The sequence below is a fragment of the Phycisphaerales bacterium genome (assembly GCA_029268515.1).
Lineage (GTDB): Bacteria > Planctomycetota > Phycisphaerae > Phycisphaerales > SM1A02 > JAQWNP01.
The window spans coordinates 287,608-329,648 of record JAQWNP010000016.1 but is presented as its reverse complement, the minus strand read 5'-3'; the positions used below and the strand labels follow the sequence as shown (position 1 = coordinate 329,648).

Annotated in this window: 40 protein-coding genes (1 of these 40 running past the window's edge); 27 read left to right on the top strand and 13 right to left on the bottom strand. The window is 49.7% G+C overall.

Annotated features, from left to right (window positions below; genetic code table 11):
* Nucleotides 1-201: 201 nt before the first annotated feature.
* The 18 genes from P8J86_11690 (at nt 202) to P8J86_11605 (ending at nt 17,915) form a co-directional block, all read left to right on the top strand.
* A complete protein-coding gene (locus P8J86_11690) occupies nt 202-606 on the top strand; it encodes a type II secretion system protein (protein MDG2055356.1) in 405 nt (134 codons plus the stop codon).
* Between the two features lie 48 nt (nt 607-654).
* On the top strand, nt 655-1,311 hold the full coding sequence (locus P8J86_11685) for a hypothetical protein (GenBank protein ID MDG2055355.1): 657 nt from the start codon (nt 655-657) through the stop codon (nt 1,309-1,311).
* Complete coding sequence (locus tag P8J86_11680; GenBank protein ID MDG2055354.1) at nt 1,311-1,679, top strand: hypothetical protein; 369 nt, start codon at nt 1,311-1,313, stop codon at nt 1,677-1,679. The genes P8J86_11685 and P8J86_11680 overlap by 1 nt, the downstream gene beginning before the upstream one ends.
* Nucleotides 1,680-1,798: 119 nt before the next feature.
* On the top strand, nt 1,799-2,275 hold the full coding sequence (locus tag P8J86_11675) for a hypothetical protein (GenBank protein MDG2055353.1): 477 nt from the start codon (nt 1,799-1,801) through the stop codon (nt 2,273-2,275).
* A 34-nt stretch (nt 2,276-2,309) separates the two neighbouring features.
* Entirely contained in the window at nt 2,310-3,485 is a 1,176-nt protein-coding gene (gene pilM, locus P8J86_11670) for a pilus assembly protein PilM (protein ID MDG2055352.1), read from the top strand.
* Complete coding sequence (locus P8J86_11665; GenBank protein MDG2055351.1) at nt 3,482-4,153, top strand: hypothetical protein; 672 nt, start codon at nt 3,482-3,484, stop codon at nt 4,151-4,153. The genes pilM and P8J86_11665 overlap by 4 nt, the downstream gene beginning before the upstream one ends.
* Nucleotides 4,140-4,718, top strand: coding sequence for a type 4a pilus biogenesis protein PilO (gene pilO, locus P8J86_11660; protein ID MDG2055350.1), 579 nt, complete (start codon nt 4,140-4,142; stop codon nt 4,716-4,718). Before P8J86_11665 ends, pilO begins: the two co-directional genes overlap by 14 nt.
* Nucleotides 4,718-5,308, top strand: coding sequence for a hypothetical protein (locus tag P8J86_11655; GenBank protein MDG2055349.1), 591 nt, complete (start codon nt 4,718-4,720; stop codon nt 5,306-5,308). Before pilO ends, P8J86_11655 begins: the two co-directional genes overlap by 1 nt.
* Before the next feature lie 16 nt (nt 5,309-5,324).
* Nucleotides 5,325-7,637 (top strand): hypothetical protein, encoded by a 2,313-nt coding sequence (locus P8J86_11650; GenBank protein MDG2055348.1) that lies wholly within the window; start codon nt 5,325-5,327, stop codon nt 7,635-7,637.
* Nucleotides 7,638-7,710: 73 nt separating this feature from the next.
* Nucleotides 7,711-8,928 carry a hypothetical protein gene (locus tag P8J86_11645; GenBank protein ID MDG2055347.1) on the top strand — a complete coding sequence of 406 codons (1,218 nt, stop codon included), beginning with the start codon at nt 7,711-7,713 and terminating at the stop codon, nt 8,926-8,928.
* A gap of 33 nt (nt 8,929-8,961) precedes the next feature.
* Nucleotides 8,962-10,428 (top strand): ATP-binding protein, encoded by a 1,467-nt coding sequence (locus P8J86_11640; GenBank protein ID MDG2055346.1) that lies wholly within the window; start codon nt 8,962-8,964, stop codon nt 10,426-10,428.
* Between the two features lie 8 nt (nt 10,429-10,436).
* Nucleotides 10,437-10,847, top strand: coding sequence for a response regulator (locus tag P8J86_11635; GenBank protein MDG2055345.1), 411 nt, complete (start codon nt 10,437-10,439; stop codon nt 10,845-10,847).
* Nucleotides 10,844-12,499, top strand: a complete 1,656-nt coding sequence (locus P8J86_11630) for an HD-GYP domain-containing protein (GenBank protein ID MDG2055344.1) — start codon at nt 10,844-10,846, stop codon at nt 12,497-12,499. Before P8J86_11635 ends, P8J86_11630 begins: the two co-directional genes overlap by 4 nt.
* Nucleotides 12,496-12,831, top strand: coding sequence for an STAS domain-containing protein (locus tag P8J86_11625; GenBank protein ID MDG2055343.1), 336 nt, complete (start codon nt 12,496-12,498; stop codon nt 12,829-12,831). The genes P8J86_11630 and P8J86_11625 overlap by 4 nt, the downstream gene beginning before the upstream one ends.
* A gap of 9 nt (nt 12,832-12,840) precedes the next feature.
* Nucleotides 12,841-14,574, top strand: coding sequence for an ATPase, T2SS/T4P/T4SS family (locus P8J86_11620; GenBank protein MDG2055342.1), 1,734 nt, complete (start codon nt 12,841-12,843; stop codon nt 14,572-14,574).
* A gap of 16 nt (nt 14,575-14,590) precedes the next feature.
* The gene (locus P8J86_11615) at nt 14,591-15,835 is read left to right on the top strand and encodes a type II secretion system F family protein (protein ID MDG2055341.1); all 1,245 of its coding nucleotides are present in this window, start codon (nt 14,591-14,593) and stop codon (nt 15,833-15,835) included.
* Nucleotides 15,836-16,019: 184 nt separating this feature from the next.
* On the top strand, nt 16,020-16,595 hold the full coding sequence (locus P8J86_11610; GenBank protein ID MDG2055340.1) for a hypothetical protein: 576 nt from the start codon (nt 16,020-16,022) through the stop codon (nt 16,593-16,595).
* A gap of 54 nt (nt 16,596-16,649) precedes the next feature.
* Entirely contained in the window at nt 16,650-17,915 is a 1,266-nt protein-coding gene (locus tag P8J86_11605; protein MDG2055339.1) for a CIA30 family protein, read from the top strand.
* Here P8J86_11605 and P8J86_11600 read toward each other — a convergent pair.
* Entirely contained in the window at nt 17,912-18,934 is a 1,023-nt protein-coding gene (locus P8J86_11600) for a tRNA-dihydrouridine synthase (GenBank protein ID MDG2055338.1), read from the bottom strand. The genes P8J86_11605 and P8J86_11600 overlap by 4 nt on opposite strands.
* Nucleotides 18,935-19,153: 219 nt before the next feature.
* On the opposite strand from P8J86_11600, the gene dnaK reads away from it, so the two are divergent.
* Together dnaK and P8J86_11590 are read left to right on the top strand one after the other, a co-directional pair.
* Nucleotides 19,154-21,061, top strand: a complete 1,908-nt coding sequence (gene dnaK, locus P8J86_11595; GenBank protein ID MDG2055337.1) for a molecular chaperone DnaK — start codon at nt 19,154-19,156, stop codon at nt 21,059-21,061.
* A gap of 180 nt (nt 21,062-21,241) precedes the next feature.
* Nucleotides 21,242-22,618 carry a C1 family peptidase gene (locus P8J86_11590; protein MDG2055336.1) on the top strand — a complete coding sequence of 459 codons (1,377 nt, stop codon included), beginning with the start codon at nt 21,242-21,244 and terminating at the stop codon, nt 22,616-22,618.
* A gap of 172 nt (nt 22,619-22,790) precedes the next feature.
* On the opposite strand, the gene P8J86_11585 is transcribed toward P8J86_11590, so the two are convergent.
* Nucleotides 22,791-23,723, bottom strand: a complete 933-nt coding sequence (locus tag P8J86_11585; protein MDG2055335.1) for a 4-hydroxybenzoate octaprenyltransferase — start codon at nt 23,721-23,723, stop codon at nt 22,791-22,793.
* A gap of 68 nt (nt 23,724-23,791) precedes the next feature.
* On the opposite strand from P8J86_11585, the gene proS reads away from it, so the two are divergent.
* Nucleotides 23,792-25,303 carry a proline--tRNA ligase gene (proS, locus tag P8J86_11580; protein MDG2055334.1) on the top strand — a complete coding sequence of 504 codons (1,512 nt, stop codon included), beginning with the start codon at nt 23,792-23,794 and terminating at the stop codon, nt 25,301-25,303.
* Between the two features lie 15 nt (nt 25,304-25,318).
* Here proS and P8J86_11575 read toward each other — a convergent pair whose 3' ends face one another.
* The 5 genes from P8J86_11575 to purB form a co-directional block, all read right to left on the bottom strand.
* The gene (locus tag P8J86_11575; GenBank protein MDG2055333.1) at nt 25,319-25,621 is read right to left on the bottom strand and encodes a hypothetical protein; all 303 of its coding nucleotides are present in this window, start codon (nt 25,619-25,621) and stop codon (nt 25,319-25,321) included.
* 187 nt (nt 25,622-25,808) lie between these two features.
* Complete coding sequence (locus P8J86_11570; GenBank protein ID MDG2055332.1) at nt 25,809-26,801, bottom strand: class I mannose-6-phosphate isomerase; 993 nt, start codon at nt 26,799-26,801, stop codon at nt 25,809-25,811.
* 22 nt (nt 26,802-26,823) lie between these two features.
* Nucleotides 26,824-27,297, bottom strand: a complete 474-nt coding sequence (locus P8J86_11565; protein ID MDG2055331.1) for a hypothetical protein — start codon at nt 27,295-27,297, stop codon at nt 26,824-26,826.
* 252 nt (nt 27,298-27,549) lie between these two features.
* Nucleotides 27,550-27,723, bottom strand: a complete 174-nt coding sequence (locus P8J86_11560) for a hypothetical protein (GenBank protein ID MDG2055330.1) — start codon at nt 27,721-27,723, stop codon at nt 27,550-27,552.
* A 491-nt stretch (nt 27,724-28,214) separates the two neighbouring features.
* Nucleotides 28,215-29,651, bottom strand: coding sequence for an adenylosuccinate lyase (gene purB / locus P8J86_11555; GenBank protein ID MDG2055329.1), 1,437 nt, complete (start codon nt 29,649-29,651; stop codon nt 28,215-28,217).
* Between the two features lie 249 nt (nt 29,652-29,900).
* Between purB and P8J86_11550 the strand changes: the two genes are divergently transcribed.
* Together P8J86_11550 and P8J86_11545 are read left to right on the top strand one after the other, a co-directional pair.
* Nucleotides 29,901-30,518 carry an RNA polymerase sigma factor gene (locus P8J86_11550; protein MDG2055328.1) on the top strand — a complete coding sequence of 206 codons (618 nt, stop codon included), beginning with the start codon at nt 29,901-29,903 and terminating at the stop codon, nt 30,516-30,518.
* A gap of 101 nt (nt 30,519-30,619) precedes the next feature.
* Nucleotides 30,620-31,834 (top strand): hypothetical protein, encoded by a 1,215-nt coding sequence (locus P8J86_11545; protein ID MDG2055327.1) that lies wholly within the window; start codon nt 30,620-30,622, stop codon nt 31,832-31,834.
* A gap of 5 nt (nt 31,835-31,839) precedes the next feature.
* On the opposite strand, the gene plsY is transcribed toward P8J86_11545, so the two are convergent.
* Together plsY and P8J86_11535 are read right to left on the bottom strand one after the other, a co-directional pair.
* Nucleotides 31,840-32,532, bottom strand: a complete 693-nt coding sequence (gene plsY, locus P8J86_11540) for a glycerol-3-phosphate 1-O-acyltransferase PlsY (protein MDG2055326.1) — start codon at nt 32,530-32,532, stop codon at nt 31,840-31,842.
* Nucleotides 32,533-32,541: 9 nt separating this feature from the next.
* On the bottom strand, nt 32,542-33,909 hold the full coding sequence (locus P8J86_11535; GenBank protein ID MDG2055325.1) for an O-antigen ligase family protein: 1,368 nt from the start codon (nt 33,907-33,909) through the stop codon (nt 32,542-32,544).
* A 153-nt stretch (nt 33,910-34,062) separates the two neighbouring features.
* On the opposite strand from P8J86_11535, the gene P8J86_11530 reads away from it, so the two are divergent.
* A complete protein-coding gene (locus P8J86_11530) occupies nt 34,063-34,731 on the top strand; it encodes a hypothetical protein (GenBank protein MDG2055324.1) in 669 nt (222 codons plus the stop codon).
* On the opposite strand, the gene waaF is transcribed toward P8J86_11530, so the two are convergent.
* From waaF to P8J86_11510, 4 genes are all read right to left on the bottom strand, one after another.
* Entirely contained in the window at nt 34,664-35,716 is a 1,053-nt protein-coding gene (gene waaF / locus P8J86_11525) for a lipopolysaccharide heptosyltransferase II (GenBank protein MDG2055323.1), read from the bottom strand. The two genes, P8J86_11530 and waaF, sit on opposite strands and share 68 nt — an antisense overlap.
* Before the next feature lie 2 nt (nt 35,717-35,718).
* Nucleotides 35,719-36,657 carry an HAD family hydrolase gene (locus tag P8J86_11520; protein MDG2055322.1) on the bottom strand — a complete coding sequence of 313 codons (939 nt, stop codon included), beginning with the start codon at nt 36,655-36,657 and terminating at the stop codon, nt 35,719-35,721.
* Nucleotides 36,658-36,732: 75 nt separating this feature from the next.
* Nucleotides 36,733-37,833 carry an ATP-dependent 6-phosphofructokinase gene (locus tag P8J86_11515; GenBank protein ID MDG2055321.1) on the bottom strand — a complete coding sequence of 367 codons (1,101 nt, stop codon included), beginning with the start codon at nt 37,831-37,833 and terminating at the stop codon, nt 36,733-36,735.
* A 99-nt stretch (nt 37,834-37,932) separates the two neighbouring features.
* Nucleotides 37,933-38,703, bottom strand: coding sequence for an SDR family oxidoreductase (locus P8J86_11510; GenBank protein MDG2055320.1), 771 nt, complete (start codon nt 38,701-38,703; stop codon nt 37,933-37,935).
* A 54-nt stretch (nt 38,704-38,757) separates the two neighbouring features.
* On the opposite strand from P8J86_11510, the gene lysS reads away from it, so the two are divergent.
* The 3 genes in view from lysS to P8J86_11495 are tightly spaced (each overlapping or abutting the next) and all read left to right on the top strand, a layout consistent with a single transcriptional unit that may run on beyond the window.
* Entirely contained in the window at nt 38,758-40,332 is a 1,575-nt protein-coding gene (gene lysS, locus P8J86_11505; protein ID MDG2055319.1) for a lysine--tRNA ligase, read from the top strand.
* On the top strand, nt 40,329-41,885 hold the full coding sequence (locus P8J86_11500; protein MDG2055318.1) for a transglutaminase-like domain-containing protein: 1,557 nt from the start codon (nt 40,329-40,331) through the stop codon (nt 41,883-41,885). The genes lysS and P8J86_11500 overlap by 4 nt, the downstream gene beginning before the upstream one ends.
* Nucleotides 41,882-42,041, top strand: the 5' end (the start) of a protein-coding gene (locus tag P8J86_11495) for an NAD(P)H-hydrate dehydratase (GenBank protein ID MDG2055317.1). 803 nt of this gene lie beyond the right edge of the window; the window shows 160 of its 963 coding nt (coding positions 1-160); the start codon lies at nt 41,882-41,884; its stop codon lies beyond the right edge, outside the window. The genes P8J86_11500 and P8J86_11495 overlap by 4 nt, the downstream gene beginning before the upstream one ends.

Here is a 42,041-nt window from a genome sequence, read left to right as displayed (position 1 = left end):
GACTAAGGTTATTTGCGGGCCTGTAGACCTTGCAGCACCGAAGCGTGCTGGCTGGTCTGCGGGAAGCCGCAGTAGGGGATGTGTCGGGATTTTGAGCTCGGCACTCTCGTGCTTGAAGGCTAACGCCTTGGGGCACGATTTTGATTTTCTTGGAGGCCTTTGAATAAATGTCGCCTTTGAGCGGCAAAGAGGGGAAAAGCAATGGCCCAATCTGTTCATCAAATTCAAAGGCGCGCATTCACGTTGATTGAGATTCTCATCGTGGTTGTCATTTTAGGCATCCTTGCCATGTTAGTCGTGCCTCAGTTCAAAAGTATTACTGAGGATTCCAAAGACACGGCGCTTCGTAGGCAGCTACAGATTGCGCGTGGTCAGATTCAGCTCTATCGCTCTGAGTTCGGTGTTCCTGAAATGACAGATTGGTCGGAACTGATTAACAATGATTTTCTTGTGACAGCACCCACCAACCCTTGGATCGAAGAGGACGCAAATACAACTATCTCGGCCGTTCCTCTGCGTGGTGCAGCCTGGCTTTGGACCGACAGTGGTGGCTCGAAACAGCTCTTTGCATTGATGCCTGATGGTTCTATCTACCAAGACAATTAATGCTCTTGATCCTGGCCCAATAGGCTCGCTCCATCGATGGAGACTGCGATGAGGCGACACGTGTATCAGAACTTTTGCATAGCTTGTATCTCACGACGAGGCAGTGCCGCTGTAGGTTTATTGTTTGTCGTTGCTGGTATAGGAACGCTGACGGGAGCTGCATTCATTTTTGCGACTCCAAGCAGTGCAGTAGCTGACACGCGAGGTCAAGTTGCCGCAGCGATGCCAGAAAAAATCCACATCACGCTACATAGGCTTCATCAGATAACAGGTGCGAGTTGTGCAGTCTTGCATTTGTACGAGCCGGATGACCGTGATCCATTCACAGAAATGATGCTCTGGATTGCTGATACCGATGGTTCGGGATCTCCTGAGCCATCAGAAATAGGCGTTTTGAGTCATAACAGCGTTCTCGATTCCATCGTCTGGTATCCACCTCGAGGCGGGCACCATGCCACAGACATACTGGATCAGGTGGCAGCGAGAGAATTATGTCGTTCTCGGCGCAAGGCTTCACCGGCTCAATACCAAGTGTTTGCCCAAGCGATATCGGACCTTGGTCTCAATTGGTGCAATCCACTGGAATCAGGGGATGAACTTCTTGAGATCACGCTCACTTGGCCCTCGAAAGGGGCCGATGGTTTCAGGAGAGCATTCAAACATGTTCATGTGAGGCGTATTCAATCGGTCGACTGGAGTGACTAATGACACAGTCAGGTAAGAACAATCAGGTAACGAATGTAATCCTATGCCTCAATACGCTTGCGTTAGCTGGTGTGATTTGGCTGGTCGCTTCCGATCGACCCGCTACGTGGAACGCCGCGATGGCTGGGCCACGATCAAGTAAGAATGTAGACAAAGTAAAAGATCCAACCAATAAGAGATGGTCGTCAGACGGTGGCGTGTCAAATATTGGCACCATTGACTTTCGACAACGTCAAGACATTATCGATTGGCTTCAAGGAATCGATGGATCAATTAAGAGCTTAAAAGGATACGTGGAAAGTGGGAACATGAAAGTTGAGGTTACGAACCTCGCTGATCTCGCAGATTCCAACACGAAGTCCAAATGATGACAGCCGCAAAAACGTCATGGAAGGTAAGAGGGAACGTGATCCCCCACGGACGGGGGTACACGCTCCTTGAAGTACTTCTTACTGTAGCCTTGCTAGGGATAGCAGGGGGTGTCCTTGTGCCACGTCTGGTCAATCTTGAACAGATGGAGACGCAGGCAGCTGTTCGGCAGCTGATTGGCGACATCACCTATGCTCAAGCTGATGCCGTAGCGCAGCAAGAATATCGTCGTATTTATTTCTATGACAATGGAAGTGGTTACTGCGTTGTTCGTGTGACTCCAAGTGAGTTTGACGAAGAATTTGATACGGAATCAGCAGATTACCTGGATGACATTTCTTCGTCACCGGGAAGCTGGGGTCGGTACATCCGAGATTTTACGGTTGATAGTAGATTTTCTGGCGTTGAGATTGATACCGCATCATTTGACAGTGGCAAACGTTTTATCACGTTTGACTCGTTGGGTGGAACTGTCATGAGCGGTCAACAGCCAGGCACAGGTGGGCAAGTAAAGGTGGTTTCTGACGGCGCCGAGTTTGAAGTTGAAGTGGCGCCTTTTACGGGGAAGTTAACGGTTCGTGAGGTGACGCCCTAACAGGGGCAGCCGGGGGGAGTCCAGGGAGGCAGGCGTGTTCTGGAATCGAAAAAAATCATCGACTGGCGCTATTGGTATCGACTTTCGAGACGATGAGATTCGTCTTGCGCAAGTGCGAATGCAAAGTCAGGAGCTGCGCATTGTTGGCGCAGCACTGGAGCTGTTTCAGCCAACGCGCCATGTTTCCGCAGATCAGCCTGGTGCAGATGATGTGCAGACATCTCATATGTCTACACAGGCATTGACGCCAAGGCTCCAGACAGCTATCACGCATGGCGGATTTATGGGCCGTGAGTGTGTCTTAAGCGTGCCGCCAAGTAGGCTTTTTGTGCAGTCGGTACGTTTGCCGCGTATGAGCGCCAGCGAACTTCAGCAAGCTGTTCAATGGGAGGCAGCACAGCGTCTAAGCTGTTCTCACCAGGATTTGCTTGTTGATTACATTGCTACTGGAGCTTCAGTCACTGGGCCAAACAATCGTGAAGAGATTATTCTCGTGGCAGTACGCCATGAAGAGGTGATGCCATGGGTACAGGCCACCATAGATGCTGGCCTTAAGCCTATTGCTGTTGATACCAACTTCGGTGGACTGTCGCGTGTATTGAGTCAAAAAGCTCGGCGTAATGCAGACTTGGATCAAGTGCGAATGGTGGTCGAGGTTGGAGCAGATCAGACGACGGTGTTGATCTTGCGAGGTGACCGAATTGCTTTCTGTAAGCAGTTGGACATCGGTGGTGGGCAGTTCGATCAGGCTGTTGCAGATCATCTTCAACTTGATGGAGCTGCGGCAAGCGAAATTCGTCGGGGATGTGGAAAATCAATGGCTGAAGGTGTTGTCGAGCCGGCTACCCGGAGAGCGATTTTTGAAGCAGTTCGTCCGCATTTTAGTGAGCTTGTTAAGGAGATCGTTCTCTGTCTTCGTTATTACGGCGTTACCTTCCGGGGTATGCCGCCACAGCGATTGATTATGACGGGCCTTGATGGTCTCGATGCCAAGCTTATGGAAATGATGTCATCTGCATGTAAAACCCCAGTTGAACTTGATGACGAACAGGGCACCCTTTCAGCACTTTTAGAGCCAATTCGGGTGCACCTCAACCGTGAGCCAGGTCCGGCATCTCGCTGGGCAGTTCCATGTGGCTTGAGCCTTCGAAAGCTCTGGTCCAGACATCGAGCCTCTGATGAATCCCGTGGTGGGAGGCGAGCAGCATGAATCAGCATCCCATAGATTTATTGCCACCACAGGTTCGTCAGCGAGCGCAAGCAGGGCAGCGAACTGGTCGTTCTATTGCTCTATTTGGCGGTGCACTTCTATTACTGGTGGTTGTTATTACGCACTCCAAGATGGTGCTTGATTCGGCAGAGGCACGCCTTGCATCGATTCAACGAGAAGCACAGGATGCCATTGGTATAGAGAAAACACTGGCGAGTCTTCAGTCCGAGATTGCTCAATCGCAAGCGTACATTGGTCTCTATGAGGAGGTCTCTTCTCCGCTGCCAATGTCCAGTATTCTGGCCACAGTTATCAACGCATTGCCGGAAACGGCTGCGTTAGATGAGATACATGCTCAGCTTGATTCTGGTCAAGCAGTGCGTTCAGCGCGGAGTCGCTATTCCTCACAAAAAGATCAAGAGGTTCCTCGTCAGCTTCGTATCGAGTTATCTGGATTTGCAGCCTCAGATGCTGAAATAGCAGAAATGGTCGGGCGGCTGAGAGTCATTAGTCCTTTTGAGAACGTAAGCCTGGACTTCAGTCGTACACGGCCGATCGGCGGTAAACACGCTCGTGAGTTTAGGCTCAGTCTCCAGATAAATCTTGCCGCAGTTTATGAGCAGATCTCACTTCCAATTGAAGAAGGAGTGGCACATGTTGACCAATAAAAAGCCAATCTATGTTGCCTTGGGTGTTATGGTTCTTTTTGGCCTCGGTATTGGCACACTTGCATGGCCCAACTACTCAAAGCTACGAGAAGTCAATGCAGATATTGATAAGCTCTCGCTTCAGATCGAGACGAGTGCACAGCATGCTCAGGAGATCGAGGAAATGCGGGTACAGCTCGCTGATTCGCTTGGCATCATTGAGACCGACTTCAAGCGAATTCCTGATGCAGCGGATATCGAAGAATTGATACGACGATTATCACTGCCTGTTGATCAGCAGACTGTTCTTGATCAGACTTTTACGGCACGTGAGGCGTTCCCTGCCTTGGACAGTGAGGAGCCCACCAAGCTGCTCGCCAAGCCTCTCGACATTGAGATTCGTGCTGTCTTTGATTCTGTTTTTGCAGTGGTTCAGGCAGTGGAGTCTCTCGATCAGTTGACCAGGATTACCGCTATACATATGGCCGCTGAAGAGCGAGCTAGTGGAGCAGAATCGCCAGTGCTGACAGCATCTATAAATGTTGAAGCGATATTTTCGTCGCAACTGGAAGAGGAGGGCAAATAATGTCAACTCGACTTCGCCGACTCTGGGTTCAAATTACAACGGATCGCCGCCGATTTGCATTGCTATGCAGTTTGACGCTTGTTGGCCTGCTGCTCTGGTCTCGGATTATCGTCATCTCACAGATGCCTCGCTCCGTGATCGCGGATGATCCAAGTATTGCTTCAGCGATGGATTCAGATAGTCCAGATTTGAGGAAGTCCGATAACCCCACAAAAGTTGCTGTTCTGGTCCATTTGGCAGATATACCGGATCGTGATCCATTCACCATTAACGGGCACTTCTTGGAGTTATCGGGACAAAATGCAAACTCATTACAAGAACCACGCAAGTCGGGGGCCTTAGGGGCCGAAGATCCTGAACGGACCGTCGCTTCATTTCAACTTGAAGCAGTCATGCAGAGGCCAGCGATGGCCATCATCAACGGCATGACGCTTCGAATTGGAGATGAAGTCATGGGTCCGACTGACTCCGCCTATCGCTTCCGTTTGGTTTCGGTAAGTAGACGTTCAGCAGTGTTGGAATGGGGGGGGAAAAATTTTGAGTTGAGCATGTCCGGTCCTGGGGATCGCTCAACCCAACTCAATGAGTGAGGCAGGAGTGGACCGAATGATGAGCATCCCAAGTCGAGATCGAATAACCGAACGTTGGAAAAGAGCCACGTTCGGTTTTGCCTTTGCCCTCTTGATTGCTACATCAACCGCAACGGTTGCAGTAGCTCAAGAAAGTGGATCGCCACCACCGGATGGTGTGAGTGAAACCGACTATGGGACAATTGATTTAGTCGTACAAGACACTGATCTTGGCAAAGTCCTTGAAATGCTCTCGATTCAGAGCAAAAAGAATATCGTTGCAAGTCGCAATGTATCTGCGACAGTCACGGCAAATCTTTATGACGTTACATTTGAAGAAGCGCTCGACTCGATTCTCCGTGTTAATAATTACGGGTATCTGGAAGAAGGCAACTTTATCTACGTCTATACGGTTCCTGAGCTAGAAGCAATTGAATCAGCTAAGAAGAAGACAGACTCTGTCATCTATGAGCTCTACTATCTATCTGCTGCAGATGCAGACGCATTTATTCAGCCACTCTTAAGTCCTGACGGAGCCATCTCATATGTTGGTGATGTGATTCCAGGCTTTAAGCCAGAAGCTTATGAAGCAGGCGCTGAAGATTATGCGTTTTCAGCGAAGCTCGTCATTACTGACTATCCAGAAAATCTGAAAGCAATTACTGAAGTGCTGCAGAGCCTTGATATTGCTCCGAAGCAGGTTTTGGTGGAAGCTGCAGTACTTCAAACCACAGTCAAAGAGGACAATGCTTTCGGTATTGATTTCTCTGTTATTGGCGATCTGAGCTTCCTTGATCTCGCGAATCCTCTTTCAGCGGTTACAGATCTCGTGAACGGTAGTGCAGGTGATGGTGTTGCTGTAACCACTTCTGTTTCGAACAAGACCCAAGATCGTGGCGGCCTGCAGTTTGGCATTGTGGAAAACAATTTCGCTGTGTTTCTTCGTGTGCTAGATAAGGTTCGCGATACAACGATTCTGGCGAGACCAAAAATCATGTGTTTGAATCGGCAGCGTGCACGGGTACATGTTGGCCGTCGCCTCGGTTACTTGACTCAAACCCAGACGCAGACATCGACAAGCTTCAATGTTGAATTCTTAGATACAGGTGTTGACTTGACATTCCGGCCATTCATTGCACCCAATGACATGATTCGCATGGAGATTCGACCCAGTATCTCAGAAGGTGATGTGGTAACGGAAAAAACAGATACCAGCATTGCGTCAATTCCTAACGAAGTACAAAGTGAAATCACAACCAATGTTCGCGTCCGTGATGGACATACACTAGTGCTTGGTGGTTTGTTTGCAGAAGATACAAGCATTGAGCGAAGTCAAGTTCCTATTGTGGGTGACATACCTGTCATTGGCGATGCATTCAAAGGCCAGGACGATCAAGTTCAGCGAGAAGAAATCATTTTCTTGCTTACACCAACGATTGTTCGTGATGAAGTGTTATGGGAGATGGGTGAAGACTCACTTCATCTCGTAGATGCTGTATCCGTGGGTGCACGTGCTGGTTTACTTCCATTTAGCCGCGAGCAGATTACAGCCAATTACAACGAAGATGCCTGGAGCGCTTATCAGCAAGGAGATTTAGATCTCGCTCTTTACTATGCGAATAACTCATTGCGTCTTCAGAAAAGTCAGCCAGACATCCATAACCTTCGAGCAAAAATTGGCGGCGAAAAAGTTGATGGTTACGAACGTGGCATTCTTCATCGAATGATAGAGCGTCGCTTTAGCGCTGCCGCAGAGACTGACGGCAACGATGTTGAAATTGAAGAGGTTGAGGTTGAAGCCATTCCTGATGCGGACTCAAGCAGCGATGCGTCAAGTCCAATGACAGAGACTGAGACCCATGCTTCTGAGGACACTACAGATGAAACAACGCCTCAACTCAGCGAAGAAGTTGCTTCAATGAATGAAGGTGTTGCGGACAGTGTTGCTACTGTTGATGTTCATTCCAGTATGGAGTCAACTCAAGTTGGTGACGAGGACTCTGGTACTGATGAGTTTGCGCCTGAATTAGCTAAGTTCCTGAATGGTGTGATATCAAACCAGGCCATGGAAACTGATTCTGCGCCCGCTGATCCTTTCTTGCTTGATTTTTCTGAATTCTTCGATGCGGATTTTGAAGTCGTAGTTGAGAAGGATGAAGTCGACTCAGATGCTGAGACTGAAGAGGTCTCTGTTGAGCTCGTCGAAGCCAAAGCAGATAGCAAAGGCAACAAGGATGCTGAAGCAGATGAAGAATCTGTAGAAGTCGTTGCTGATGCTGCTTCGGATAAAGCTGACTCTAAAGAAGAGCCCATCGAGGTTGCTGAAGTTGAAGTTGATGACATTCCCTAAGTGATCAGGCTGTTGGGGGCGGTAGGCATATGGGTGTCTGCCGTGCAGTCTTAGTAAGTATTGGAGCTACAAAATGTCTTTGCGTATGGTGTTGATTCTCTTGGCGGCGATTAGTCTTCCGCTCTCGGCTTGTAACGGCCCAACGAAGGCCGGAATTGTGGCGAGAAAGGATGCTCATGGTCGCATGGATAAAGTCAATGCGCAGCTGACATTTGATCAGGCTCAACGATCATTTGAAACTGGTCAGTTTTCAGAATCATTGCGGCAGATAAACGCTTCGATCGCACGTTATGACAAGCTTCCTGAGTTCCATGTGCTTCAGGGTCGAATTCTGATGGAGATGCACAAGCTTGGAGCGGCCCACGCGGGTTTTCTTAAGGCTGTTGAGCTCAACGATAAATATCATGAAGGATATTACTTCTTAGGCGTTGTTTATCAGAGATGGTCCAATGACGAAAAAGCATATGAGTACTATCGCGCAGCTTACGATAACGATACTGAAAATATTCAATATCTTCTTGCGTCAGCCGAGTCTCTTATTGCACTTCAGCAGTATACAGCTGCGAAGGAACTGATCACCGAGCGATCTGCTTACTTTGAGCACAACGGTGAGTTGCGTCATTTGTTGGCTCAAATCGTGGCTTTACAAGGTGATCATAAAACAGCTGCAGGTCTTTACGAAGAGGCGCGGTTACTTAAGACAGATGATGCTCAGCTTCTGTATGAAAAAGCACAAGCTGAATATTCAGCAGGTCTTTACGGGGAAGCTTATGAGTCGCTTTGCCGCACTCAGAAAAGTGGTGCTCCAGCAGATCCGAGTCTCATGCATATGCAAGCTCGATGCCTACAGCTGATGGGGCGAGAAAATGAAGCCCGTCAAGTTTATCTGCGTGTTGTTCGAGCAAAACCAGGCGATAGTGAGGCGTGGCGGGAACTGGGATTGTTAGCGATTGATATTGGTGACATCCGGCGACTTGAGTTGGCGGGCACGCGGTTAGTTGAGCTGAGGCCAGATGAAGGCTATGGCTACTTCTTCCTTGGTTTGCATCATCTAGAACGAGGCGTGATTGATGAGGCTATTCGCTTACTCAATGAAGCGATGGATCGTGAAGGATGCAATGTCATGGCTGGCGTTGTTCTCGGGCATCTGTACGAAGGTATTGGGGATTCAGGTAAGGCGAAAGACGTATGTGCTCTCGTCTTGGAGGCAGAACCATCAAACGTTTATGGAAAAAATCTCTATCAGAGGCTGGCAGAAGTAGAAAAGGTGACTTCTGTTCCGCTTCAGTAGCGATTACCTTCAGATCCAAAAGGGGCAACAAGCGTGCGTGTGGGTAAGATTGCAAGTCTGACTCTGTTTGTATTGATGACCTCGATTGTTGTCGTGGTGCTGTGGCTTTTTAGCGCAGGCGGCATGTTCGAGGCACTTGCACCAGGCGCTCGGGTTATTGTCATGGTTGGTTTCATTGGGCTTGGCTTTGCAGTTGTCTTGTTGCCTTTTGGAATTGCCATTGACCGATCACTGATGCAAGCTCAGCGTTTTATTACTGCTGCTGGGGAAGAAGGCGCACAGGTGCCTAGGCCCTCACGTTGGTTGTCGCCAATAACAAACTCATTTGTAAGCGCAGTAGATCGTTCGCAGAGACGTGAAGAATCTCTTCGCAATCATCTTCGTGATCTCCAGATTCGTCATCAAGTGACCCAAGCACAGGGGCGCCAAGTCGAGACTGTGCTTAATGCTCTTCGAGATCCAGTATTGGTCACAGATTCTTTCAATGAGATTATCCTGGCGAACGAGGCGGCAGCGCGGACTCTTGGATTTGATCTTGAAGTAGCAAGCCATCAGTCGATTCATACAGTGCTTAAAGACGCCGCTCTTTGTGATCTCATTAATGACACCCGTGAGAGCGGGAATGTATCTGATGATCGGCGGATTGAGCATGATCTCGACATCATGCGATCAGGCGAAGCAACGACATCAGCCTGCGAAATTGTTATGACTTGTGTCGAGGATCATCGTAATAAAGTGAGTGGTGTGGTCACCATTATTCATGATCTGTCGCGCGAGCGCGAAATATCAAGAATGAAGTCGGACTTTGTATCCAAAGCAAGCCATGAATTGCGTACACCTCTTTCAGCGATTCGTGGGTATGTGGAAATGCTTGTTGATGGAGATGCAGAAGACGATGAAGCACGACACTCCTTCTATGAGGTCATCCATAGCGAGACCGAGCGTTTGGGACGCCTGATTGACAATATGCTCAATATCAGCCGGATTGAAGCAGGGCTCCTCAAGGTGGAGCGGGATCGAGTAGATATGCGGCAGGTGGCCGACAGAGTGGTCAAAACGATTGAACCAGAGGCCAGAAGGAAGAAGATCTCACTAAATACGAAGCTCGCTCCAGTCGATCTATCAGTAGAAGGTGATGAAGATATGCTCTTTCAGGTGCTTCTCAATCTGGTTTCGAATGCCATTAAGTACACGCCAGACGGCGGTCGGGTCACATTGCATGGTGATTCCGATAACCTCATTCGAGGCATCGTGATGTCTGTGGCGGATACAGGACTGGGGCTTTCGCCTTCCGATCAGTGCCGGGTCTTCGATAAGTTCTATCGAGTCGAAAACTACAAGCGGATTGCCAAGGGAACAGGCCTTGGCCTCAATCTCTGCAAGAACATCGTAGAAAAAGTGCACCGTGGTCAAATTGGGATTGATTCGACGTTAGGGATGGGATCGCGGTTCTGGTTCACTATTCCGATGAACTATGAGGGTGCCCGTAAGGCGGCCTAAGGGAGCACATGATGTCACCCAAGATTCTCGTCATTGATGATGAACTTGGCATCGTTCAGGTGCTGGCTATCAAGCTGCGCAAAGCGGGCTTTGAAGTCTTCACGGCTGTCGATGGTGAGGAAGGTGCAGATGCAGCACGGACGCATCTTCCGGACATTATTTTGACCGATCATCAGATGCCATATTTGACCGGTACAGAGATGTGTCGGGTTTTACTTGAGGATGTTTCAACGGCTGGTATCCCTGTCATTATTCTCACTGCTCGCGGCCACTCGCTTGACGACGCAGATCGTTCTCTTGGGAATGTACATCGCGTTTTGAGTAAGCCCTTTAGTCCGCGAGAGGTGCTCGAAATCGTTCAAGAGATACTTGCTAGGCAAACTACTGTTGTAGGTGAGCCTTCAGGGGGTGCATCATGAAGCTAATCGATCGAGCTCAAATTGCCGGTGATGGCTTTGAGGCTTTGGCAACACGACTTCGTAGCGCTGGCCTATGTCTCTTGATTTGTGATGTTGATGGTAAAGCGATTCGATTTGACCGAGGCATTGGTGATTGGTTTGCCATGCTCTTTGGAAATACCGGTCCGATACGCCGTGCTCTAGAAAATGCGGCGACGCATTGGAATGGTGAAGCAGATCCTAAGCCTCGTGAAATGATTCCTGGTGTCTGGCTTGCGCCTATTCCATTATCCATGCGACGTGGTCGTGAAGGATATTCAGTTGTTGTGATTCCAACGCATGCGATCCTTAAGTCAGAGCAGCTCGTATCGATGTGCCAAGCAGCAAGTCTCGATCTAAAAATAACACAAAAAATGTTAGGTCAGTTGCCTCCGTCGTCTGAAAGCGATATTCCACGGCTCGTGCAATTGGCGAAATGCCTTCATGAAGATCATCATCGTACAGAGTCAGATAGAGCTGCCATTGAAAGTGTAGGGCAGCAGCTAGGCGATTCTTTCGAAGAGATTAACCTGCTCTACACCATCATTGGCAACATGACGGTAGAGCAAGAGCCAGAGCGGTTTGTTCGAATGGCTTGCGAAGAGCTACTGCAGACACTGCCATACCGGTGGATTGGTGTGCAGTTGGCAGATGATTCCGGAAAACTCAAGAGCCTGGCAGGGCGATTGATTATGACGGGTGTTGCACCAACAGCACCCCAGCGTGTTCAAGTGCTTTCAAGAGATCTGCTGCAAGAGGTCCAAATTGGTCAACCTTCAGTTCTTGAACCGGGTGAACGAGTTGAGCACGAGCATTTCGCTGATCTTGGCCCCACAGTGTTAGCCCATCCTATATGTGCTGATTCAAATCTCATGGGCGTCCTTGTGGCTGGTCAGCGGCCGGGGGATCAGACAGGTGCTTCTTCTGTAGACATGAAACTGTTGGGTGCAGCAGCCACACACATGGCCATTTTCTTAGAGAACTCGGCGCTGTACGACAATTTAAATGCGATGTTTCTGGGTACGCTTGAGGCGCTCACGGCCTCGATTGATGCCAAGGATCGCTACACATGTGGTCACTCTCGCCGTGTTGCTCATCTCACGCAATTGTTAGGACGAGCAGCTGGCCTTGATGAGAGCACTGTGTCACGCATGCGAATCACAGGACTGGTTCATGATGTCGGTAAGATTGGAGTTCCTGAAGCAGTCCTCCAAAAAGCAGGAGATTTGAATTCAGAGGAGTTTGAATGGATTCGCCGGCATCCTGAAATGGGTTATCGAATTCTGAAAGACATACCCGAGCTTCAAGATGTTTTAGTTGGCGTGCTTTATCACCACGAAAGATGGGACGGTAAAGGATATCCACATGCATTATGTGGCAAAGACGTTCCTCTTGTGGCGAGAATCATTTCATTGGCAGATGCATTTGATGCGATGAGTTCTACACGTACCTATCGCTCTGCAAGAGATCGCGACGAAGTTCTTCAAGAGATTAAGAGAAACGCTGGATCGCAGTTTGATCCAGAGCTCGTGCCACTCTTCTTAAGTCTCGATTTTAGCGAATACGACCGTATGGTTGCGAAGCATCGCGCTGACGATCAAATGTATGCACAGCACCGAGGGTATGCAGCATGAAAATTACCTTTGAAGATCACGATCGTAAAACCGTTATTGGTGTGCAAGGTACGCTCTCAGTAGATGAAACTGATACGTTTCGCCGTGCTTTTCTAGAGCGCATTAATGATGGCAAAATTGAAATGGTGTTAGATCTACTAAATTTGGAAATGATTGACTCTGCAGGGCTAGAGCTGTTGCTTTGGTTGTCTGAAGAGGTTTCTCGTTGCGGTGGGCAACTTCGATTAGTGCGTCCATCGGAGGCAGTAGGAAAGATCTTTTCAATTACGCGTTTAGAGCAGCGTTTTAGCATGCACGATTCTGTGGAGTCGGCAGCACGGAGCCTTGTCTAGGACAAATAGATGATAAGCCCAAATGACAAGTTGACTCATCTTGGAGCACTTCCCCAACTTCCGTTGGGAGAAATGCTTGTAGCGCGCGGGTATCTGGATGATGGACAGCTCTCTGAGGCATTAGATAAACAATCCGATGCCGGGCATCACAAGCTTCTTGGTGAGGTTTTAGTTGAGTTAGGGTATCTCACAGATGAGCAAGTGCTTGAAGTTCTTGCAGATGCCTATGGCATACCTTTCGTTTCAAATACGACGCGATTTGCAGATCCCAAGGTCGTAGAAGTACTGCCGAGGGAGTTTGTTGAAGAACATCGTGTGCTGCCTTTGTTCTTGGTTAGAGGTGTGCTCACCGTTGCAGTGGCAGAGCCAGCCAATCTCTTCCTGATTGAAGAGATAAGTCGCATGACCGGGCACGAAGTGCAGATTGCAGCCGCTACAGCCGAAGATATAGGATCCGCTTTAGCATCCTATTTGCCGGCAGCAAATGTCTTTGTCATTGATGACATCTACGAAGATATTGATGAAGAAGACTTCAGTGTTATTGAACGGCAAGTCACAGAGATCTCCGACCTTGAAGAAGTTGCAGGGCATAGTCCGGTCGTAAAGTTGGTGAATTTCATCATCTTTTCTGCAGTGCAAGAAGGCGCAAGTGATATTCACATTGAACCAGACGATCATCAACTTCGTGTGCGTTACCGTATTGATGGCAAGCTATTTCAAAAGTTGTGCCCGCCACACAAGATGCATGCGGCGATTTGTAGTCGTATCAAGATTATGAGCAACCTGGATATCTCGGAGCGCAGGATTCCTCAGGATGGTGACATTCATGTCATGCTTGAAGGGCGGCCTATTGATTTGCGTGTGTCGAGTATGCCAGGCAAATTTGGCGAAAAGGTTGCGATTCGAATCATTGATAGCCAAAACACGCGGATGCCACTCGACAAGATTGGATTTTCGCCAGAGATGTTATCAAATTGGCAGCAGGTTATTGAGCAGCCCAATGGTGTTGTATTGGTGACTGGGCCAACTGGTTCAGGTAAATCAACAACGCTCTATTCTGTGCTTGAGCAAATGGATCGAGATGAACTAAATATCTCGACAGTGGAAGATCCTGTAGAAGCGAATATTGGCGGCATTCATCAGTCGCAGGTTAATGAGAGATCGGGCTTTACATTTTCGCTGGCGCTTCGAGCATTGTTGCGACAGGATCCAGACATCATGATGGTTGGTGAAGTTCGCGATACGGAAACAGCAACAATTGTTACTCAAGCAGCTCTAACTGGGCATCTGGTGCTGTCTACGTTGCACACCAATGATGCGCCCAGCGCTGTTATTCGATTAGTAAACCTTGGCATTGAGCCGTATCTTGTCGCGGCAACATTGCGAGGAGTCTTGGCGCAACGGTTGGTCAGGAAAATATGTCCACATTGCCGTGAGGCTTATGAGCCAGACCATGTTGCTAAAGCGACAGCAGAGCATGCAGGTGTGCCTATCGAGTCCCTTTACCATGGACGTGGCTGTACACGTTGTCGCGGAACAGGATTTGCAGGGCGAATTGGTATTTTTGAACTGCTCATTATTGATGAAAAGCTTCTCAAGCTTATAAGTAGTGGCGCTACGCTACAAGAAATTCGCCAGTACTTGGTGAAGAGTGGCCACAAGAGTCTGCGCGAAGATGGTATGCAAAAAGTTCGAGCAGGTCTCACAACGACAGAGGAGGTTCTTTACGTCACAAGTATGTGATGTCTAGAAGTGACCTATGTCAATGCAAAGCACATATGCATTTCGAGCTCGTGATGGCGCTGGTGGTATTGTCACTGGGATGTTGGCTGGAGAGAGTGCCGATGCGGTAGCGAATCGCTTGCGTTCTGAAGGCAAGTACGTTCTTTCAGTCAAAGATAATCCTGGCGATATCACAGAAGAGCTAAGTATCGATGAGATTCGTCGTCAAGAGGCTGCCAAGAGTGTTACACGTGAAGATGTGATTTCTTTTGCTAGAGAGTTGTCGGTCATGCTCGAAACGGGTGTGCCATTAGCGGAAGCCCTTGATGCATTTCTACTGCACACGAGTAAGAAGGATTTCCGTCAGGTGATTGAGGCTCTTCGGAATGATATTCACGCAGGTGAAGCATTTTCCGTAGCCATGGCTCGTTGGCCGAGGGCATTCCCGAACATGATGGTGAGTCTGATGAAGGCATCGGAGGCATCAGGAACGATGGCAGAAATGCTTGGCCGCATTGCTGATTATCTAGCCAAAGAGCGCAAGACTGCAAAAAAGATCAAGGGCGCAATCGCTTACCCACTTTTTATGATGGGTACGGCGCTACTTATGACTGGTTTTCTAATCGTGTTTGTGTTGCCTCGATTTGCTCGAATTTATGAAATGCGATCAACATCACTGCCGGCGCCAACGCAGTTCCTATTAGATGTAAGCAGCTTCGTTACAACGCAGTACTATGTTTATGGTCCAGTGCTACTTGGCCTGATGCTCTTTTTCGTGGTGTCTTGGCAAAGACGGTTTGCTCAACGCATTCGCGACTGGCTCCGATTAAACGTGCCAATTATTAGCACTATCTTTCGACAGCTCTATCTCACACGTGCGTCTCAAACAATGGCCACGTTACTCACGGCGGGTGTGAACCTAATAGACATTATTCGGATTTGCCGAGGCGTTACTAAAAACGTCTATTATGAAGAGTTGTGGGATCGCATGGAGCAACATGTACGTCAGGGGCGTCAGTTGAGTGATGCGGTTACCGAGAGCACTCTTGTTCCACCAAATGTTGCATCGATGATTGCATCTGGCGAAAGATCTGGTCGCCTGCCAGAGGTTATGCATAGAGTTGCGACTTACAGTGAAGAAGAACTGGACTCAGCCGTTAAGCAAGCAACCCGCTACATTGAACCAATTATGATCATCTTTATGGGTGTTGTGATTGGTGGAATGGCGATTGCTCTTCTCTTGCCGATCTTTAGCCTGGGCAAGGTAGTGGCTGGCGGTTAGAGGCATTTATCGCTCGTAATTTAGCCCAGCGCGCAGTAGAGCGGCTTTGCCGAGATATGTTTAGTTTTTGTGTAGTTGAAGATGACTCGACTTAACGGTGCTGTTGAGCGGACTATTTGTGGCCGTCTAGCCTACTATGTGGGGCTGTGATGAAGTTGGTCTACACCAGCTCAAGGAAGGTCATATGGCTATTGTTAGAAGACTTCGAAAGCAGTGGTATGTTCTTGCTGTCCTTTTATTGGTGACAGGAAGTGTGCTTTCAATCAATGGGTGTCAGACTGTTTGGAAAAATCGGAATCCAGTCGGTGAGCCGTTTCCAAAAGTCACTGGTGAATCATTGAATGAGGTTCCCGTTGCCTTGCCTGGCGCCTATTTGGGTAGTCCATTGCTGCTATTGGTTGGGTATGTGCAGGAGACCCAGTTTGACTTGGACCGGTGGACAATTGGTTTAGTGCAAATGGAGTTTTCTGACCGCATTGTTGAAGTGCCCACGATTCCCGGTGCCATTCCAAGTTTGTTTAGTTCGGTGATTGATAATGGTATGCGAGGTGGAATACCAAGGGAAGATTGGGCATCGGTCGTTACGCTTTACGGAAGCGCTGCGAAGCCAGTTGTAGAGTTTACGGGGAATGAAAAACCAAATAATGGACGCATCATTCTCATCGATAAGAACGGTATTGTTCGTTGGTTCTGGGATCAAGGCTTTTCAGCAACGCGACTACTAGAGCTGATGAAAGTGGCTGAAGCCCTAAAGGAATAAATTGTAAACAAGCACTTTACTCAAGAATGAGTGTTATTAGAGGGAGAGAATAAAATGACCATTTCGACAATTGCTATTGCAGCGACGCTTGCTTTCGCATCGCCTCAGCCGAATATCGTTGAGTTGGCTGTGAGTAGTGATGATCTCAGTACGTTAGTGACAGCTGTGACTGCAGCTGATTTAGGTGGGGCACTGTCTGGCCAGGGGCCTTTTACAGTCTTCGCTCCTGCGAATTCAGCCTTTGCAAAGGTGGATCCTCAGGTGTTGCAAGCTGTCTTGGCTGAGCCAGGCACGCCAACGCTTAAGCGGATCTTGACCCACCATGTCGTGTCGGGCAATCTCATGGCAGCAGATCTGATTGGGCGTGACTCGGTAACGACGCTTGCCGGAACAGAGTTGCCGGTGTCTTATGTGCAGGGGCGTGTGCTTGTCGGAGATGCTGCAGTGAGTGCTGCAGATCTCAGCGCAAGCAACGGTGTTGTGCATGTGATTGATCGAGTTCTCATGCCGCCTCCAGCTCAAAACCCGCTGTATGCGTTATTGATGGTCACAATCGAGCGAGGTGTTCCACTTTATAACGACGGTAATACAGGTGCTTGTGCCGACGTCTATGCAACAGCACTTGAAGCGATTTACCTCTCGGGCGGTTTTGGTTTGAGTGAGTCTGATCGAAGCCAACTCAAGACTGAAATAGCAACAGCAGCGGCCAGTAAAACGGACTCTGATAAGGCATGGGCATATCGTCGCATTATTGATCGATTGGCTATGAACGCGGATACCTCTTCGATGAACACACCAAAGAAAAATGTCTCGACTGAAAATGCACTGTTGGGCTTTGATGACAAGAATGAGTCTCGAAATTGGGATATCGTTCTTGATGGCGTTATGGGTGGTCGTTCGACTGGCCAAGTGAATATCAATAATGGCTCTATGATTTTTTCAGGTGAAACATCGCTGGAAAACAACGGTGGTTTTTCTTCGATCCGCCGGAACCTGAAAGAAGGCTCAATGCGTGGCGCCGACGCAATTAAAATGCGGGTACGTGGCGATGGTCGGACATGGATTATTGGTACTCGTAAATCGAGTGTGCGAGGTGCGGATAGTTACTGGACACGTTTTCCAACAGAAAAAGACACATGGACCTCGGTTGTGATACCGATTAATGAGATGGAACGGCACTTCTTTGGAGAGCGCATGGCGGGGCGTATTTCGCCAGATGACGTTCGAGCAATCGAGTTTTATATGTACGACAAGAAAGCTGGCCCATTCCGGCTTGAGGTTGATCAGATCGATGCGATCAAACTGGACAGTGCATCTTAAAAGCAGGCAATAGCGTCAATCGCTGATGCGGGTTCACAGTTGAGTTTGCCTCTCCATTGGGCAAGCGCCTGTCGTATTGTCTTCGAGTCTTTGGCAAGACGAATTTGCTCTTTGAGCCCTTTGATATGTCGCATTGTCTTGCCATACCAGCTAATGCGTTTGCTTAGGCAGAGCACGGCAGTGAACTCGTCTGCATGTTCTAAAAGCAGATCTAAGTGGCGGGAAATAATATCAATCTTCTCGACCGCAAGCGGTTCTGGACTTTTGTGGCCTGTTTGCATGAGCTCCCAGGTGCGGTTGAAGATCCATGGGCAACGTAGTGCGCCTCGTCCGATCATGACGCCTTGGCAGCCTGTTGCGGCCATCATTTCAATGGCATCCTCAGGCTCACGTATATCGCCATTGCCAATCACGGGTATTTTCTTGACGGCACGCACGACATCTCTGATGGCAGAGAGATCAACACGGCCTCCAAAACGCTGTTGTGTCGTACGGCCATGAACAGTAATTGCTTGTATTCCGACTGATTCGAGCTGCGCTGCTAATTGCGGTGCGATGATCTGATCTGATGCCCACCCTAGGCGAATCTTGGCTGTTACTGGTACGTTGCTAGCGCTGATCGCCGCTACTATTTTGGCGGAGAGCTTTACGGTTTGGTCAACATCACAAAGGAGGAGAGATCCACCATTTGTTTTGCAGACTTTGTCGACGGGGCATCCCATGTTTATGTCGACCGTCGTAGCGCCCTGATCAACAGCCCAGCGAGCTGCATCTGGAAGGGGATCATTGTGATTCCCATAGAGCTGCATCGAAAGAGGCCGGTCAGAATCGCAGGTCGCCGTGAGGCGGTTAACGCGGTGGCCCCCTGCGAGCACGCTATGAGAGTTCAGTAGATCGGTGCTGGCGAGCCCCACTCCGCCGAGCTCACGACAGATCAGGCGTGTGGCGAGATCACAGTAGCCGGCCATTGGCGCAAGCAGTAGGGGTGTCGGGAGGCTCTTTTGGCCAATGGTCAGCATCGCTAGAGTGTAATGCCCATGAGGCCGCCAAACTGGCAGCCGGCGCTCCACTTATTGCCGTTACGGTGCGACAAACCCTCTTAAAGGGGGTCTTAGGGGGGGTAAAAACTGGCATCAATGTTGCATTCTTCTATTGGTAGTGAAGGTGCGCTCACAGTTGGTTGTGGTCGCATTCGGAAGTCAGAGGCCTTGAGCCCTGCTTCCTGGAGGATAAACACTATGTCAAAAATTATTGGAATCGATTTAGGCACCACCAACTCTGTGGTCGCCGTTATGGAAGGTGAGCAACCCAAAGTGCTCATCAACGCATCAGGTAATCGCACGACCCCGTCGGTTGTTGCATTTACAGATAAGGGAGATCGGCTGGTTGGTCAGGCGGCAAAGCACCAGCAGATCACGAATCCGGAAAATACCGTCTTCTCCATCAAGCGTTTCATGGGACGCCGGCATAATGAGGTCGAGTCTGAGGAGAAGCTTGTTCCCTACGGGATCGAAGGTGGAAGCGACGATCTCGTAACCGTCGACGCCCGAGGTAAGTCATATACGCCACCTGAGATTTCAGCAATGATTCTTCAGGAGCTCAAACGAACAGCGGAAGACTATCTTGGTGAGTCAATTAGTCGGGCTGTGATTACCGTTCCTGCTTATTTCAACGATTCGCAAAGGAAAGCGACGAAAGATGCCGGTGAAATCGCAGGCTTGACAGTCGAGCGAATCATCAATGAGCCGACTGCTGCTGCGCTTGCTTATGGTCTTGAAAAGAACACCAATAAGAAAATTGCAGTGTTCGACTTGGGTGGTGGTACTTTTGATATCTCTCTGCTCGATGTTGGGGATGGTGTCTTTGAAGTGCTATCAACAAGTGGTGATGGACACTTGGGCGGCGATGATTTTGATCAACGATTGATTGATTATGTTGCTGATGAGTTTAAGAAAATGGAAGGCATCGATATTCGTAGCGATGCAATGGCACTTCAGCGTCTGAAAGAAGCCGCAGAGAAGGCGAAATGTGAGCTGTCACAGCAAATGGAGACAGATGTCAACCTTCCATTTATCACGGCAGATCAAAACGGGCCGAAGCACCTTCAGGTCAAGATCACACGAGCGACTTTTGACAGTATTTGTAATGATCTATTCGAACGTTTGCGTGGGCCCTGTGAAACCTCACTTAAGGATGCTGGCCTGAGCCCATCAGATATTGGTGACGTGGTCATGGTTGGTGGTTCTACTCGTATTCCAAGAGTGCAGGAGCTTGCCAAAGAGATTTTCGGAACAGCCGAACTTGATAAGTCAATAAACCCAGATGAGGTTGTTGCTATTGGTGCAGCAATTCAAGCAGGTGTTCTGCAGGGTGACGTCAAAGACGTGTTGTTGCTCGACGTAACTCCATTGAGCCTTGGTGTTGAAACCCTCGGTGGTGTGATGACCAAGCTCATTGATAAAAATACAACGATCCCAACTTCGAAAAAAGAAGTCTTCTCAACAGCGGCGGATAGCCAGACTTCTGTGACCATTCATGTTCTGCAAGGTGAACGTGATTTTGCAAAGGATAACCGCACATTGGGTCGCTTTGATCTAAGCGGTATTGCTCCTGCTCCTCGTGGAATGCCACAAATTGAAGTTGAGTTTGCCATTGACGCCAACGGCATTCTGAACGTATTGGCAACTGATAAAGCCACTGGGCAGAGTCAGAAGATTGAGATTACTGGTTCATCAGGCCTCTCGACTGAGGAAGTCGATCGTATGAAGCAAGAGGCAGAATCGCATGCAGACGAGGATCGTGAGCGTCGAGCTCTTGTAGATCTAAAGAATGCGGCTGAACAAGTGCTTCATACAACGAAGAAGCAGCTTGAAGAGCACGGCGACAAAGTCTCGCCAGATGTGCGCGGAAGCATTGAATCAGCCTTGAGCAACCTTGACGATAAGGTCAAGGGCGAAGATAAGGCAGCGATTGAAGCATCGTTGAAGCAGCTTAATGAAGCCGCAATCCAACTTGGCAAGGCTGTCTATGAGTCGACTTCAGCGGACCAGGCTCAGCCATCCGGTGATTCGGCCCCAGAGAGCCCAGAAGCAAATGCTGATGACGTGATCGATGCTGATTATGAAGTCAAGGAAGACAGTAACTAAAAGAAACAACCCTACTGCTGGAATTTCTATCTGCCCATCTCATTGAAATTCAGCGAGCCCCGCTTCGGCGGGGCTTTTTTTTAGGTAAGCCTGGGTTGTGCACGATTTATCGCCGCTGGTCTATTGGGGCAAGTTCCTTAGGCCTGCTACGATGTATAGACAATCTGCAAGGAGTAAGTCATGACAACACTAGCTGGATCAGGCCAAAGAGTAGAAACAAACAGCGGCAATCTTTCGGAACGACAGATTGATGCTTTGAGAGACACATTTGAAAGTAGGCCTCGGAATCGGATTTCTCAGAATGCCGTCACAAAGACCCCGATCGAAGACGTTGCTCTTGATCGATCTGTGGTAACGAGTACAGACTTCTCGTTCTCGACCCGTTTAGATGATTGGGAGGTCACAAATCAGAAGGCATCTGGAAGATGTTGGCTATTTGCCGCGCTGAATCTATTTAGAGTTGGTGCAATGAAAAAGATGAACATCAAAGAATTCGAGTTCAGTCAGAACTACATGTTCTTTTGGGATAAGTTTGAAAGAGCAAATTACTTTCTAGAGCAGATCATTAGTACAGCAGATCGCCCTCTTGATGATCGCGTGCCTGCATTTTTACTTGATCGACCACTCGATGATGGCGGCCAATGGAATATGTTCGTCAACATTGTGAGTAAGCATGGGCTCGTGCCTCAGTCTGCGATGCCTGAAACGGAGAGCTCTTCTCATTCTCGAAGAATGAATGCAATGGTGATTCATAAACTTCGTGAGGGCGCAAAGGCACTTCGTGATATTCACGCCAGTGGTGCGAAGGAGTCAGAAGTTCGTGCTGCTAAGGATGAGATTCTTGAAGTGATATGGAGAATGCTTTGTATTCACCTGGGCACGCCTCCAAAGAATTTTGATTGGCAATGGGAAGACAAAGATAAAAAATTCCATCGTGACGGCGAAATGACACCTCGAGAATTTGCTGCTAAATATGTTGATATTGATTTAGATGAGTATGTTTGCATTGTAAATGACCCACGCGAAAGCAGCCCTCGAGGTCGTATGTATACGGTGGAATGTCTTGGCAATGTGGTTGGTGGTGGTCGTGTTCTTTACCTCAACGTAGAGATGGACATGATTAAGTCTATTACGCAAGAAGTACTTGAATCAGGTGAGCCAGTTTGGTTTGGATGTGATGTCGGCAAGCAGATGCAACGTCAATTGGGGCTCTGGGATCGTGATCTTTATACGTATGGTGAGATCTATGACTCTGAATTTACGCTTGATAAGGCGGGTCGGTTGGATTATCACGAAACGCTCATGACCCATGCCATGCTCTTTACAGGTGTTGATGTAGTTGATGGTAAGCCGCGCCGTTGGAGAGTGGAGAACAGTTGGGGCAGTGATAAGAGCGGCCGCAAGGGCTTTTACACAATGAATGACTCTTGGTTCGATGAGCATATGTTCGAGATTGCATGTCACCGGTCACGACTCCCAAAAGAGCTACAAGCGGTGTTGTCAGAAGAGCCGACCGTGCTTCCTCCTTGGGATCCGATGGGCTCACTGGCGCAATAAACTTTGAACGATGCTCGTCAAGCACTCATCTCACCTTAGAAGTGTGGTGAGTTCGCTTTGGCTGTAACTGTAGATCGTGAGAATGTTTCAGGGCCTTGGTATACATCAGTGATCGCTCTGTTGATAAGCCCACAAGTGGGTTTGCTCTGATCAGGTACGCTGTTCTACTTGATTAGTTAATGAGCGTATCGATGATGCCCAGTCCACCAAGGATGCAGCTGATAATGCCATTAAGTGTGAAGAATGCCAAAGCCATCCGAGTGGTGCCCCAGCGAGCGACTGTGAGATGTTCATAGAGCAACAGGGCAGAGACAGTCGCGATGCCAATCCAGAATAGTAGGCCAAAGATTGGTTCAATAAGGACCGTTGCTACCAGGAATCCGACTGCAAGGAGATGGAGTAGGCGGCTTAGCCAAAGAGCGGTGGCACTGCCAAAACGAGCGGGGATACTAGAGATGCCTTGGCTGCGATCAATTGATTCATCTTGAAGTGCATAGATGACATCGAAGCCCGCGACCCAACACAGCACCATTCCAGCAATCAGCCAGATGGCGGGAATTGTAAAAAGGGCATTGGGTTCTATCGCAATGGCCACAGCAATCGGACTCAGAGCTAAGGCAGAGCCTAAGTAAAGGTGGCAAGCCCAGGTCCAACGTTTTAATAGTGGATAAACAGCAATCCATAGAAGCACTGGAATGCCCAGGATGAGGGGCCACCAGTTGCCAAAAAACAGAGCGAAGGCCAAGCAGATGAGCATGAAGACGAGAGCCACCGTCAGCAGGGTCGTAATTGCATGTCTAAGGGGCAGTCTTCCCGAAGGAATGGCACGATTCTTCGTTCGTGGGTTGGTGGCATCGATCTTGCGATCAAGAATTCGATTGGAAAGCATGGCGACCGTTCGAGCCGAGATCATAGCTAGTATGATTAACAGAAGCTGACTACTGAATTTGACCCAATCAACTGATCCACCGGTCTTGGCGACAACCAAAAATGCTGCCAGAAGGGCAAAGGGTAAAGCGAAGATGCTGTGAGACAGCTTGATATCCGCGGCAATAACCCGGCTTGAGGTGATGGGGCTGGAGGCTGTCATAGGTAGATTTGTCATCACTCAGTAAATGATCCTGACCAGAGGATAGCGAGCATGGTCAAGGTCGTTCTATAATTCGGCGGTATATGACGAACAAGCCAAAACAACGTACAGCGATTTCTCCGACACGAGCAGAGGACTACCCGGAGTGGTACCAACAAGTGATCCGGGGTGCGGACCTTGCGGAGGTCTCACCAGTCCGTGGATGCATGGTCATTAAACCCTGGGGCTACGCTCTTTGGGAGAACATTCAAAAGTCACTTGATGAGATGTTCAAGGCCACTGGTCATCGAAATGCTTACTTCCCACTATTTATACCGTTGAGCTTTCTTGAAAAGGAGGCTGAACACGTTGATGGTTTCGCAAAAGAGTGTGCGGTGGTCACTCACCATCGACTAGAGGAGGGTGCCGAGGGCGGGCTGGTTCCAGCTGGTCCACTTGAGGAGCCACTGGTTGTGCGGCCAACCTCGGAGACAATTATTGGAGCAAGCTTTTCCAAGTGGGTTGAGTCATACCGTGATCTTCCGCTTCTTATTAACCAGTGGGCAAATGTTGTGCGCTGGGAGATGCGGACACGCCTATTTCTAAGAACCACTGAGTTTCTTTGGCAAGAAGGACATACGGCGCATGCGACTGAAGCAGAGGCCGCCGAGCATACGATTCGTATGTTGGATGTCTACGCAAAGTTCGCGAATGAATTTATGGCGATGCCTGTGATCACAGGTGAGAAGACAGCGGCCGAGCGTTTTCCAGGCGCTGTTCGAACCTATTGCATTGAAGCAATGATGCAAGATCTCAAGGCTTTACAGGCAGGAACCAGCCACTTCTTAGGCCAGAACTTTTCGAAAGCCTCAGACATCCAATTTTTGGATGAAAATGGCCAACGTACGCACGCGTGGACAACCTCTTGGGGTGTATCGACACGGTTGATTGGTGGATTAATTATGACCCATGCAGATGATGATGGTCTGATGCTGCCACCGCGTCTTGCACCGGCTCATGTGGTCATCATGCCAATCATATTTAAGGCCGATCAGCCACAAGAGGTGGAAGCCTATTGCCATGCTTTAGCGGACGAGCTCCGTCAAAAGACGTATCACGGTCGTAAGATTGAGGTTGAGATCGATGGGCGTGATCTGCGTGGCGGGGAAAAGAATTGGCAGTGGGTCAAGAAAGGCGTTCCTATACGTCTCGAGGTGGGTCCAAGAGACATGGCCAATGACAGTGTCTTTATGGCTCGCCGTGACAAGCCTGCGAAGGAAAAAGCTTCGGTTCCAAAACAGCAATTTGTGAGTGAGATTGTGAAGCTACTCGATGAGATTCAGCAAGGTATGTTTGAGCGGGCACTTGCATTCCGCGAATCTCATACACATGCAATCGATACGAAGGAAGCGTTCTATGAGTTCTTCAGCCAGGACTCCGGTGGTGGCTTTGCTTCAACGCATTACAACGGCGATCCCGAACTAGAAGGTCAGATCAAAAACGATCTACAGGTAACGGTGCGATGTGTTCCCCGCCAAGCTGACGCAGAGCCGGGCACATGTGCATTTACAGGCGAGCCATCAGTACAGCGGGTTATCTGGGGCAAGTCTTATTGAGTTCGGACTGGTTGACTAGGCGCGTAAATCAACGCATTTACCGAGAGCAACGCCTACAGCCGCTTCATTACGATCAGCAGGCCGCGTATACAACTGTAATTGTCCAGTTGACAATTGCCTTGTGGCAGCTGCGCTAGCAAAGTGGGGAGGCTGATGTACTGATCCAGCAATAAGCTCATTTGTTGTGGTGTTTGCGAGTGATTGATTTGCACGAGTTGTAGGGTTCAGAGTCGGCGCTGCGTCGCAGCGATACCCCCCTGAAGACTTCAGTGCAAAGGCGGCGCGGGCCTGAACCCAAGATGTATTTGTTACATCCATAAACAACTCGTGCAATCATACTGTCACAACCACTTCCCTTTTGCTCGTGACGCGGATCGTTCCATCGGCCTTGTGTTGACAGACTCTGCAATGCAATACGGGCGCTATTGATAACGACTATGACGCGCAAAGATCGACCCGTGCGCCTTCCGAACAAGTGAAAAATGTTTTCGGACCTTGTTTTTGGTCAATGCGTTAACGGCCGAACCTCAAGCAAAATACAGCCTCGCTCTATTGCAACTTCTGAGCCGGTTAGGCTGGCCGGAAGCAATGCTGTCATGCCGCGATTAAGTTCAACTGCGTTGTGGTCTAGGTCTGCACTGTCGATGCGAGCTCGTCCATCAAGCACCATCCAGATGACGGGTTGATCTCCGGTTTCGATAGGTAGGACTTCATCTTCTAAGGCCTCAAGTCGATCAATTGTAAAGAATGGTGAATCGCATAATCGCTGCATGCGAACTTCACCTCTTTGTTCTATCGGCGCATCAGTTTGACTTGGCGGCAAGGGATTGTCGAAGTCAATGCACTCGGTTGCTTCTGTAATATGCATTGTTCGGTCAGTGCGTCCCCAGTCATAGACTCGGAAAGTGGTATCACTTGGTGTCTGTATCTCAGCAACCACAATCCCTTCACCGAGTGCATGGCAAGTTCCAGCAGGAAGATAATGGCAGTCACCGACGTGGGCGTCGACACGGATGAGTTCGTCTTGAAATGTACCTGCTTCGACTTGTGCCTTCAGTCGCTCAGCAGAAAGCCCTTTTCGTAATCCAATATAGAGTTGGGCGCCTGGTTCGGCAGCCAGGATGACCCAGGCTTCTGACTTGAGTGCGGTGTCCGAGTGTTTTTCCACATAGGACTGAGGTGGATGCACTTGAACGGATAGGTTTTGTTCGGCATCAAGAAATTTAATGAGCAAGGGGAAGGGATCATCTTCTGATGCGCCCGTTCCGAGTATCGCTTGGGGGTCTTCTTGAATAAGTGATCGCAGTGTGCGTCCAGCCATTGGTCCATGAGCGACGCGTGACTGCCCATCCTCAGTGGTTTCTGGTAGATCGGTAATCTCCCAAGACTCACCGATGACTTCGTCTGGGGGGAGTTGCTTACCTAAGTGAGCAAGCTTTCGCCCGCCCCATACCCGGTATTTGAGAATGGGTTCAAAGACAAGTGGGGGTGCATCCATAATTTGGCTCAAACGCGGAGGACTAGATCGTCATGCCAGTAATTTGGCCTTCGAAGACCATGCGCCCCTTGACGAGTCCTTGTGTCTTGCACACCATTCGACGATGGCCGAATTTAAGGACCTCCTGGGTCAAGATAAGTTCATCACCAGGCTCGACCTGGCCGCGGAAAGAGACGTGATCACATCGCGTAAAGCCGAGAAAATTGTCTTTGCCTGTTTTTCTGCGGAACATAATCGAGCACAGTTGAGCTGCAGCCTCGATCATTAAAACGCCAGGGAGAAGGGGGCGGCCCGGAATATGAAACGGGACCCAGAATTCATCATTGCGAACGTACTTAATACCAACGCCCTGAGAATAGTCTGACGTATGGTAGATGATATGGTCTAAATGACGCATATCACCGCACTGCGGCAACATTTCGCCGACCTCATCAGCTGAGATCGCAATCTCAGTGAGATCAATGGCTGAGATATCAATTACTTCTGCAGCAGACAATGTGGCCTCTCCGTCAGATAACTAGGAACGGCTGCACGCAGCCGTCAACGATATTAACAGCAAGGTGTTACCAGCATAAGGCCCAATCATTTAGATACAGGGCTTGTTGATAACACAGGCTTATTTGGCTAGTTCTCAATCATCTCGTTCAATGCGATATTTCGGGGAGCCAAGGCTCCCAGACGAAGCATATGCAAAGCTATTGAGCTGAGGGCATCACTAGCAATCAGATTCAAGCAGTGCGGTGCCTACTTAGTCGTCGCTACGTGCCGATAGAACGGCAACGCGAACATCTTGAGCAGCTTGCTTAATGTCCTGCATTTGCTTGCGAACGCGGGTGCCAGCAGCTTTGTTGCCTCCATCAGCTTTATGGACATCCTCTTGAGCTTCATGAACGAGCTTGATCAAGCGATCGTATGCTTCCATACTTTGCCTCACTTCCAACGGGTTATTTATTGGCTCTGAACATCATCACTTCACTGAGTGATCGACCAAAGACCCCCTCTCTGATGACCAGAAATGGGCCTTCGTATGCATTGTCATCACGTTAGGCATGGTTCTGCAAGTCCCTTTAGCCCACTTCCAGCCTATTTTTGGGCCAGAATTATTGATGAGATGTTGTCCTGTAAGGGTTTACGTCCCTTCTCTTTTTGATGGGATAGTGCAAATTAATCGTTTTTTGGGTGGTGAAGGCTGCTCTCCCGCTTGGAATACTCGAAAGTGCCAAGACATTGAGGGAAGCGTGTTCGCAATCCGCAAACAGGTTTCCGGGGGTCCTATGAGTTGTCTATTCCCCTCGTTTGGATGCCATAAGCACGCGATCATCCAATCATCGAGTGTTCTGTGGTTCGCCTGTTTCCAGAGGGCAAGGTCCTAGAGGTCATCGCATTGGCGAGGCGAGTTATGACAAGCTCATTTCAGACCTGGAGTTCAACGTCATTGACGTTCGTTCCGGCATATCTAGCTCGAATCGGTTCAACAACAACCGAAATAAACTCATCAACTTGCTGCGGGGCGCGACCAATGAAAGCCATGGGATCAAGTGTTGCTTCCAGGTCAACCTTGGCAAACATCGGGTGCTTGGCCAATCTCTTGAGCAGATCGTTGCCGCAGCCTGTCTGCTTCATCTCTGTGCCCACTTCTTGAGAAAGTTTTCGGACAATCTCATGGGCTTCTTGGCGATCAGCTCCATGTGCAGCTGCTGCCATCATTAGATTCTCAGTAGCAAGGAATGGTAATTCCTGCTGTAGATTTGCCGTGACAATGGCATCATTCACGATGAGCCCCCCCGCGACATTTTGCATCGTTGCCAAGAGCCCGTCTAGAGCAAGGAACCCTTCTGGTAGCGTCAAGCGACGATTCGCCGAGTCATCAAGTGTCCGCTCAAGCCATTGCACAGAGGCCGTTTGGAAAGCATTTGTTGGCAGCGACATCACGAACCTCGATAGAGCGCAGATCCGTTCGCAACGCATTGGATTTCGCTTGTAGGCCATCGCCGAGGAACCAATTTGGTTCGATTCAAATGGTTCCTCTACCTCACGATGATTTGCCAGGAGCCGGATATCAGTCGCACATTTGTGGGCTGCAGATGCAGCAATAGCAAGTGCGGAGAGTATCTGGGCATCGACGATGCGTGGATAAGTTTGTCCAGTCACGACATACCGTTGATCTGGATTCCAGCCCATTTTTTCGGTGACCATACGGTCTAGTTGTTCGACCTTATTGGCATCACCATCAAACAGGCTCATAAATGAAGCCTGGGTGCCGGTGGCTCCTTTGACGCCTCGAAAGCCAAGTTTTTGAAGACGTGTCTCAATCTCATCAATTGCGATGGCAAATTCTTGGGCCCAAAGGCAAGCTCTCTTCCCAACAGTCGTTGGTTGGGCTGGTTGGTAGTGGGTAAATCCCAGGGTGGGTTGGTTGCGTCGTGTCTTTGCAAACCTGCCGAGTGCATCGATGACGCTGGCAAGGCGATTGGCTATCAGTTGCAGGGCGTCCCTCTGTTGCATTAACTCGGTGTTGCAATTCAGAAACTGACTGGTTGCTCCAAGATGGATGATCGGCCGAGCTGTTGGCGCCACCTCCCCAAGCGTATGTACATGAGCCATCACATCATGGCGCAGACGTTTTTCATGCTTGGCAGCAGAGGTGTAGTCAATGTCATCGAGGTGGGCTCGGAGTTCATTGATTTGTTGGTCAGTGATGTCAAGGCCTAATGCCTGCTCTGACTCGGCAAGCGCAAGCCATAGTCGTCGCCAAGTTGAGAACTTTCGTTGGGACGACCAAATCGCCTGCATCTCAGGAGAGGCATAGCGGGCAGATAATGGAGACTGGTATGTTGTTTCTTGTGTCATAAGCTGATGTTCACATGGGGACCGCTACGATGATAGTGTGGCTCGGTACTCTAGGGCGCTTTGGAGACAGGTGGATCTCTGTTTCGCTAAAATCAGCCGCGTACAAAGAGCTCAAAAACCCTCTGACGCGGTCTCATTGGGATTACAAGCTCCTCGGTAGTAGATATGGCACAAGAATCAGGAAGTACTCCCAGTGGCGACCAGACGCCTGCCTCAGAGTCAGGCCCACTGTCGCAAGCGCCCCCGCGGATGACTCCCCTGCGAGAATTGCAGTTGGTAGAGGCACACCGTGATGGGCATGCTGATGCAATGGGAGAGTTGCTTCAGGCCTATCAGCCCAGAATCTATGCGGTTTGCTACCGCATGTTGGGCAACCCAGAAGAGGCCAGGGATATTACTCAAGACACGATGGTGCGGGTGATCGAGGGGCTGGATAGCTATGACGGGCGGGCTCAGCTGAGTACTTGGGTGATCCGTGTCACCATGAATTGTTGCTTGAGCCATTTGCGACGGGAGCGATTACGCCGCCATAAACCGCTTGCGGTGGCCCCTGAGCCACAATCTCGTGATCGAATTGGATCAGGGTTGGAACCTGAGCCGGGGGCCGGCGTCGAACAGGCTGAGGCCAGTATTCAGGTGCATGAGGTCCTCGCTGAGCTAGAACCTCAAACACGTGGATTGTTGATCTTGCGTGATATTCAAGAGCTCAGCTATCAGCAGTTGTCTGAGGTTTTGGAGGTTCCACTTGGAACGGTTAAGTCGCGGGTCTATCGGGCAAGGCTGGCTTTTCGCCATGCCTATGAGACAAAGTGGGGCGAGCAGTCACACAAAAATAAGGCCTCAGGTAGCGGACAAGAGGCGTCGTAAAGGAAATGCACTCATACCTTTGAGTCAGGTCATCCAGATCATAAAAGGCTATTTAACTTCGTATGACGGAAAGTGAAGATCCAAATCAAGTGAGAAACGACATGCCTGATGGGTGGCCGCGGGATCCAGCCATTGAGCAGAGTCTGAAAGCCTTTCAAGAGGCTGATCTGCATGCCTTTGTGGAGGGTGAACTTGACGGAAGCCAGCAACAGGCATTGCTTGCCAAGTTAGCAGATCATCCGGCGCTGATGCAGCTACTTGAGTCGCTTCAGGCAGATCGTCGCCTCTTGCAATCATGTAAGTCTTCGCCGATGCCTGTTGGTATGGAGATCGACGTACAGACTGCACTTGCAAGGCCAATGCTCGTTGCTTCTCAAGTATCAGCACCGGGCGCTTATCGAAGGAAAATAAATAAGCAGGCGCAACGAGCTCGCTTCTTGCGTTTGATTACAGCTTTGGCAGCGGCCATCATTATTGTCACTGGCGCAGTCATCTTTATGATCGCCATCTCGCCTGGCCTTTCAGAGCCAGAGGGTTCTGAGGCGCCATTGTTGGCATCCGGCAACAATGACGGGCTATTGCCGCCTGAAGCAGTGGCACCATTGCTCGCCAAAAGTGAAGCAGTGCGAATGCCAGAGATCCTTGCTGTTGACTCGAGCGTATCGGAACGGAGTGTGAAAGAAACTTGGCGACTCAACGCTGAGCCAATTCCATTTGCATTGGTTTTGTCTGCATCGACAGACAAACAGGCAATGGAACTACTTCTCAGGGCAAGGCGCCGCCTGGCCGCTGAGGATGGCATGGTGACAGTCGTCCGCAATTTTTCTCGCATAGAGGCAGCCCAGCTAGAGCAGGATTTACTCGCTGTAGATGATCCGAGTCGTGTTGGGCCAATGCCAGGCACGCTCGCGGCGATGGATATGGCAGATGGCCCTGTCCGTTGGTTCGATGGTGGTCATCGAAACTGGGTGAGCGATCAAGACTTTGCAGGGCAAGGCTCTAAAACAAATCAATCTGGTGTGATCAGTGGTCCATCGAATTTAGCTCCGGATTACGATATCCAGTTGAGTTATTCTGATAGTGGCGCCACGTACACCATTGCAATCCGGCTATGTGATGTGGACAGCCTTCTGCAAGAACTTGCACTGGTTGAACCAGTGACAACGCGGCTTGTGGCTATTTCAGATGAGGCGCCTCAAGACCGGTTGGATCAGATGGCGTGGATTCGGCAGTGGATTAATCAGCTGCAGCATGCAAGCGATCAGATGATTATCTACTTGCCAGTGGTTGTTGAAATTCCTGACTCCGGCAGATAACAAACTCACTCCGCGTTTTTTAGCCGTCCATATTTCGGTTCTTGCTTTGTAGCCATGCGAAAAATGTTTTGTCGATGCCTCCAAATGACGAGGATTGCAATGATGCCGGTGCCAGCAAGAAGCGGCCATCCCACATTAAATCGCGCTGTATTACTGCCATCGACGTTAGTAGATTCGATATAGATCCATGCAACAACGAGGGCAGGTAGTGCAATTGCGGCGAGCATGCTTGCGACAGAAATGTAGCCAGATATTTTGAATACAATCGCCCAAATGATAAGGGCTCCGAGTGCTGGCCAGGTCATGAGTGGCCACATTGCAACCATCGCACCAAAACCAGTTGCGACACCCTTGCCGCCTCGAAAACCAAGATAAATCGAGAACATGTGCCCAAGCACTGCAATCAATGCGATGCCAAGCCAAAGCCATATTTGTATGGCAGTGATATTCGTAAATGGCTCGCCAATCACACCCATGATTGCACCAGAGGCAATCACTGGTCCCGCGCCCTTGCATACATCCAAAGTAAAACACAGCAGTCCTAAACGTCGGCCCAAGATTCGCCAAACATTTGAGGCTCCGATGTTTCGTGATCCTTGTTGCCGAATATCAACGCCACGCGTCCAACCCAGAAGTAATCCAAATGGGATCGAGCCGATCAAGTAGGTGACAATCATGCAAAGGAACCAAGTCCACATCAGCTTATCTTAGCACTTCTTTGTAGTTACTTGCACGGCCCTGCTGATATCGGTCGCATCGGATGCGGGGATCTTAAGGCGGAGCAAGCTGCGTGTCGGGGTTGTGGCAGATGCCAAGAGCATCAGAAGTCCCATCATCCCACCGATATAAATCAAAGAATCAAATTGAGCAGAGATGCACCAGCCAACGGTCGCAAAAAATGAGCCTATGGCGAAGATGTGATTATTAAGATCATGCCAGGATTGGTAGAGAATAAGTAAAAGGATTGCCACGAATAGAATCAAGCCAATGATCCCGGTCGTCGCGAGTACTTGTAGGTAGTCACTATGTGCATGATCACGAAGCATGTAACGTGCTGTGTTCGGATCTGATTCAACAGCCTCAAGATACTCTGGCTGTTCAGTGACGTAGTCTTTGAAGCTTCCAATGCCAATTCCGGTGACTGGGTGAGCCATAAATGCCCGGCTAGCCCAGTCCCACATAAGCACGCGAAGGCCAGCAGATGTGTTGTATTTCTGATCTTCTTGCATCATCTGGAACTCTTCGCTGGCTCGCTCTACTCCGGTGCGAATCATTGACCCTGTGAATGGCCAGCTCACTGCAAACAAGAGCACGAACAGAATGATGCTCATGACGCAGCGGCGTCGTACCTGTGGAAAACGATAGGCTGAAATGATCCACATGAGTACGAGCGCAAAGAAAGCCGCGACCCAGCCGCCACGACTTCCAGAAATCACCAGTCCGAAGGCTGCAAGAAGGCCACCAATAGCGGCAGCAATCATCCAGACCCGTGTTGCATTGAGAAAGGCAGCGGCATACCAGCAAATGGCGGTCACACAAAAGGCGCCGGTCAAGGTTGGATGCAGTAAGCCTCCAGCTCGATGCGCTTCGTCTTCAGGGCTGATCGATGCGAGCCCCGTGATGTCAATAATCTGCAAGACATTTTGTGTAAGCACGCCGATTAGAAAACAGACAATAAGCCAAGGGAGTCGATCGAGGACGGGCCACAGAAGTATTGGTGTCACCACCAGTCGGGATGTTCTCCAAAGACGGAATCCAGCATCAGGATCTGTGGACCAATCCATGGAGAGGCCCGTCCAAAGTACGAAGAGAAAGAGAAACCATGCCAGCGGTTGGAGCAGTAATGGTAAACAGGGTTTGAACAGCCACGGCAACCGAATCACAAAGGCGCCTAATAAACACACCCAGGCAATATTGCTGGGCGCCGGCGCCAGTGGCAAGGTCGCGCAAAAAACCATGGCAGTGCCAGTGTGCACTTGATAAAGAAAGGGCGTACGCTCCCTCGCCATTGCTTGAGCAGCTTGAATGGCATGGAGATTCTGTGGTAATAAGCAATTCTGAAAAAAGATTCTCAAAGCAAGCTCAAACGGTGCAGATCAAGGTCACCCTCGTTTACAGCAATACATTTCACTATGAAGAGCGTGTATGTTTTGGGCGGCATGTTAGGTTCCGTGCCGATCCTTGTATAGTGTTTGGCAGCATTTACAGATCTTGGTTGACCCTTATTAATGTCATTTGACCCGCCACATGCCATTCAATGTCTAAAAGAGCAGGGGCGAACGAGCGTCTGGTTGATATCGCTGCCTGATGGAACAAAGCAAGTTCTTAAGCAATGGCCCATGACGCCATGGTTTGTCATCAAGCTCTTATTGGGTATTACGCAGCCACAGCGGCAGTGTCGTGGTACACGGCGTCTCATTAAAGCTGGCGTGCTCACCTCAAATTTACCACGCATGTCCTGTGTACGACATGGATTTAGTTTGCGTATGACGCTGAAAATGAACTATATCCAAGGCACACCATGCCTAGACCTCCTGCAAGAAGATGCGATTGATGATTCGAAAGCAAGGCATCTTGGTCGATCTTTAGGAAATGCGGTGCAACGCATATCAGATGCGGGATTTTTTAATCGTGATATTAAACTATCCAACATCGTGATCGGACAAGGTCAACAGCCAGATGTGTTTATTATTGATCCTGTGGGTATCCGCCACAGTCGCAACAAAGAGGTTGAGAGGGATCGAATGATAGAGCGAATTGGATGTGAACTCGTGGGCACATCTATTCGGGTTCCGAAATCAGGATGGATGCCTTTGATTCGCGCCGCGCTCAGGAGCGAGTCGCCTGCGTTTCGCAGAGCAGTGCTTGCGCGTTTACGAATACGTCGTGAGTCGTAATTCGGTCAACATGACACAAGTCTGCATGATGGTCCGCTACGAGTTCCTCTGGAAGGAATGGCTCTGCGATCAGAAGCCGCTCTTTCACGCCAGGAAGTGTGGTCCATCGATGATCAGTTGGGCCAAAAAGTGTGACCACAGGAGTCCCAAGGGCTGCTGCGATATGTCGCGGGCCGGTATCGTTGGTAATCATAAGGCTGGCCCGACTGATGACACCCTTAAGTGTCGCCAGGGAAAGGCCCTTGGCGGTGAGATCGGTACTGTCTGGAATCGCTTGTGCGATCTGACTCACAAGTTCAGCTTCTGCGGGAGAGCCGGTGATCGCAAACTCAACGCCGTGTTCACTCTTGAGTAGAAGTGCCAACTCAATAAACTTCTCTGCTGGCCATCTCTTGGCCATTCGATTGCCGCCGGGGTTTAAAATGATGAGTGGTCGGTCAGATTCACAGAGTAAGGCTTTGCTATCTTGAAGTTGCTCAGCGGTGACAGTGAGGCCTGGGGTCATATCATCTGGGCGTTTTCCAAATGCGAAGGTGGCCAAGTGTTGGTAGTAATCCAAAAGTGAAATTGGCCCTTTGTGCTCTGGAACGGTCATTGCATCAGTGAGTAGAAAGCCACGACGATCTCGCGCGTATCCAATACGCTTGCGTATTCCAGATAAGCGTGCGATGAGAGCCGATCGAAAGCTATTCGGTAATACGAGAACCGCATCTGACTTGCTTTCTTTTATTTTGCGAGCGCATCGTAGTGGGCCAACACTACCTTTCATGCGTGCTTCAAATATGGCACTGATATAGGGCAGTCCTTCAAGTAGCGAACCCAGTCCAGGGCGAACAACCACTTGTATTTTTGTTTGTGGATGTTGTATGGCGCATGCTCTGAGAAGTCCTGTCGCCATGACGGTATCGCCGACCCATGAGGGGAGTAGGACGCACAGAGATCGCGTATTGGCATCGATAGCCGAAGTATTGCTCATTGCTGGCATTGTTAACGACGCCAGTCAAACAGAAGGAATGCGATCGTCATGAGTTGAAGCAATCCTGCGAATGTGATGGTGCGGGCGAATGAACCAATCTCATTCAGCTGCACCAGTGCCAGTATGGCTAAGAGAATCGCGAGTCCCTGGCAGACTCCAGCAATAATTCGGGCAGTCGACAGTTCTGATCGCTGAATTCTTGCTGCACGAAACTCCTCGGCGAGATCAGTCATCGCGCCCTGAATCTCACTAAGAGCATTTTTATCTGGTTGCTCTGATCTTCTGTTGGTAGGAGTGGGTTTTTTTGACGGAGTTTTACCTGAATGTTTTTCAGGAGTTTCTTCCAGCTTGGCGACAGGTTGATGCAAGATTGGGGCGTTTGGTTTCGTCTTAGTGGGTTGATCCAGGATTGCTTTGACTGCATCGGAAAAAGTGACGACTTCAATGGCCCGGTTTTCATGTTCCTGGTCTTGAGACATCACTGGTGTAATAAGCACGGTGCGACATCCAGCTGCATGTCCGGCATCAATGTCGCGTTCTTGATCACCAATCATCCAAGACTTTTTTAAGTCAATGTCTAGATCATCAGCAGCCTGCATCAACATGCCTGGTTGTGGTTTCCGCCAAGGATGGTCTCGTCGATATGCATCGATCGTTGCTTGAGGATGGTATGGGCAGTAATAAAACCGATCGATAAGACGTGGCTGCCCAGCAGCTTCATCAACAAGTGTGGCAATGCGTTGATGCGTGGCATCAACGTCAGTTTCTTCATATCGGCCTCTGGCCACGCCGCCCTGGTTCGTAACGACAATCAAGTGATACCCTGCTTCACGAAGTTGGCGCAGGCCATCTGGCACGCCCTCAAGCAATTCGACAGACGCTGGGTCACCCAGGTCGCCATCACACTTGATCAGTGTGTTGTCTCGATCTAGAAAAATAGCTCTTTGCACAGTTGAAGAATACGCGCGACTTCTGCTGCCGACAAATCCACCTCGTCTGAGAAGGGGCTCATGCTCGATTAGTGCCTAGTCGCCAAAGGACGTCTTGACGGAACGAGCGGCCTGGACCAGGGGATCATCGAGCGGCACCAACCGCTGTTTATTCGCTACTGAGCGGATATCAATATCGCTGAGCTTGCCATCTTGAACCACGATAATTCGTCCATGGCCACCAGCCATGAGCAGTTCTATTGAGGCCCAGCCGAATTGGGTCGCAAGGACACGGTCGGCGGCAACTGGGGGGCCGCCACGCTGGACATGCCCCAGTACGGTGGTGCGGGTCTCTATGCCAGTCCGTTTTTCGACCTCGTCAGCCACATGAGCGCCAATGCCACCAAGGCGGATCGGATCTGGACTCAGTGGGTCGTGCAGGCGTACGTGTTTGTCGCCGTCTACCTCACAGGCCCCTTCGGCACAGGCAATGATTGAGAACCCACGCCCACGATGTTGTCGGCCATCGACATATTCACAGAGTTTATTGATATCAAAAGGAATCTCAGGAATAAGAATGACATCAGATCCCGAGGCAATGCCTGCACTTAGCGCTAGCCATCCCGCGTTTCGCCCCATGAGTTCGCAGACCATGACTCGATGATGAGATGCAGCAGTTGTATGTAAGCGATCAAGTGACAATGTTGCAGTGGTCATTGCGGTCGTGAAACCAAATGTGAGGTCAGTTCCGATGATGTCATTGTCAATCGTCTTAGGTACACCGATACAATTAACGCCAGCCTGTAGAAGTGACTCTGCGACACTCATTGTTCCATCGCCACCAATAATGATCATGGCATCAATCTTGTGTTCTTCAATGGTCTTGAGGCACTTCTGAGTGGCATCTTCAAATTGTGGGGCGCCATCTTCATCATGGCCAATGTGATATCGCTGAGGATTGACGCGATTATTAGATCCCAGAATTGTGCCGCCTCGATTCAGTATTCCTGACACCGTGGACCAGGTGAGCTCTTTTACACTTCCTTCAATGAGCCCTCGATAGCCGTCAAGTACGCCCACAACATCAATGTCAAATCGGGAGCGTGCTGTCTTTGTAACGGCACGGATGACGGCGTTAAGGCCAGGGCAGTCTCCGCCTCCAGTGAGCAGGCCAATGCGACGAATTTTCTTAGTCATAAGCTAAAAACCAGTACAGAAACTAGGTTCCTCAAAGTGGTAACGGACTGCGTAGCGAGGTGAGATACTACCTCATCAAAATGAAGCCATCATCTTTTTTCAGTGAACTTCTTCAATTGGGCGAAGAAGAACTTGGTTGATTCCAACATGTTGAGGTGCCTCCAACGCTTGGCAAATACTTCTTGCAACATCTTCAGACTGAAGTGGATTTTTCATTCCAGCAAGCCAGTTTGAAACCTGTTGCTTCGTCTTCTCGTGGGTGATTGAATGCCGTAGCTCAGTTTCTACTAAACCAGGCGCAATCTCGGTGACACGTATCGTATGTGGTTCGGACTGGGCATGTTTTGAAAGTTCGCTGCGAAGCCCCTCTGAGATTGCGTGGACAGCAAACTTCGTTGCGCAGTAAACCGCTGCTGTCGGCATGACTTTATGTCCGGCGATGGAACTAATGTTGACAATGTGTCCAGTCTGTTGGCTCAGAAAATGGGGAAGTAAATGACCAATTGTGTGTAGTACGCCTTTGATATTCACATCGACCACGTGATCCCAGTCATCCATGCGACATTCCACAAATGGGCCTAGCGGCATGACCCCAGCAGCATTAACCAGTCCGTAGACAGTCTCATAGGTACGCACCGTCTGGTCGACCATTTCACCCACTTGGTTTCGGTCGCTGACATCACATCCAATGGCCAAATGCTTGCCAGGGGTGTGGGGAAGATCGTCAATAACGGCGGTCAGGGCGTCTTGGTTGCGAGCACAAGCCACCACATTGGCGCCCCGGTCCGCCAGGGCTTGCGCCGTGGCTCTGCCAATGCCGGTGCTGGCACCTGTCACAAGGACAGTGCGATCTTCTAAGGAAACTAACATAAGTGGGCTTCTCTAAATGCAGGGTTTGCCTGAGCGAGATACCATTCTACTTGTATGAGCAACACAAAGGCCAATTCGAGTGAGAGCAAGGCGGGTGCCGTAAAGGCACCAGGCGATTCTGATCTAGTAAGAGCCCGGCGGCAGAAGCTTGCTCGGTGGCGGGAAGTCTTCGGTATTGATGGGTATGGTGATCGCTGTGATGGCCTTGCTTCCTTAGCAGAGGCCCGTGCCACCTTTGATCTTTCTGCACATGAGGCATTTTCAGAAAGTGAAGGCGCCACGGACAATCGACCTCACATGTTGGTCGCGGGTCGTTGTGTACAGCACAGAGCAATGGGCAAGCTGGTCTTCATTGTTTTGCGGGATCACACCGGTGATCTACAAATAAGTGTTTCTAAGGCAGCAGTTGCTCCAGAGACTTTTAAACTTGCGGCCAAGTTGGATTATGGTGACATCGTGATTGCTGGTGGCCCCATGGGGCAAACCAATCGTGGTGAGATTTGTGTCTGGGCAGATCGCTTTGACCTTGCATGTAAGTCATTGTCTCCACCACCTGAAAAGTATCATGGGCTCACCGACACAGAAGCTCGCTATCGCCAGCGTTATGTTGATATGTATATGAATCCTTCGACAGTAGCGACCTTTAAGCAGAGGTCGCAGATTGTTCGCCACGTACGAGCATTTTTCGATGCCGAAGATTTTATGGAAGTTGAGACGCCCATGATGCAGCCAGTTGCAGGTGGCGCCGCGGCTCGTCCATTTGAGACACATCACAACGCGTTAGATATGAAATTGTTTCTTCGTATTGCTCCCGAACTGTATCTCAAGCGTCTTCTTGTTGGTGGGTTGCCGCGTGTTTATGAGATCAACCGGAACTTCCGTAATGAGGGAATTGATCGCAGGCACAATCCCGAGTTCACCATGCTTGAGATCTACCAGGCCTTTGGTGACTGTGATTCGATGCTCGATTTAACGGAGCGGCTTTTTAATAGCCTGGCCGTTGAGCTCAATGATGGACAGGGGCCTGTTCGCTCCTTTGGTGACCATGAAATTGACTACAGCCTTCCCTTTGCAAGGCAGGAATATGGCGATCTTTTCGAGAAGCATGCCGGCTGCTCGATGCGGGATGAAGCAGCAGTCCTCGCAAAGGCAAAATCATGCAACATTGTGGATGCGGATAAAAAAGACCATTGGGTGTTGGTTGAAGATTTGTTCGATGCAGTTGTGGAAGACTCGATTGAACCAACGAAGCCACTTTTTGTCACGGGATTCCCAAGTCAAATTTCGCCACTCACAAGGCCGCGCCGGGAAGATCCAGACATTAGTGATCGATCAGAGCTCTTTATTGGTGGAATGGAACTCGCCAATGCCTATACCGAACTGAATGATCCTGAGGTGCAGCGAGAGAGATTTACAGCGCAGCTCACAGGTGGCGGTGATGAAGCGGCGGCTTTTAGAACACTTGATGAGGACTTTATTAACGCCCTGCATGTCGGAATGCCGCCAGCTGGTGGACTTGGCATCGGCATTGATCGGTTGATTATGCTGATGTGTGGCGAAGTTAATATTCGCGATGTCATTCTGTTTCCATTACTGAATCGATCTGGTACGACTGAGGATTCTGTATGAGCTTGCGGAGTAAATGGTTGTTTCAGGTGGTTCCTATTGGGCTCATCTTTGGCTGCATGATGATCTTGGTAGGCACGCCGGCCACTGCTCAGGTTGAAGATGCCACTCCTTTGTCCCCGGTTGTATGGGAACAAGAAGAGGAGCGATGGTTTGCCATCACTATTGGCGGGTCGCATGCAGGCTGGTTGCACCAAGTGCGATCAAGTGATGGGCGTCGCTACCAAACAGTTCAAGAGATGCAAATTGAATTGAATCGCGCTGGTCAAAATATGAGTGTTGGTTCATCGGCGACTTTTATTGAGGGCAAAGATGGCCAGCCGATTGAGATCACGGTTGTGCAATTGATGGGAGCCTCGGAGGTTAAACGCAAAATTACCTTCACGTCAGATGGGGTCAATGTAGTGACGATGCAAGGTGATCGGACCCATCAAGCGAGTCAGCCACTGCCAACCGGTTCTTGGTTTATGCCCGCAGCAATGGAACGGTTTGTGGACACACGGCTGAAGTCGAAAGCAAAGACTATTCAGTATCGGACCGTTGATGTTGAAATGGGTTTTCGAATTATTGACGTTGAGATGAAGCGTCGTTTGGTTGGCCCCGATACGGTGACCATCGACGGCCGTGAGATTCCAGTTGTTGCCTTTGATTCCAAAGTTGCTGGTGTCCCCATGACGTCTCATGAAGTGTATGACCAGGCAGGTGAATTGATCAGGAGTGTTACGAGTCTTCCTATTGGCGACATGGTGACTCAGCGGGCCACCCAGGAAATGGCTCAAACGGATGCTGAGCAGTTGCCAGAGATTATGGTCCAGACCTTTGTCAAGCCGAATCGATCTATTCCAAATTCGCTGGCAACAAGCATTGCTCGATATCGACTCAAATCTTCAAGCGATGTTCTGAGCACACTGCCATCTGCAGGGGCGCAATATGTCAAGCATGGCGAGAATATTGGCTGGGTAGATGTCGTCGTTGATGTTTTTGCTCGGCAGCCAGCTACAAAAGAAGAACAAAGCAGCGAAGAGTTCCTTCAATCTTCAGTGGTGGTAGATGGTGAAGACCCGGCTATCAAAAAGTTGGTGGCTACGGCCTTGATCTCGGCTGGGGATAGTGATCTGGAGCAAGCTGAAGCAATGCGACGCTTCGTACACGAGTATATTTCTACGAAGTCACTCAATACAGCATTCGCCACAGCATCAGAAGTCGCTCGCTCACGGGAGGGTGACTGCTCTGAACATGCTGTGTTGCTTGCGGCCCTGTTGCGCAGTCATGGTATTCCCGCTCGATCTGCGGCGGGGTTAATCTATGCTGAGCAGTTCGCTGATCGAGATGATATTTTCGGGTGGCATATGTGGACGCAGGCAATGATCGATGGCGCCTGGGTTGATCTTGATGCAACACTTCCGGGTCGTTTTAGTGCAAGTCATATTTTGGTTGGCACTTCGAGTCTTATTGATGGTTCGATGGCGGAAGATCTTATTGCAATGCTTGGGTTGATGGGCAACCTTGAGATTGAGGTTGTTTCGGTTCATTATGATCAGGACCCGAAAAGGTGATCGGTCCTAGTGATCCACCTTTGGCCGAGCCCTCTGAATTTCAAATTGGTCTGAGTCCTGAACTTCCACCGAGACCAGAATCGGGTCACAAGGGTACCTTTGGCACTGTTTGCGTTGTTGGTGATTGTGCAGAAAAGCCAACAGTAATGCTCGGCG

Coding starts and splice junctions, on each gene's coding strand:
- proS (MDG2055334.1), top strand. CDS start 23,792: ATGACGAACAAGCCAAAACAACGTACAGCGATTTCTCCGACACGAGCA.
- P8J86_11560 (MDG2055330.1), bottom strand. CDS start 27,723: ATGGAAGCATACGATCGCTTGATCAAGCTCGTTCATGAAGCTCAAGAG.
- P8J86_11655 (MDG2055349.1), top strand. CDS start 4,718: ATGTCAACTCGACTTCGCCGACTCTGGGTTCAAATTACAACGGATCGC.
- P8J86_11570 (MDG2055332.1), bottom strand. CDS start 26,801: ATGGATGCACCCCCACTTGTCTTTGAACCCATTCTCAAATACCGGGTA.
- P8J86_11620 (MDG2055342.1), top strand. CDS start 12,841: ATGATAAGCCCAAATGACAAGTTGACTCATCTTGGAGCACTTCCCCAA.
- P8J86_11575 (MDG2055333.1), bottom strand. CDS start 25,621: ATGGATGTAACAAATACATCTTGGGTTCAGGCCCGCGCCGCCTTTGCA.
- P8J86_11600 (MDG2055338.1), bottom strand. CDS start 18,934: ATGCTGACCATTGGCCAAAAGAGCCTCCCGACACCCCTACTGCTTGCG.
- lysS (MDG2055319.1), top strand. CDS start 38,758: ATGAGCAACACAAAGGCCAATTCGAGTGAGAGCAAGGCGGGTGCCGTA.
- P8J86_11550 (MDG2055328.1), top strand. CDS start 29,901: ATGACTCCCCTGCGAGAATTGCAGTTGGTAGAGGCACACCGTGATGGG.
- P8J86_11510 (MDG2055320.1), bottom strand. CDS start 38,703: ATGTTAGTTTCCTTAGAAGATCGCACTGTCCTTGTGACAGGTGCCAGC.
- P8J86_11585 (MDG2055335.1), bottom strand. CDS start 23,723: ATGACAAATCTACCTATGACAGCCTCCAGCCCCATCACCTCAAGCCGG.
- P8J86_11615 (MDG2055341.1), top strand. CDS start 14,591: ATGTCAATGCAAAGCACATATGCATTTCGAGCTCGTGATGGCGCTGGT.
- P8J86_11605 (MDG2055339.1), top strand. CDS start 16,650: ATGACCATTTCGACAATTGCTATTGCAGCGACGCTTGCTTTCGCATCG.
- P8J86_11690 (MDG2055356.1), top strand. CDS start 202: ATGGCCCAATCTGTTCATCAAATTCAAAGGCGCGCATTCACGTTGATT.
- P8J86_11545 (MDG2055327.1), top strand. CDS start 30,620: ATGCCTGATGGGTGGCCGCGGGATCCAGCCATTGAGCAGAGTCTGAAA.
- plsY (MDG2055326.1), bottom strand. CDS start 32,532: ATGTGGACTTGGTTCCTTTGCATGATTGTCACCTACTTGATCGGCTCG.
- P8J86_11515 (MDG2055321.1), bottom strand. CDS start 37,833: ATGACTAAGAAAATTCGTCGCATTGGCCTGCTCACTGGAGGCGGAGAC.
- P8J86_11665 (MDG2055351.1), top strand. CDS start 3,482: ATGAATCAGCATCCCATAGATTTATTGCCACCACAGGTTCGTCAGCGA.
- P8J86_11590 (MDG2055336.1), top strand. CDS start 21,242: ATGACAACACTAGCTGGATCAGGCCAAAGAGTAGAAACAAACAGCGGC.
- pilO (MDG2055350.1), top strand. CDS start 4,140: ATGTTGACCAATAAAAAGCCAATCTATGTTGCCTTGGGTGTTATGGTT.
- P8J86_11685 (MDG2055355.1), top strand. CDS start 655: ATGAGGCGACACGTGTATCAGAACTTTTGCATAGCTTGTATCTCACGA.
- P8J86_11610 (MDG2055340.1), top strand. CDS start 16,020: ATGGCTATTGTTAGAAGACTTCGAAAGCAGTGGTATGTTCTTGCTGTC.
- P8J86_11625 (MDG2055343.1), top strand. CDS start 12,496: ATGAAAATTACCTTTGAAGATCACGATCGTAAAACCGTTATTGGTGTG.
- P8J86_11680 (MDG2055354.1), top strand. CDS start 1,311: ATGACACAGTCAGGTAAGAACAATCAGGTAACGAATGTAATCCTATGC.
- P8J86_11645 (MDG2055347.1), top strand. CDS start 7,711: ATGTCTTTGCGTATGGTGTTGATTCTCTTGGCGGCGATTAGTCTTCCG.
- waaF (MDG2055323.1), bottom strand. CDS start 35,716: ATGCCAGCAATGAGCAATACTTCGGCTATCGATGCCAATACGCGATCT.
- P8J86_11635 (MDG2055345.1), top strand. CDS start 10,437: ATGATGTCACCCAAGATTCTCGTCATTGATGATGAACTTGGCATCGTT.
- P8J86_11630 (MDG2055344.1), top strand. CDS start 10,844: ATGAAGCTAATCGATCGAGCTCAAATTGCCGGTGATGGCTTTGAGGCT.
- P8J86_11650 (MDG2055348.1), top strand. CDS start 5,325: ATGATGAGCATCCCAAGTCGAGATCGAATAACCGAACGTTGGAAAAGA.
- dnaK (MDG2055337.1), top strand. CDS start 19,154: ATGTCAAAAATTATTGGAATCGATTTAGGCACCACCAACTCTGTGGTC.
- P8J86_11530 (MDG2055324.1), top strand. CDS start 34,063: ATGTCATTTGACCCGCCACATGCCATTCAATGTCTAAAAGAGCAGGGG.
- P8J86_11500 (MDG2055318.1), top strand. CDS start 40,329: ATGAGCTTGCGGAGTAAATGGTTGTTTCAGGTGGTTCCTATTGGGCTC.
- purB (MDG2055329.1), bottom strand. CDS start 29,651: ATGACACAAGAAACAACATACCAGTCTCCATTATCTGCCCGCTATGCC.